48 protein-coding genes, 1 tRNA gene and 1 riboswitch (1 of these 50 running past the window's edge) are annotated in these 57,671 nt (G+C 73.6%); of the genes, 24 read left to right on the forward strand and 25 right to left on the reverse strand.

Going from position 1 to position 57,671, the window contains the following annotated elements; genetic code table 11:
• Positions 1-289: 289 nt before the first annotated feature.
• Complete coding sequence (locus tag JQX11_RS09630) at positions 290-1,690, reverse strand: endonuclease domain-containing protein (RefSeq protein WP_204924668.1); 1,401 nt, start codon at positions 1,688-1,690, stop codon at positions 290-292.
• Between the two features lie 374 nt (positions 1,691-2,064).
• Positions 2,065-2,763 (reverse strand): IclR family transcriptional regulator, encoded by a 699-nt coding sequence (locus tag JQX11_RS09635; protein ID WP_204924988.1) that lies wholly within the window; start codon positions 2,761-2,763, stop codon positions 2,065-2,067.
• Positions 2,764-2,895: 132 nt separating this feature from the next.
• Here JQX11_RS09635 and cysS point away from each other — a divergent pair, with 132 nt between their 5' ends.
• The gene (gene cysS / locus JQX11_RS09640) at positions 2,896-4,311 is read left to right on the forward strand and encodes a cysteine--tRNA ligase (RefSeq protein WP_204924669.1); all 1,416 of its coding nucleotides are present in this window, start codon (positions 2,896-2,898) and stop codon (positions 4,309-4,311) included.
• Positions 4,311-5,456: a 23S rRNA (guanosine(2251)-2'-O)-methyltransferase RlmB gene (rlmB, locus tag JQX11_RS09645; RefSeq protein ID WP_204924670.1), complete on the forward strand. Its 1,146-nt coding sequence runs from the start codon at positions 4,311-4,313 to the stop codon at positions 5,454-5,456. The genes cysS and rlmB overlap by 1 nt, the downstream gene beginning before the upstream one ends.
• Before the next feature lie 90 nt (positions 5,457-5,546).
• Here the strand turns inward: rlmB and JQX11_RS09650 are convergent, their stop codons facing one another.
• The gene (locus tag JQX11_RS09650) at positions 5,547-6,638 is read right to left on the reverse strand and encodes an ABC transporter ATP-binding protein (RefSeq protein ID WP_204924671.1); all 1,092 of its coding nucleotides are present in this window, start codon (positions 6,636-6,638) and stop codon (positions 5,547-5,549) included.
• A 365-nt stretch (positions 6,639-7,003) separates the two neighbouring features.
• Between JQX11_RS09650 and JQX11_RS09655 the strand changes: the two genes are divergently transcribed.
• From JQX11_RS09655 to JQX11_RS09675, 5 genes are all read left to right on the forward strand, one after another.
• Positions 7,004-7,080: transfer RNA gene (locus tag JQX11_RS09655), tRNA-Thr, on the forward strand.
• A 169-nt stretch (positions 7,081-7,249) separates the two neighbouring features.
• Positions 7,250-8,314 carry a hypothetical protein gene (locus JQX11_RS09660; RefSeq protein ID WP_204924672.1) on the forward strand — a complete coding sequence of 355 codons (1,065 nt, stop codon included), beginning with the start codon at positions 7,250-7,252 and terminating at the stop codon, positions 8,312-8,314.
• A gap of 108 nt (positions 8,315-8,422) precedes the next feature.
• On the forward strand, positions 8,423-8,827 hold the full coding sequence (locus tag JQX11_RS09665) for a helix-turn-helix domain-containing protein (RefSeq protein ID WP_204924673.1): 405 nt from the start codon (positions 8,423-8,425) through the stop codon (positions 8,825-8,827).
• 35 nt (positions 8,828-8,862) lie between these two features.
• Entirely contained in the window at positions 8,863-9,282 is a 420-nt protein-coding gene (locus JQX11_RS09670) for a VOC family protein (RefSeq protein ID WP_204924674.1), read from the forward strand.
• 58 nt (positions 9,283-9,340) lie between these two features.
• Complete coding sequence (locus JQX11_RS09675) at positions 9,341-9,775, forward strand: ASCH domain-containing protein (protein ID WP_307826133.1); 435 nt, start codon at positions 9,341-9,343, stop codon at positions 9,773-9,775.
• A gap of 30 nt (positions 9,776-9,805) precedes the next feature.
• On the opposite strand, the gene JQX11_RS09680 is transcribed toward JQX11_RS09675, so the two are convergent.
• Together JQX11_RS09680 and JQX11_RS09685 are read right to left on the reverse strand one after the other, a co-directional pair.
• Positions 9,806-10,501, reverse strand: a complete 696-nt coding sequence (locus JQX11_RS09680) for a hypothetical protein (RefSeq protein ID WP_204924676.1) — start codon at positions 10,499-10,501, stop codon at positions 9,806-9,808.
• A gap of 138 nt (positions 10,502-10,639) precedes the next feature.
• Positions 10,640-11,188 carry a hypothetical protein gene (locus JQX11_RS09685; protein WP_204924677.1) on the reverse strand — a complete coding sequence of 183 codons (549 nt, stop codon included), beginning with the start codon at positions 11,186-11,188 and terminating at the stop codon, positions 10,640-10,642.
• 168 nt (positions 11,189-11,356) lie between these two features.
• Between JQX11_RS09685 and JQX11_RS09690 the strand changes: the two genes are divergently transcribed.
• Entirely contained in the window at positions 11,357-13,744 is a 2,388-nt protein-coding gene (locus tag JQX11_RS09690; protein ID WP_204924678.1) for a M4 family metallopeptidase, read from the forward strand.
• A 105-nt stretch (positions 13,745-13,849) separates the two neighbouring features.
• Positions 13,850-14,614: an enoyl-CoA hydratase/isomerase family protein gene (locus tag JQX11_RS09695; protein ID WP_204924679.1), complete on the forward strand. Its 765-nt coding sequence runs from the start codon at positions 13,850-13,852 to the stop codon at positions 14,612-14,614.
• A gap of 203 nt (positions 14,615-14,817) precedes the next feature.
• On the opposite strand, the gene JQX11_RS09700 is transcribed toward JQX11_RS09695, so the two are convergent.
• Both JQX11_RS09700 and JQX11_RS09705 read right to left on the reverse strand, forming a co-directional pair.
• Positions 14,818-15,261, reverse strand: a complete 444-nt coding sequence (locus JQX11_RS09700; protein WP_204924680.1) for an HNH endonuclease — start codon at positions 15,259-15,261, stop codon at positions 14,818-14,820.
• Positions 15,262-15,645: 384 nt separating this feature from the next.
• The gene (locus JQX11_RS09705; RefSeq protein WP_204924681.1) at positions 15,646-16,611 is read right to left on the reverse strand and encodes a hypothetical protein; all 966 of its coding nucleotides are present in this window, start codon (positions 16,609-16,611) and stop codon (positions 15,646-15,648) included.
• A 221-nt stretch (positions 16,612-16,832) separates the two neighbouring features.
• Between JQX11_RS09705 and adhE the strand changes: the two genes are divergently transcribed.
• The gene (adhE, locus tag JQX11_RS09710; RefSeq protein WP_204924682.1) at positions 16,833-19,406 is read left to right on the forward strand and encodes a bifunctional acetaldehyde-CoA/alcohol dehydrogenase; all 2,574 of its coding nucleotides are present in this window, start codon (positions 16,833-16,835) and stop codon (positions 19,404-19,406) included.
• 48 nt (positions 19,407-19,454) lie between these two features.
• On the opposite strand, the gene JQX11_RS09715 is transcribed toward adhE, so the two are convergent.
• Together JQX11_RS09715 and JQX11_RS09720 are read right to left on the reverse strand one after the other, a co-directional pair.
• On the reverse strand, positions 19,455-20,981 hold the full coding sequence (locus JQX11_RS09715; protein ID WP_204924683.1) for a hydroxysqualene dehydroxylase: 1,527 nt from the start codon (positions 20,979-20,981) through the stop codon (positions 19,455-19,457).
• 58 nt (positions 20,982-21,039) lie between these two features.
• Positions 21,040-21,564, reverse strand: coding sequence for an MSMEG_6728 family protein (locus JQX11_RS09720; protein ID WP_204924989.1), 525 nt, complete (start codon positions 21,562-21,564; stop codon positions 21,040-21,042).
• A 110-nt stretch (positions 21,565-21,674) separates the two neighbouring features.
• Between JQX11_RS09720 and JQX11_RS09725 the strand changes: the two genes are divergently transcribed.
• Entirely contained in the window at positions 21,675-23,468 is a 1,794-nt protein-coding gene (locus JQX11_RS09725) for an NAD-binding protein (RefSeq protein WP_232377622.1), read from the forward strand.
• Here the strand turns inward: JQX11_RS09725 and JQX11_RS09730 are convergent, their stop codons facing one another.
• Both JQX11_RS09730 and JQX11_RS09735 read right to left on the reverse strand, forming a co-directional pair.
• A complete protein-coding gene (locus tag JQX11_RS09730) occupies positions 23,469-24,701 on the reverse strand; it encodes an APC family permease (protein WP_204924684.1) in 1,233 nt (410 codons plus the stop codon).
• 9 nt (positions 24,702-24,710) lie between these two features.
• A complete protein-coding gene (locus JQX11_RS09735; protein ID WP_204924992.1) occupies positions 24,711-25,490 on the reverse strand; it encodes a phosphatase PAP2 family protein in 780 nt (259 codons plus the stop codon).
• A 144-nt stretch (positions 25,491-25,634) separates the two neighbouring features.
• Between JQX11_RS09735 and JQX11_RS09740 the strand changes: the two genes are divergently transcribed.
• Complete coding sequence (locus tag JQX11_RS09740) at positions 25,635-26,843, forward strand: DUF4032 domain-containing protein (RefSeq protein WP_204924685.1); 1,209 nt, start codon at positions 25,635-25,637, stop codon at positions 26,841-26,843.
• A gap of 27 nt (positions 26,844-26,870) precedes the next feature.
• Here the strand turns inward: JQX11_RS09740 and nagA are convergent, their stop codons facing one another.
• Genes nagA through JQX11_RS09755 form a run of 3 tightly spaced genes read right to left on the reverse strand, consistent with a single transcriptional unit; the run spans position 26,871 to position 29,841 of the window.
• Positions 26,871-27,980 (reverse strand): N-acetylglucosamine-6-phosphate deacetylase, encoded by a 1,110-nt coding sequence (nagA, locus tag JQX11_RS09745; RefSeq protein ID WP_204924686.1) that lies wholly within the window; start codon positions 27,978-27,980, stop codon positions 26,871-26,873.
• Positions 27,977-28,915: an ROK family protein gene (locus tag JQX11_RS09750; protein WP_204924687.1), complete on the reverse strand. Its 939-nt coding sequence runs from the start codon at positions 28,913-28,915 to the stop codon at positions 27,977-27,979. The genes nagA and JQX11_RS09750 overlap by 4 nt, the downstream gene beginning before the upstream one ends.
• Positions 28,912-29,841: an SIS domain-containing protein gene (locus JQX11_RS09755; protein WP_204924688.1), complete on the reverse strand. Its 930-nt coding sequence runs from the start codon at positions 29,839-29,841 to the stop codon at positions 28,912-28,914. The genes JQX11_RS09750 and JQX11_RS09755 overlap by 4 nt, the downstream gene beginning before the upstream one ends.
• Positions 29,842-30,038: 197 nt before the next feature.
• On the opposite strand from JQX11_RS09755, the gene JQX11_RS09760 reads away from it, so the two are divergent.
• The 5 genes from JQX11_RS09760 (at position 30,039) to JQX11_RS09780 (ending at position 34,203) form a co-directional block, all read left to right on the forward strand.
• Positions 30,039-30,824, forward strand: a complete 786-nt coding sequence (locus JQX11_RS09760; RefSeq protein WP_204924689.1) for a DeoR/GlpR family DNA-binding transcription regulator — start codon at positions 30,039-30,041, stop codon at positions 30,822-30,824.
• A gap of 118 nt (positions 30,825-30,942) precedes the next feature.
• Positions 30,943-31,953, forward strand: a complete 1,011-nt coding sequence (locus tag JQX11_RS09765) for an ABC transporter ATP-binding protein (protein ID WP_269756831.1) — start codon at positions 30,943-30,945, stop codon at positions 31,951-31,953.
• Positions 31,950-32,963 (forward strand): ABC transporter permease, encoded by a 1,014-nt coding sequence (locus JQX11_RS09770; protein ID WP_204924690.1) that lies wholly within the window; start codon positions 31,950-31,952, stop codon positions 32,961-32,963. The genes JQX11_RS09765 and JQX11_RS09770 overlap by 4 nt, the downstream gene beginning before the upstream one ends.
• Positions 32,964-33,122: 159 nt before the next feature.
• A complete protein-coding gene (locus tag JQX11_RS09775) occupies positions 33,123-33,557 on the forward strand; it encodes a DUF3263 domain-containing protein (RefSeq protein ID WP_307826134.1) in 435 nt (144 codons plus the stop codon).
• 133 nt (positions 33,558-33,690) lie between these two features.
• Positions 33,691-34,203 (forward strand): GNAT family N-acetyltransferase, encoded by a 513-nt coding sequence (locus JQX11_RS09780; protein ID WP_204924691.1) that lies wholly within the window; start codon positions 33,691-33,693, stop codon positions 34,201-34,203.
• Between the two features lie 178 nt (positions 34,204-34,381).
• On the opposite strand, the gene JQX11_RS09785 is transcribed toward JQX11_RS09780, so the two are convergent.
• The 7 genes from JQX11_RS09785 to JQX11_RS09815 form a co-directional block, all read right to left on the reverse strand.
• Positions 34,382-36,661: an AAA family ATPase gene (locus JQX11_RS09785; RefSeq protein ID WP_204924692.1), complete on the reverse strand. Its 2,280-nt coding sequence runs from the start codon at positions 36,659-36,661 to the stop codon at positions 34,382-34,384.
• A 111-nt stretch (positions 36,662-36,772) separates the two neighbouring features.
• Complete coding sequence (locus JQX11_RS09790) at positions 36,773-37,444, reverse strand: hypothetical protein (protein WP_204924693.1); 672 nt, start codon at positions 37,442-37,444, stop codon at positions 36,773-36,775.
• Between the two features lie 42 nt (positions 37,445-37,486).
• A complete protein-coding gene (locus JQX11_RS09795) occupies positions 37,487-38,242 on the reverse strand; it encodes an ATP/GTP-binding protein (RefSeq protein ID WP_204924694.1) in 756 nt (251 codons plus the stop codon).
• On the reverse strand, positions 38,220-38,693 hold the full coding sequence (locus JQX11_RS09800) for a DUF742 domain-containing protein (protein ID WP_204924695.1): 474 nt from the start codon (positions 38,691-38,693) through the stop codon (positions 38,220-38,222). The genes JQX11_RS09795 and JQX11_RS09800 overlap by 23 nt, the downstream gene beginning before the upstream one ends.
• Complete coding sequence (locus JQX11_RS09805) at positions 38,690-39,160, reverse strand: roadblock/LC7 domain-containing protein (protein WP_067305308.1); 471 nt, start codon at positions 39,158-39,160, stop codon at positions 38,690-38,692. The genes JQX11_RS09800 and JQX11_RS09805 overlap by 4 nt, the downstream gene beginning before the upstream one ends.
• Positions 39,157-41,997: a sensor histidine kinase gene (locus JQX11_RS09810; protein WP_204924696.1), complete on the reverse strand. Its 2,841-nt coding sequence runs from the start codon at positions 41,995-41,997 to the stop codon at positions 39,157-39,159. The genes JQX11_RS09805 and JQX11_RS09810 overlap by 4 nt, the downstream gene beginning before the upstream one ends.
• Positions 41,984-43,165: a hypothetical protein gene (locus tag JQX11_RS09815; RefSeq protein WP_204924697.1), complete on the reverse strand. Its 1,182-nt coding sequence runs from the start codon at positions 43,163-43,165 to the stop codon at positions 41,984-41,986. The genes JQX11_RS09810 and JQX11_RS09815 overlap by 14 nt, the downstream gene beginning before the upstream one ends.
• A gap of 369 nt (positions 43,166-43,534) precedes the next feature.
• Here JQX11_RS09815 and JQX11_RS09820 point away from each other — a divergent pair, with 369 nt between their 5' ends.
• Together JQX11_RS09820 and JQX11_RS09825 are read left to right on the forward strand one after the other, a co-directional pair.
• Positions 43,535-46,489 (forward strand): alpha/beta fold hydrolase, encoded by a 2,955-nt coding sequence (locus JQX11_RS09820; protein ID WP_204924698.1) that lies wholly within the window; start codon positions 43,535-43,537, stop codon positions 46,487-46,489.
• On the forward strand, positions 46,489-47,463 hold the full coding sequence (locus tag JQX11_RS09825; protein ID WP_204924699.1) for an ABC transporter permease: 975 nt from the start codon (positions 46,489-46,491) through the stop codon (positions 47,461-47,463). Before JQX11_RS09820 ends, JQX11_RS09825 begins: the two co-directional genes overlap by 1 nt.
• 116 nt (positions 47,464-47,579) lie before the next feature.
• Here the strand turns inward: JQX11_RS09825 and JQX11_RS09830 are convergent, their stop codons facing one another.
• Complete coding sequence (locus JQX11_RS09830; protein WP_204924700.1) at positions 47,580-48,752, reverse strand: sensor histidine kinase; 1,173 nt, start codon at positions 48,750-48,752, stop codon at positions 47,580-47,582.
• Complete coding sequence (locus JQX11_RS09835) at positions 48,749-49,405, reverse strand: response regulator transcription factor (RefSeq protein WP_088643197.1); 657 nt, start codon at positions 49,403-49,405, stop codon at positions 48,749-48,751. The genes JQX11_RS09830 and JQX11_RS09835 overlap by 4 nt, the downstream gene beginning before the upstream one ends.
• Before the next feature lie 124 nt (positions 49,406-49,529).
• Here JQX11_RS09835 and JQX11_RS09840 point away from each other — a divergent pair, with 124 nt between their 5' ends.
• From JQX11_RS09840 to JQX11_RS09855, 4 genes are all read left to right on the forward strand, one after another.
• A complete protein-coding gene (locus tag JQX11_RS09840; protein ID WP_204924701.1) occupies positions 49,530-50,072 on the forward strand; it encodes a hypothetical protein in 543 nt (180 codons plus the stop codon).
• Positions 50,069-51,202, forward strand: a complete 1,134-nt coding sequence (locus JQX11_RS09845) for a peptidoglycan-binding protein (RefSeq protein WP_204924702.1) — start codon at positions 50,069-50,071, stop codon at positions 51,200-51,202. Before JQX11_RS09840 ends, JQX11_RS09845 begins: the two co-directional genes overlap by 4 nt.
• Before the next feature lie 28 nt (positions 51,203-51,230).
• Positions 51,231-51,917: an ABC transporter ATP-binding protein gene (locus JQX11_RS09850; RefSeq protein ID WP_204924995.1), complete on the forward strand. Its 687-nt coding sequence runs from the start codon at positions 51,231-51,233 to the stop codon at positions 51,915-51,917.
• Between the two features lie 77 nt (positions 51,918-51,994).
• Positions 51,995-53,170, forward strand: a complete 1,176-nt coding sequence (locus JQX11_RS09855; protein ID WP_204924996.1) for an ABC transporter permease — start codon at positions 51,995-51,997, stop codon at positions 53,168-53,170.
• Positions 53,171-53,337: 167 nt separating this feature from the next.
• Here the strand turns inward: JQX11_RS09855 and JQX11_RS09860 are convergent, their stop codons facing one another.
• A complete protein-coding gene (locus JQX11_RS09860) occupies positions 53,338-55,095 on the reverse strand; it encodes a hypothetical protein (RefSeq protein WP_307826135.1) in 1,758 nt (585 codons plus the stop codon).
• Positions 55,096-56,083: 988 nt separating this feature from the next.
• Here JQX11_RS09860 and JQX11_RS09865 point away from each other — a divergent pair.
• Entirely contained in the window at positions 56,084-56,533 is a 450-nt protein-coding gene (locus JQX11_RS09865) for a DoxX family protein (protein ID WP_204924703.1), read from the forward strand.
• Positions 56,534-56,591: 58 nt separating this feature from the next.
• Here JQX11_RS09865 and JQX11_RS09870 read toward each other — a convergent pair whose 3' ends face one another.
• Entirely contained in the window at positions 56,592-57,296 is a 705-nt protein-coding gene (locus JQX11_RS09870; RefSeq protein WP_204924704.1) for a hypothetical protein, read from the reverse strand.
• Between the two features lie 327 nt (positions 57,297-57,623).
• A riboswitch (SAM riboswitch) is annotated at positions 57,624-57,671 on the forward strand; it runs 88 nt beyond the window's last position.

The following is a 57,671-nucleotide window of genomic DNA, read 5'->3' on the forward strand; positions in this document are numbered from 1 at the left end:
GCTACCCCGTCATCCGCCGCAACGCCATCCACAAGGGCAAATAACACCCCACCCCCACACCACCACGAACACCCACACCACACCGCCAGACCACCCTGCCCACACAACGGTCAAAACACGAGGGGAGAGGCCCGGACGACCCCGGTCGTCCGGGCCTCTCCGTGTCCGGACTCTTCTGCTTCTGCGCGACGGGGCCGATTCTGCGGCGACGGGGCCGACTCTGCGCGACGGGGCCGATGTTGCGGTGTCGGGGTGAGGGGACAGCGCAACACCGGCCCAAGGGGGCGGATCATCGGCGCCAGCCGCGTCGGGTGAGGACCATGCGTACCTCGCCGGCCACGGCGGGGAAGTCGTCCCTCAACCGGCGACTGGTCACGTGCAGAACGGTCCAGCCGGCGGCGACCAGGTGGTTGAGCCGGCGACGGTCCCGGTGCAGTTGCTCGGGATCGCTGTGCCAGCGCCCGTCGTACTCCACCGCGACCCGGAACTGCGGCCAGGCGAGATCGGGGTGCAGGACCAGCCCCGACGGCAGCCGTACGGGATGCTGCGCGACCGGCCGGGGCAGGCCGGCCAGCACGAGTCGTACCCGCAGGTGCGACTCGGGCGGTGACTGCGCGGCCGGATCGGCCAGCTCGAAGACCCGGCGGGCCCGTACCCCACCCCGTCGGTCGGCGAAGCACGTGGCGATCTCGGCGAGGGCGGCCGGGCTGGTCAGCCCCCTGCCGAGCAGCGAGTCGACGATGCCGACCGCCCGGACCGGGTCCAGCCAGGCCGCCGTCTCCCAGGCGGCGAGCGCGGGGGACGACCGGGGCAGGACGGGCGGTGCCGGGTACGGGCCGGTCGCCCGGGGGCGAACGTCCGTCAGCGTCGCCGTGGTGAGCGGGACGGTCCCGGCCGCCCCGAGGCCCGGCCCGTTCCGGGTCGCCGGCCTATCCCTGCCGGTGGCCCCGCCCGCAGGCACTGCCGGTGCGGTGGGCGGAGGCGGCTCGGGGTGCAGGGCCGGTGGGGCGGGTATGCCGGGCAGGAGCCGGGCTGGCGTGGTGATATCGGTCGATGTGGCGCGGTGTGTTCGACCGACGAGGCGCTGACCACAGGCGTGGGCTTCGCGCTGCTCGCCGGTCGCTGGTGTGGCCTCCTCGGGGAGCTGGCCGGACGCATACGGTTGGGGATGAGCGGCCGACCCGCCGGGGGTGGCGACGCTGTGCACCCGGATTCCGCCCGGGGCGCCGGACCACCCATCGCCCGCACCCGACCACCCGCCAGCCGCGTCGGGCCATCCGCCAGCCGCGTCGCGTCGAACCCCGCCCGCGTCGAGCCGGATCCCGCTGGGGACGGTGCGACGGGCGGACCGGCGGGAGGCGGACGTGGCCGCCCCCTGGGAGCCGACCCGGGTCGCCCGGGGGACGAGCACGTGCACCTCGTCACCGAAGTCGGCGGCGTGCTCGATCCCGTGCAGATACGCCGCCGACGGACCGGCGACGAGCGTGCCGGCGGGCATCCGGAGGAGGGCGGCGCGGCAGGTCAGGGCGTGGTCGCGGGCGAGTCGGGCATCGGCGTACACGTCGTGGCCGAGCCGGAGCCAGGATGCCCCGCGCAGCTGGTGGCGGGTGAGCAGGCCCTGACGGATCGCGTCAGAGCCCCGGAACACCTGCCCGACGAGGGCCGCCGGGCGATGAGGTCGAGGTGGCATGACCCCAGCGTCGGGCCTCCCGGCCGCTCGCCGAAACCCCTGTGGACAACCGCCCCTGCCCGTGGAACCACCCCCTGTGGACAAACCCCCACCGCACGACACAGCGTGGTAATGCACGGTCCCCGCACCGTCGATGCGCCCCGACCCTCTCCCGCCTGCTTCCGCCCCCCGGTCTGCACGCCCTCACCCGCGAGGGCAGCCGAGGGGGAGAGCGCGTGATCGACTCATGTGGGTCGAAGTTGTGGGGTGGAGGCCGGCGGATACCGCTGTTTCGGCCCAGATGAGTCGATCATCCCCAGGCCAGGCCAGGCCAGGCCAGGCCAGGTCGGGCCAGGTCGGGTCGGGCGGGTCGGGCGGGTCGGGGCGAGGGACGGTCAGGACAGGGCGGCGGCGATCGTCCGGGCGGCGGTGGTGACCTGCGGGCCGACCGTGTCGACCGGCAGCGGGGCCAACGAGATCACCCCGACGCTCGCCTCCAGCCCGGGCACCCCGAGCACCGGCGCGGCCACCCCGTACGCCCCGGCCTGGAGTTCCCCGGCGGTGCTCACCGGGCCCGCGTGACCGGCCCGCCCGGCGAGGACGGCCCGCCCGGCGGCCCCGCGTTCCAGCGGGTGCCGGGCCCCCGGCCGGTACGCCACGTGGAACGACGTCCAGCTCGGCTCGACCACGGCCAGGGCGACCCCCTCGCCACCTTCCACCACGGTCAGGTGGGCGGTCGCCCCGGTCTGTTCGGCGAGCCGCCGCAGCGCCGGCAGGGCCCCCTCGGCCAGCAGCGGCTGGGCCCGTCGGGCCAGGTGCAGTACGCCGACGCCGAGCCGCAGCCGGCCGTCGCCGCCCCGGCGCAGCATCCCGTGTCCGGTCAGCGCGCCGACCAGCCGGTACACGGCGGCCCGGCCGATGCCGAGCCGGTGGGCGGCCTCGGTGACGGTCAGCCCGGCCGACGCGTCGGCCACCAGGTGCAGCAGGCGCAGGCCCCGGTCCAGGGTCTGCGCCGTCTCGCCCCCGGCAGGAACCTGAAGGCCCGGCCCGCCACCCGCAGGCACGCGCGGGCCGGGCTCGCCGCCGGCAGGCATGCGGCGGCCGGGGTCGTCACCTGCCGGCACCTGGTTGCCCGGCTCGTCGGGGGCCGCCGTCGTCTCCACAGCAGGCAGCGTACGACCCGGCTCGGGCCGACCCGGGGGAGCACGGACAGCTACCCTGGTACGGTGACGCTACGCCTGTATGACACCGCCGCCCGATCGGTGCGGGACTTCGTTCCGCGGCAAGCCGGCAAGGTGGGGGTCTACCTGTGTGGTCTCACCCTCCAGGCACCGCCGCACATCGGCCATCTTCGCTCGGGCGTCAACTACGACGTGTTGCGGCGTTGGCTGTCGGCCGCCGGCTTCGAGGTCACCTTCATCCGCAACGTGACCGACATCGACGACAAGATCCTCGTCAAGGCGCAGGAGCAGGGCCGCCCGTTCTGGTCCATCGCGTACGCCAACGAGCTGGTGCTGGCCCGCTCGTACCAGGCGTTGAACGTGCTGCCGCCGACGTACGAGCCGCGGGCGACCGGGCACATCCCGGAGATGCACGAGCTGATCGCCCGGCTGATCGAGACCGGTCACGCCTACCCGGCCACCGACGGGTCCGGCGACGTCTACTTCGACGTGGCCTCCTGGCCGGCGTACGGATCGCTGTCCGGCCAGTCGCCCGACGACATGCAGTCCGCCGGGGACGCCCCGGAGCGCGGCAAGCGGGACCCCCGGGACTTCGCGCTGTGGAAGGGCGTCAAGCCGGACGAGCCGGCCGACGCCTACTGGCCCTCCCCGTGGGGCCGGGGCCGTCCCGGCTGGCACATCGAGTGCTCGGCGATGTGCCTGCGGTACCTCGGCGCGGAGTTCGACATCCACGGCGGCGGGCTCGACCTGACCTTCCCGCACCACGAGAACGAGATCGCCCAGTCGCAGGCCGCCGGGCTGCCCTTCGCCCGCTGGTGGGTGCACCACGGGCTGCTCAGCATCGGCGGTGCCAAGATGGGCAAGTCGCTCGGCAACGCCCTCGACCTCGACTACGTCGACTCGCTCGGGGTGCGCCCGGTGGAGCTGCGCTACTACTACGCGGCGGCGCACTACCGGTCCCGGATCGACTACTCGGAGGACGCGCTGCGCGAGGCCGCGGTGGCGTACCGGCGGATCGAGGGGTTCGTCCAGCGGGCCGTGGAGCGGGTCGGCGCGGGGCAGCTCGGTGAGCTGCCCGCCGGGTTCGTGGCCGCGATGGACGACGACCTGAACACCTCGGCCGCGCTCGCCGTCCTCCAGGCCACCCTGCGGGACGGCAACACCGCGCTGGCCGACGGCGATGATGTGACGGTCCGCACCACCCTCGCCGCCACCCGGGCGATGCTGGATATCCTCGGCGTCGACCCCCTCGACCCGGCCTGGACCGGTGGCGGTCGCGTCGACGACCTGCGGGGCGTGGTGGACTCCCTGGTCGCACTGGCCCTGGAGCAGCGCGCGCAGGCCCGCAGCCGCAAGGACTGGGCGGCCGCGGACGCCGTACGCGACCAGCTCAAGCAGTCCGGCGTGGTGGTCGAGGACACCCCGCAGGGCCCCCGTTGGACTATTGGAGAGCAGGACTGATGGCCGGCAACTCGCAGCGCCGTGGCCGGCGACTGACGTCGAAGGCGGGTGCCCCCAAGGGCTCCGGCGGCAAGAACAAGGACTCCCTCGCGGGCCGGGGCAAGACCCTGCCCGCCGACGAGCGTCCCTGGCACAAGGCGTACTCGGGGACCGAGAAGCTGCCCCAGCGCACCGCCTGGAAGCAGGACAAGGAGCGCCGGGCGGCGGCCGAGGAGGGTCGCGCTCCCAAGATTGGCCAGCCGGGCACCAAGGACACCACCTGGGGCAGGGGCACCCGGGGCGTGGCCCCCGTCCGGTCCGGCGGCGGTGGTCGGTCCGGCGCGGGTGGCCGGGGTGGCGCCGGTGCGGGCCGCAGTGGTCCCCGGGTCGCGCCGGGGCGCAAGTCCAACCCGTCGCGCGACAGTCCGGAGCTGCTGGTGGGCCGCAACCCGGTGCTGGAGGCGCTGCGCGCCCAGGTGCCGGCGACCGCGCTCTACACCGCGCAGGGCATCGACGCCGACGACCGAGTCAACGAGATCACCCGTACGGCCGCCGACCGGGGCATCGCCATCCTGGAGATCAGCCGGGCCGAACTGGACCGGATGACCGGCGGTGTGCTGCACCAGGGTGTCGGCCTCCAGGTGCCGCCGTTCGCCTACGAACTCTTCGAGGACCTGCTGGCGGCCTCCCTGGAGCAGCCCGCGCCGCTGCTGGTCGCGCTGGACGGGGTCACCGACCCGCGTAACCTCGGTGCGGTGATCCGGTCCGCTGCCGCGTTCGGCGCGCAGGGGGTGTTCGTACCGGAGCGGCGGGCCGCCGGGATCACCGCGACCGCCTGGCGGACCAGTGCCGGCGCGGCGGCGCGGGTGCCGGTCGCGCAGGTCACCAACCTGACCCGGTCGCTGAAGGCGTGTCAGGACGCCGGCTTCATGGTGGTCGGCCTGGACGCCGACGGCGACACCGACCTGTACGACCTGGAGGCCGCCGTCGGCCCGCTGGTCGTGGTGGTCGGCTCCGAGGGGCGCGGGCTGTCCCGGCTGGTCGGGGAGACGTGTGACCTGACCGTCAGCATCCCGATGATCTCCGACGTGGAGTCGTTGAACGCCAGCGTGGCCGCTGCCGTCACCCTCGCCGAGGTGGCCCGCCGCCGCGCTGCGGAAGGCTGATCCGGCGGCGCGGGCACCCGCGCCCGGGACGAAGACACGACGAAAGGGGCGGCCCGCCGAAGCGGACCGCCCCTTTTCCGTGCGGTGGGATCAGATGCGGTGACCGGTGGCCGCGTTGAAGACGTGGCTGCGGCCGGCCCGCGGCTTGACGAACACGGTGTCACCCATGTTCGGCATGTTCCGCCGGTCGGTGCGGACCACGAAACGCTCCTCGTGGCCCTCCAGGGCGGCGTGGCCGTAGACGTTGGCGTCCGAACCGAGGTCCTCGACCAGCTCGACCACGACCGGCATGCCGCCCTCGGTGGGGCTGACCAGGTCGCAGTCCTCCGGGCGGAAACCGACGGTGACCCGGTTGTCGCCACCCTCGCTGCGGGCCGCCTCGACCTGCTCGCGGGTCAGCGGGATGTGCATCTCGGCGAAGGCCGCACCCCGCTCGTTCAGCGGAACGGTCTTGATGTTCATGGCGGGGGAGCCCATGAAGCCGGCGACGAACACGTTGGCCGGGGTGTCGTAGAGCGCCCGCGGGGTGTCCACCTGCTGGAGGACGCCGTCGAGCATGACCGCCACCCGGTGGCCCATGGTCATGGCCTCGACCTGGTCGTGGGTGACGTAGACCGTGGTGATGCCCAGCTTGGCCTGGAGCGAGGCGATCTGGGTACGGGTCTGCACGCGGAGCTTGGCGTCGAGGTTCGACAGCGGCTCGTCCATGAGGAAGACCTGCGGCTCGCGGACGATCGCCCGGCCCATCGCGACCCGCTGGCGCTGACCACCGGAGAGCGCCTTCGGCTTGCGGCTGAGGTACTCCTCCAGCTGGAGCAGGCCGGCCGCCTCCTTGACCCGCCGGTCGATCTCGGCCTTCGGGGTCTTGCGCAGCTTGAGGGCGAACGCCATGTTCTCGTACACCGACATGTGCGGGTAGAGGGCGTAGTTCTGGAAGACCATCGCGATGTCGCGGGCCTTCGGCGGGAGGTGGGTGACGTCCCGCTCGTCGATGTAGATCGCGCCGTCGTCGACGTCCTCCAGGCCGGCGAGCATCCGCAGGCTGGTGGACTTGCCGCAACCCGACGGGCCGACCAGGACGAGGAACTCCCCGTCGCCGATCTGGAGGTCGAGTTGGTTGACGGCGGGGCGTTCGGTGCCCGGGTAGATCCGGGACGCCTTCGCGTACGTGACCGTAGCCATGGTGGTGCGCTTCCTTTCACCGGCAGGAACGTGCCGGACGATCCGAGTGAAGGAGCTGTCGGCACCCACGGTGCCGACCCGCGGACCCCATCCGGAGGCAGCCTTCGCCGACCCCGGGTGTCATCCGTGTCACTGCACGGTAAACGGGATTTCCAGCTGTGCCAAGACGGGATACACCGAGTGGGACGGACGGCATACGCATTTCGGTCAGGCGGGCACGGCCGGGCATCAATCCCCTCGCCTGACGGGGTTCCGGCGCGTCGATTCGTCGGTGGCGCGGGCACAAGATTGACGTTTTCCATGCTCGGGGACCCTGCCGGCCGGGATTTCCCGACGTCAGTCGCTATGCTGACGTCGCAACACGCGCCCCTGTAGCTCAGCTGGCCAGAGCACTCGCCTTGTAAGCGAGATGTCGCCGGTTCGATCCCGGCCGGGGGCTCCAATTCCACAGCACGGCCGCCACTGGCGTTGCCGCCTGTCGATCCGTCGATAGCGGCCGGCGTACGTTCCTGCGTCATCTGCGCGCTGCGTGACCGAATGGTCGCTTCCGGTGGATGGATCGAGCTGGTTGAGTGGGAGCACCCCACCCCACCGGCTGAGACGGACTACCCATGATCCTCGTCGCCCCGCGTCGGCTGTGCACCATCCTCACCGCCGGTCTGCTGGCGGCGACGCTTGTCGCACCCGGTGCCGCGATGGCCGCGCCGAGGACTGGCAGCGCCCCGGCCTGCATGACGCATCCACTGCCACTGCCGCCCGGCGCGAGCCTGGCCTGGGACGCGATGCTCGTCGACCCGGCCGGCCGGTTCATCGTCGGCACCGGCAGGCGGGCCACCGATCAGGGGCAGGAGTCGCTGCTGCTGCGGTGGGACGGCCCGCGCGTCACCGTGGTGACGGGATCACCCGGTCTGCTGGTGGCCGTCAACCGGCACGGCGTCCTGGTCGGCGACAGTTCCACCAGCGCCGGCAACCGACCGTGGCGCTACCGGGACGGCCGGGTGGAGTGGCTGCCCCTGCCGCCGAACGGAATCGGCGGCTATGTCACGGCCGTCAACAGCCGAGGGGACATCGTCGGCTACGGCGGTTACCTGGAGGAGCCGGTGACCCTGCGCTGGCCGGTCGACCGGCCGGACACCGTCGAGGTTCTGGAGCCCGGTGGGATCCCGGTGGCGATTCTCGACGACGGCACCATCGTCGGCGAGGTCCCCGGCGAGGAGGACCGTTCGTCGCCCGGTCCCGGGGCACGTGGTGCCGGCGGGCGCGGGGTGGCCCCGCCGCCCGTCGCCTGGGTGCGTCGCCCCGACGGGCGGGTCGACCGGCTCACCGCGCCCGGCGCGGTGAAGTCGACGGTACGGGCGGCCCGGGGGAACTGGGCGGTCGGCCAGGTCGCCGACACGGCGGACGGGCAGTACGAGCAGATGGTGCGCTGGGACCTGCGTACCGGGGTGGCGACGCCGGTCAGACCGGGATTGATCGCCATGACGGGCGTCAACGCCACCGGTAGCCTGCTCTCCTACTCGGAGGTCGATCACCTCGATCGCCGGGTGCCGCTGCGTAGCGTCGTCTCGGACCCGGTGACCCGCGTCGTCGCCGAGGCGATCGCCGACAACGGTCTGGTCGTCGGCAGGACCGCCGGCCCGCAGGTCACCTTTCCGGTCCGGTGGAGCGGCTGCTGAGCGTTCCGGATCTCCGCAGGGCCCACCGTCGCCGCTCGCCCGGGACCACGCTTGTCGGTCCGGCTGGGTAGCCTGATCGGCGCGAACGGGGACGACGGGCGGGGGCCGATGAGTCGTGCGGTGGAACAGTCGAACCGGGCCATGTTGCGGGCCCGGGACGCGATGGACCGGGCATTCGCCGAACCGCTGGACATCCCGGCGCTGGCCCGGATCGCGCTGGTGTCCGAGGCGCACTTCATCCGCACCTTCCGGGCCACCTTCGGTGAGACCCCGCACCGCTACCTGCAACGACGTCGGGTGGAACGGGCGATGTCGATGCTGGTGGAGACCGGCCGGGACGTCACCGACATCTGTTACGCCGTCGGGTTCAGCAGTCTCGGCTCGTTCAGCCGCACCTTCCGGCAGATCGTCGGTGAGTCACCCAGCGAGTACCGCAGTCGCCGGTCGGCCGGCGACGCGACGGTGCCGAGCTGCTTCACCAAAGCCTGGACCAGGCCCAGCAGTTTTGGATAAGCGGCAGGTCAGCGGCCTGACATAGCGTTCCGGGCATGACGATGAACGCGATCACCCGCTCCCAGCTCTACGTCCTCGACCAGGACGAGGCGCTCGACTTCTACGTCGGCAAGCTGGGCTTCGAGGTCAACACCGACCAGGATCTGGGTTTCATGCGGTGGCTGACGGTCAACGTGCCCGGCGACCCGCAGCGGGAGGTGCTGCTGGAGAAGCCGGGCCCGCCCGCGCTGGACCCGGCGACCGCCGAGCAGGTCCGGGAGCTGCTGACCAAGGGCGCGATCGGCGGGTGGCTGAGCATCACCACCGACGACGCCCGCAAGACGTACGAGGACCTGGTCGGCAAGGGTGTCGACATCACCGACGAGCCGACCGAGCGCCCGTACGGCATCGACTTCGGCATCCGGGACCCGTTCGGCAACCGGATCCGCATCGGCCAGATGTTCCCCCGGGCCTGACCCGGCGTCGCCGGTATTGCGGATGTGGGCGGTGGGGTCGCCGGGCTACCGTCGCCCGGTGACCACACCGAGCCCTACCGACCTGCCCAAGTGCGAGTTCGCCTTCCCCGGCCCGCTGCGTGACCAGCTCGTGGCCGCAGTGTTGAGCGGGGCGAAGACCTCCACCACGGGCCTGTTGCAGGACTACGAGCGCGACGACGAGCCGTTGCCGGCCGTGGGCGACCGGGCGGTGGTGGTCGATTCCGCCGACCGGCCGGTCGCGGTGATCGAGGTGACCGGGGTGCGGGTGGTCCGGCTCGGCGACGTCGACCTCGACCACGCCCGCGACGAGGGGGAGGGGTACGACTCGGTGGCGGCCTGGCGGGCCGGGCACGAGGATTACTGGCACGGGTCGGACTACCTGGGTTGGCTGGGTGATGCCGGGTTCCGGGTGGACGACGACACCCTCGCCGTCGTCGAACGCTTCCGGGTGGTGCCGGGCGTCACCGGCTGACCCGGCGCGGCCGGGACGGTGGCGGGCCGGTCAGCCGGTGGTCTGTTCCAGCTCGTCGCGGATGGTGAGGAAATCCTCCTTGCGGTCCGGCTGTTTGGTGGCGGTCAGGAAGACCACCACCCCGGCGACCTCCGGGTCGGCCCAGGCGCAGGCGGTGAGGTGGCCCTCGTCGGCGGTCCGTCCGCGCCCGCACCGGGCCTCGCCGCCGTACCGGCCGAACTCCACCGACCGGGGCTTCGGAATCCGGTACGGCTTGAGCAGCCGGTCCAGCATGGCCTGCGGGTCGGGGACGGTGCCCGAGACGGCGCTCACCACGATCGTCTCCGGGCTGCGTCGGCCCCGCCCGTAGACCGCCTCGACGGTGCTGGTGGCCGGGGTGGCCTCGCGGGTCAGCTCGTTGAGCCGGAACCGGGGCAGCCCGGCGGGCAGTGGCGTACCCGAGCGGGGCAGCCCCAGCAGGGTGTCCGGGGTCCGCAACGTCCGCGCCACAGGTGTCGGGGTGGGCGCGGAGGCCCGTTCGACGTCGGCGACCGCGCACCCGGTGGCCAGGACGGTGGCGACCACCGCCGGCAGCAACCCGATCCGGCCGAGCAGCCGGCGCGGGCCGACCGGACCGGCCGTGCGCGGCAGGCCGGGGCGCAGACGCGGGCCGGTCGGCTGCGGCGGGCGGTGTGCAACGGTCGGGCCGGACCGGTGGCCCGGACCGGCGGGTCGTCTCTTCGGCACAACGCTCCTCGCACGAATCGGAGCGGGTAGGTTATCCGACCAGTGTCACCCCGGGGTGGCGTCCGCCCACGCAGGCCGCCGTGAGCCGCGCCACCGGCGACGCAACCGGTGGCCGGCTCGCGGGAGGCGACCTCGTGGTCAGCCGGTGGTGGTGGTCTTCAGCAGCAGCGCGGCCAGTTCCCGCGTGGCGTCCGGTGGCCGCGGGCCGGTCGGGCAGTCGGTCCAGTCGACGCGGGTCGCCCCCACGGTGAGCTGATAGCGGTACGTGTCGGCGCAGCCGTCGTCGGACGGGACGCCGGCATGGTCGCGGGTGGCCGGGCCGACGAGCATCCGGAGCCGGTCGAGGGCCGCCGCGTCGAGCCGGCCGGTACGCGTCGCGCCGGCCCGGTCGGTCGTGGTCCATCGGCCGTCGGGCTCGACGGTCACCGTGTCCCGGTTCCCGGCGAAGCCGCCGGATCGGGTCAGGGTGACCCGGTCCGCGCCGGCCCCCCGGGCGCCGGGGTCGCCGGGCATCCCGGTCGACGGGTTTGCGGCCCCGGTCGGGGTGCCTGGGGTGGTGGTCCCGTCGGAGGTCGCAGCGGTCGTGGCCGCTGGTGGCGCGGGGGTTCCCGGCTCGGCCGCCGAGCAGCCGGTCAGTAGCGCGGCGGCGGTCGTGACGGCGGCCAGGACCAGAGCGGATGATCTCATCCCGATGGGACGTGCATCGACGTCAATCGGTTCCCTGGGCAGGGCCCCTCCTCCGTTCGGCCAGTGTCGTGTCATGGAACCGCTCCATCCCTTCTCTTTTCCCGGGTGTATCGCTATATCTACATGCGTGACTACCCCCGTCACATCTTTCCCTTGCCAGGAGGGCACGTGAAAAGACCCCTCGCCGCCGTCAGCGCAGCTCTGCTCACCAGCGGAATGCTGACCTGCGTCGCCACCGCAGCGCACGCGGCTCCCCCCGCCCCCGCCCCCGATGCCGCCCCCGCCGCCCGCGCCGAGAGTCTGCTGCGCAGCAACCCGGGCGCGGTCCAGGGCACCAGCGCGGAGGCGTACCAGGCGGTCCGCACCAAGGTCGATGCCAACGGCGCGGCGCACACCCGCTACACCCGTACCTACCAGGGGCTGCGGGTGTACGGCGGTGACTTCGTCATCCACACCGCGCCCAACGGCACCCTCGCCGGCACCTCCGTCGGCCTGGCCGCCCCGCTGACCCTCGGCACCACCGCCAAGATCAGCCCGGCGGCGGCCGCCGCGACGTCCCGCAAGGCGTTCTCCGGCAAGATCACCGAGGTGGGCGCGCCGGAACTCTTCGTCGACGCCACCTCCGGCAAGGGCCGGCTCGCCTGGGAGACCGTGCTGTCCGGCTGGAAGGCCGACCAGCAGACCCCGTCGAAGCTGCACGTGATCACCGACGCCGTCACCGGCCGGGTCATCGGCGCGCACGACGAGATCGAGTCGGTGGTCGGCAGCGGCCAGGGCATCTACACCGGCTCGGTCAGCATCGACACCACGCTCTCCGGCAGCACCTACCAGATGATCGACCCGTCGCACGGCAACGGCCGTACCTGCGACATGAACAACGGCACCAGCACCTGCACCACGTTCACCGACGCCGACAACGCCTGGGGCGACGGCACCAACACCAACCGGCAGTCCGCCGGCGTCGACGCCCACTTCGGCGCGGCCAAGACGTTCGACTACTTCAAGAACGTGCACGGCCGCAACGGCATCTTCGGCAACGGCGCGGGCGTGCCGAGCCGGGTCCACTACGGCCGCAACTACATCAACGCCTTCTGGGACGGCGCCCAGATGACCTACGGCGACGGCGCCAGCAACTCCCGGCCGCTGGTCTCCCTCGACGTGGCCGGCCACGAGATGAGCCACGGCGTCACCGAGGCCGTCTCCGGCCTGGTCTACTCCGGCGAGTCGGGCGGCCTCAACGAGGCCACCAGCGACATCTTCGGCAACATGGTCGAGTTCTACGCCGCCGCGCCGAGCGACCCGGGCGACTACCAGGTCGGCGAGAAGATCAACATCAACGGCAACGGCACCCCGCTGCGCTACATGTACAACCCGTCGCTGGACGGCTCGTCCGACTCGTGCTGGAGCACCAGCACCAAGAACAAGGACGTGCACTACTCCTCCGGCGTCGGCAACCACTTCTTCTTCAACCTCGCCGAGGGCACCGGCGCCACGTCGTACGGCACCTCGCCGGTCTGCGGCTCCGCCCCGGCGGTCACCGGCATCGGCCGGGAGAAGGCCGAGAAGATCTGGTTCCGCGCCCTGGACGTGTACTTCACCTCCAACACGTCGTACGTCAACACCAGCACCCCGGCCAACACCGCCCGCGCGTACAGCCTCAAGGCGGCGACCGACCTGTACGGCAGCTGCTCCACGGAGTACAAGGCCGTCCAGGCGGCGTGGACCGCGGTCAACGTCGCCGGCAGCGACGCCCCCTGCTCCTCCACCGGTAACGACTTCTCCGTCTCGCTCTCCCCGACCTCCGGTTCGGTGACCGCGGGCGGTTCGGTCGCCATCACCGTCGCCACCGCGACCACCAGCGGCACCGCGCAGACCGTGACGTTCTCCGCGTCCGGCCTGCCGACCGGCGCGACCGCGTCGTTCAGCCCGGCCTCGGTGACCTCGGGCGCGTCGTCGACCCTGACCATCGCCACCTCGGCCAGCACCCCGGCCGGCAGCTACCCGGTGACGGTCACCGGCACCGGCGCGGTGGCCCACTCGGCCAGCTACACGCTGGTCGTGAGCAGCGTCGGTGGCACCTGCACCGCCGGCCAGCTCCTGGGCAACCCCGGCTTCGAGTCCGGCAACACGGTCTGGGCGGCGAGCACGGGCGTCATCGGGCAGAACGGCGCCAGCCAGCCCACCCACGGCGGCACCTGGAACGCCTGGCTGGGCGGCACCGGTGGCACCCTGACCGAGACGCTCTCCCAGTCGGTGAGCCTGCCGGCCGGCTGCGCGACGTACAACTTCAGCTTCTGGCTGCACATCGACACGCGGGAGGTCACCTCGACGACCGCGTACGACAAGCTGACCGTGCAGGTGCTCAACTCCTCCGGCACCGTGCTGGCGACCCTGGCGACCTACTCGAACCTGAACAAGGCCACCGGGTACACCCAGCGCTCGTTCTCGCTGGCCGCGTACGCCGGCCAGAGCGTGACCCTGAAGTTCACCGGCACCGAGGACGCCTCGCTGCGGACGTCCTTCGTGGTGGACGACACGGCGCTCGACGTGTCCTGACCTGACCCCTGCGTCGGTGGGCCCGGCGGCCACCCCTCCCGGGTGGTCGCCGGGCCCGCGCCGTTATGGTCGCCGCACCGGTGACGCGACGAGAGGGGTGCGACGGTGTCGGATGCGGAGTTGGCCGTCGGGGTGACCGGCGCGGTGGCGACGGTGACCATCCGTAACCCCGGCCGGCGCAACGCGATGACCCCGGAGATGTGGCGACGGCTACCCGTGCTGCTGGACGGGCTGGAGGCCGACCCGGCCGTACGCGCACTGGTGCTCACCGGCGCCGATGGGGCGTTCTGCGCCGGTGCCGACCTCGGTGACCTCGACGAACTGCTGGACGCCAACGGCGACGTGGGCGACGCGGTCGCCGCCGAGGAACGGTTGGCCGCGTTCGCCAAGCCCACCGTCGCGGCGGTGCAGGGCCCCTGCGTGGGCGGTGGTTGCCTGCTCGCGGTCGCCTGCGACCTGCGGATCGCCGCCCCGGACGCCAGGTTCGGGGTGCCGCCGGCCCGGCTCGGGCTGGTCTACCCGGCCCCCACCACCCGGCGGCTGACCCGGCTCGTCGGCCCGTCCACGGCCAAGTTCCTGATCTTCACCGCCGAGCTGATCGACGCCGAACGGGCGCTGCGGGTCGGCCTGGCCGACGAGGTGGTCGACGACCTGCCCGGCCGGGTCACCGCGATCACCGCCGCCATCGCGGCCCGCTCCCAGCTCAGCATCGCCGCCGCCAAGGAGATCATCGACGACCGGGCCAGCCCGGCCCGGATCGCCTGGTGGCACCGGAAGGCACGGGACAGCGGCGAGGCCCGCGAGGGCATCACCGCCCACCACGAACGCCGTCCGCCCGACTTTCCCTGGTCACCGTCCGCCGGTCACTGATCCGATCCGCCCGGCTGCCACCGTCGGGGTGGGCGCACGATCGTGGATGTAGTGGTAACGGAGCTGACGGATGCCACTACATCCGCGAAAGTGAGCCGATCGCGGTGGCGAGGGGTCTGTGTTCCCGGTGGGGTGGTGAGGGCCGGCGGGCGTCGCACCGGGCGTTCCCCGACGCGACCCCCTGTGCCCGCCGGCCGGTCCGGTCACCGCCCGGCGAGGCTCGCCCAACTCGGCGTCGCCGGTTCCCGTCGCAGCGGCATGCCCGCCTCGGCCGGGGTCCGGTCACCCTTGTGCTGGTTGCACGGGTAACAGGCGGCGGTGGTGTTCCGCCAGGTGTTGCCGCCGCCGCGTGAGCGGGGCAGCACGTGGTCGACGGTGCTGGCCGGCCCGCCGCAGTACGCGCACCGCCCACCGTCGCGGCGCAGCACCCCCGCCCGGGACCAGGCCGGGCCGGCGCTGAACCGCCAGCGGGTGACGACGTACCGGACGAGGCGGACCACCCGGGGGACGGGGAAGACCCCGATCACCCGGTCCGGCTCGGCCTCGTGGATCTCGGCGACCCGACGGCACAGCATCCGGATCGCGTGTTGGACGGTGACCCGGTGCAGCGGGCCGAGGTCGGCGTTGATGACGAGGACGGCGTCCACCGGGCTCTCCCTTCGCGGTCGGTGGGTCGATCGGGTCGGCGGGCGGGGTCAGTGGTCCGCAGCCGCGGCGACCCGGACCGGGCCGCCGCCGACGTCGGCCCGGACGACGAAGGCCGCCCGGTCCTCGGGTGGGACGGGGCGGCCGGCGCGTACGGGCACGCGTCAGTCGGGATTCCCGTCCCGGGGATGTTCGGCTCGGCAACCGCCGACGGGTAGCGTCGACCACGCGCTGGTGAGCTGCGGCGACGTCATGGTGTGCTCCCGGTTCGACTGGTTGACCGTGCGTGGATCACGCTATGCGCGGCGGTGCGGGCGGGCAACGCATTTCGATGCCACCCGCCGGCCGTGCCCTCCCCTTGCGGGCTGCCGGACCGGCAGACCCGGTTACGAGCGGACCGACCAGACGGTCACGTCGACCGAGGCCGGCGTCGCCTGGTAGCGGTTGTGGTCGATCCGGACGTAGTTGACCACCGTCGGGTCGCCCGGGTCGGGCTGGCAGTAGGTGACCGGGGTGGGTTCGAGCTGTTCGAGGTCGATGCTCGGATACCGCTGCGCCTTCGGGTTCCGGCAGCCCTCGTAGCTGAGGTCGGTCGGGTCGTCGGTCCAGTCGTAGAGGGCGAGCTGGTGGTGCTGCGCCTGGAAGATCAGGGTGCCCGCCCCGGTGCCCCTCGCCACCCGGGGCCTCGGCAGGAAATAGACCGAGTCGTCGGCGTGCAGGGTCCAGCGCGGCGCGTCCGCCGGGGGCACCCAGTCCGGCCCGACCGGCCCCCGGGTCGGCGTCGGTCCGGCGGTGGGGGTCGGCGCGGGGCCGGTCGTCGGCCCGTCCGGACCCGGGGCCGGGGTCGCCGGGGTGGTGGGTGTCGCTCCGGACGGATCCACGGTGGGTGTCGGCCCGACCGGGGTCGCCGTGACGCCGGGGTCGGCCGACGCGGCGTCGACGGAGGTCGTGGGGGAGGCGCCCCGCGCGTCCGGCGTCCGGTCCGTCGGCCAGGAGAGCACGGTCACCGTACCGACGATCACCAGCAGCAGCGCGGCGATCCCGGCCGGCAGTCGCCAGCGTCGCCAGCGGCGGCGCAGCCCCGGGCCCGACCCGGTGCCGGCGGCTCCGCCCGGTGCGTCGGGCGCGGCCGGGGTCGCCCCCGACGGCAGGGCGGCGGCGTCCGCCGCCGCCCGGGACAGCCGAGGGTCGATCGCGCTGAACAGTGACAACAGCCCGAGCGCGCTCGCGGCGAAGACGCCGGCCAGGCCCACCAGGGCATTGGCCTTGTCGACCCCGATCCGCCAGGCCAGCACCGCCACCCCGATGGCGGCCACGGCGAGCAACGTGTAGGCCTTTCGAGGTCCCGTCATGCGAATCATGGTGGCCGGGGGCGGCGGGGCACGGTGTCGGGTAGGCGACGCTGCGTGGTCACCGCTCGACATCGGGACCTTCGGCTGACCGGACACGCCCGGGACGGCGCGACGACGGGACCTTTGGCCACCGTGGGACGGGTCCTTGCGCCCCACCGCCGAGACGGCTGTCGATGAATGCTGAAGGTGTCCGAGAAGCCGCCAACCGCCGAGGTGAAAGCATGTCGACCGAACTCGCCACCACGATCGACGCCCTGGTCGCCGACGGCCTCAAGGCCCTGGCCGACTACGACCGGTACGACCAGGAGCAGATCGACCACATCGTCCGCAAGGCATCGGTGGCTGCGCTGGACCGGCACGCCGCCCTCGCCCAGCTCGCCGTAGCCGAGACCGGTCGGGGGGTGTTCGAGGACAAGGCGGTGAAGAACATCTTCGCCTGCGAGCACGTCACGCACAGCATGGCGAAGACCCGCACCGTCGGGGTGATCGCCCGGGACGAGATCAGCGGCATCGTCGAGATCGCCGACCCGGTGGGCGTGGTCGCCGGGATCACCCCGGTCACCAACCCCACCTCGACCACCATCTTCAAGGCGCTGCTGGCGCTCAAGACCCGCAACCCGATCGTCTTCGCCTTCCACCCGGCGGCGCAGCGGTGCAGCGTCGAGGCCGCCCGCACGGTACGCGACGCGGCCGTCGCCGCCGGGGCCCCCGAGCACTGCATACAGTGGATCGAGGAGCCGTCGGTCGAGGCGACCACCGCGCTGATGCACCATCCCGGGGTCGCCACCATCCTCGCCACCGGCGGCAACGCCATGGTGCGGGCGGCGTACTCGGCGGGGAAGCCGGCGCTCGGCGTGGGCGCGGGGAACGTACCGGCCTGGATCGAGGCGACCGCCAAGCTCAAGCGCGCGGTCAACGACGTCGTGCTGTCGAAGTCGTTCGACAACGGCATGATCTGCGCCTCCGAGCAGGCCGTCATCCTCGACGCGGCGATCCACGACGCCGCCATCGCGGAGTTCCGCACCCTGCACGCCCACCTGGCGACCCCGGCGGAGAAGGAGAAGCTGGAGGCGCTGCTCTTCCCCGCCGGCAAGCTCAACCCCGACGTGGTCGGCCGGACCGCCGCCTGGATCGCCGACGCCGCCGGCATCACCGTCGCCCCCGACACCTCGATCATCCTGGTCGCGGTCGACCGGGTCGGCCCCGACGAGCCGCTGACCCGGGAGAAGCTCTGCCCGGTGCTGGCCGTGCTGCGCGCCGACAGCCGCGAACAGGGCCTGCGGTACGCCGAGCAGATGGTCGAGTTCCACGGCCTCGGGCACAGCGCGGTCATCCACACCGCCGACGAGGAACTGGTGGAGGAGTTCGGCCGCCGGGTCAAGGCGGTCCGGATCATCTGGAACTCACCGGCCTCGCAGGGCGGCATCGGCGACATGTACAACGCGTTCCTGCCGTCGCTGACGCTGGGCTGCGGCAGCTACGGGCGTACCTCGGTGTCCGACAACGTGTCGGCGGTGAACCTGCTCAACATCAAGCGGATCGGCCGGCGGAACAACAACATGCAGTGGTTCAAGGTCCCGTCGAAGATCTTCTTCGAGGCGAACGCGATCCGCTACCTCGCCGAGATGCCCGACGTGCACCGGGTCACCGTGGTCACCGACGCCACCATGACCCGGCTCGGCTTCGTCGACCGGATCAACCGGGTGCTGCAACGCCGCCCCGAGCGGATCGCCCTGCAGATCATCGACGACGTGGAACCCGAGCCGAGCGTCGACACCGTCGACCGGGGGGCCGCGCTGATGCGGGCATTCCGCCCGGACACCATCGTCGCCCTCGGTGGCGGCTCGGCGATGGACGCGGCCAAGGTGATGTGGCTGCGCTACGAGCACCCGGACGTGGTCTTCGACGACATGCGGGAGAAGTTCTTCGACATCCGCAAGCGCGCCTTCACCTTCCCCACCCTCGGCGCGCTGGCCCGGCTGGTCTGCGTGCCGACCACGTCGGGGACGGGCGCGGAGGTGACCCCGTTCGCGGTGATCACCGACCACCGCACCGGCAAGAAGTACCCGCTGGCCGACTACGCGCTAACCCCGACCGTGGCGATCGTCGACCCGGTGCTGACCGCCAGCATGCCGGCGACCATCGCCGCCGACAGCGGCTTCGACGCCCTCACCCACGCCATCGAGGCGTACGTGTCGGTGTACGCGAACGACTTCACCGACGGGCTCGCCCTGCACGCCATCCGGCTGATCTTCGGCAACCTGGAACGGGCGGTGGTCGACGCCGACCCCGAGGCGCGGGAACGGATGCACAACGCCGGCACCATCGCCGGGATGGCGTTCGGCAGCGCCTTCCTCGGCATCGTGCACGCCATGTCGCACACCCTCGGCGCGACGTTCCACATCGCCCACGGCCGGACCAACGCGGTGCTGCTGCCGCACGTGATCCGCTACAACGGCACCGTCCCGGCGAAGCTGTCGGGCTGGCCGCGCTACGAGAGCTACCGGGCACCGGAACGGTTCGCCGAGATCGCCGCCCAGCTCGGCCTGCCGGCGGGCACCCCGGCGCAGGGGGTGGCGTCGCTGGCCGAGGCGGTGGAACGGCTGCGCGACGCGGTCGGCATCGAACCGTCGTTCGCCGCGATCGGCGTCGACCGGGCGGCGTTCGAGGCGGCGCTGCCGCAGCAGGCCCTCAACGCCTACGAGGACCAGTGCGCCCCGGCGAACCCCCGGATGCCGATGCTCGACGACATGCAGCAGCTCATGCGGGACGCCTACCAGGGCACGTCGCGCTGACCGGCCGGTCCGCCCGGCCCGACGGGTCGGGCGGGCATCCGGGGCGGTTCACTTCCCGGCGAGCAGTCCCCGGGGGCGGATCGAGCGGACCGGCTCGGTGGCCGCCCCCGCGGCGCGCAGGATGTGGTTGGCGGCGATGATCCCGGTCGCCGCCGACCGTTCCATCAACGCGCTGGGGAAGTCGGTGCCGATGCCGTCCCCGGCCAGGTAGAGGCCGTCGGCGTCGGTGCGTACCCCCGGGCGGCCGGCGTGGCTGCCCGGGGTGAACGCCGGGGCCTGCGCCTCGACCCGGGCGCGCAGCTCCCGCACCCCCAGCCCGGCGACCTCCGGCCAGAGCGCGACCAGTTCGGCGCGCATCCGTTCGGCCAGCTCCCCGGCCGGCACCCCCTCGTCGCAGGCGTACGCGTGCAGCTCCACCACCGCGCCGCCGGTGCGTTGCGCCCACCGGCGGGACTCGTTCTCCAACCGGTGGTAGAGGGTCACCGAGTCCAGGGTGGGCTGGCGGGACACCCCGCTGAACACCGCCCGGTCGGCCCGGACGTCCCCGTCGAGCCAGTACCGCGCCACCGCGTACGGCGGGCCGGGCCGACCGAACGCGGGCATCCGCGCCACCAGCTCGGGCGCCACCGCGACCAGGCCGGGGGAGGCGTCGACCAGCGCCGCCAACGCGGGCGGGTCGACGGCCAGCACCACCTGCCCGGCGGGGTGGACCGTGCCGTCGGCGGTGGTCACCCGCCAACCGTCCGGCTCCCGGTCCAGCCGGGTGACGGCGGCCCCGGTGCGCACCCGGCCGCCGTGCTTCTCCACGTACCTGGTCAGTGGCTGCCAGATCGCCGTGGCGTAGTCCTCGTCGGGGCAGTCGAACGCCAACCCCTCCGGGTTGCCCAGCAGATAGAAGTGGAACTGGGCGATCATCTCGGCGGCCGACATCTCGGTCTCGTGGTTGAAGAACGAGTGCGAGAAGACCTCGAACAGCATCGCCCGCGCCCGGTCGGGCAGCTTCAGCGAGGCGAGCAGCGCGTCGGCGGTGGTGTCGTCGAACTCGGCGTAGGTGCGCACCGGGTCGTAGCTGAGCAGCGGCAGCGCGGCGTCCCGGTCCATCGTGCGCAGGTCGGCCAGGCGCAGGCTGGGGCTGCGCAGCAGGAGCGCCAGCAGGTTGGCCGGCGGGGCCGGGGGCAGCCGGCCGAACTCCTCGGTGGGCCACTGCGCGGACAGGATCGGGTAGCCGGGGATCGGCTTGAGGAAACCGAGCGTCGGATCGACCCGCCGCAGGACCGACCGCCAGTTGTAGTACTGCCGGAAGAACGCGTGGAAGCCGTGCTCGTTGAGCTGGCTGCCGTCGGCGAGCGCCTCCGGCCACGCGCCGAGCCGCCCGCCCAGCGTCGGCGCGGCCTCCAGCACCGTCACGTCCACCCCGCGTTCGGCGAGCACCACCGCCGCCGACATGCCGGCGATCCCGCCACCCACCACCACGGCCGTGGTCGGTCGGGCCACCCGGGGGGTGCCACCCCCGCCCGGGTCCACCACGTGCTCGCGTACGCCGATGAGCCGACCCAGCTTCTGCGACAGCGCCATGTGCACCTTCCGACCCGAGGGACCCCCAGTCTGCCCGACCAGGGGCGATCCGGCCCGGTCAGACCGGTGCGGTGCCGGCACCGGAGTCGTCGGCGGGGTTCGGCAGCCCGGCGGCGAGCGGGGGACGGTCGGACGGCGGCCAGACGTACTCCAGATCGGACGGCACGTCGCCGAACTGCGGGCGGTAGTGCTCCGGGTCCTTGCGCAGCAGCGCCGAGCGGTGGCTGCGGTGCAGGTCCTCGCGGCCCAGCCAGGGTGGCAGCTCACCGGCGGCGGCCAGCTCGGCCTGGCTGCGGACCCGGCCGTGGCCCCGGGCGGCGGTCAGGTCGGTGACCAGGGTCGACGCGCAGGTGTCCGCCCGGCCCGTCGCCGACCAGACCGCGCACACGTCCAGCCCGTACCGGGTCAACGCCTCCTCGTAGCCGGCCCACATCTTCACCGCCGGGTGGTTGCGCCAGCCGTACCCCGGCCGGGTCAGCCCGCGCAGCACCTGGAGCGCCTCCACCCGCTGCTTGCCCAGCCGCCGCTGGTCGAGGGTCCGCGCGCTGGCCAGAAAGTCCGGGTACGGCAGGAACGTCTGCACGCCCGCTGCTCTACCCGCCGCCACGCCCACCATGCCTACCGACCAACCGGCACTGTCCGGTGCGCTCACCAGGGCTGCGTCCCTGGCGACCGGCTGGCTACCATCCGGGCATGGCCGAACCCCTGCGGGACCGGGCCCGGCGCGCGACCGGCTGGCGGTTACGGATGAACGGCGACACCCGCCCGCACTACGTGGTCTGCGGCAACGACCCGCTGGCGTACTGGGTGGTGCGGGCGCTGCTCGGCACCGACCTGGCCCACGGCCGGGTCCGGATCACCCTGGTGGTGCCGGAACGCCGCCGCTCGGAGGGCCCCGACGGGCGGGACGTCGACGGGGTCCAGGTGGTCCGGGCCGACCGGCTCGACGAGGCCACCTTCCACCGGGCCGGCCTGGCCGGGGCGGACGGGCTGGCCCTGCTGCACCAGGACGACGTGGGCAACATGCACGCCGCGCTCTGCGCGCAGGAGGTCGAGCCCCGGCTGCGCCTGGTGGTCCGGATGTTCAACACCAGCCTCGCCAACGGCCTGCGGCAGCTCTTCCCCGACTCGGCGGTCCTCTCCGACGCCTCGATGGCCGCCCCGGCGTTCGTCGCCGCCGCCCTCGGCGAGGTGGCACCGACCCACTTCCGGCACGGCGGTCGCACCCTTTACGTGGCCCGCCGCGCCGACGTCCGCCCCGCCGACGTGGTCTGCGGGCTGGCCGTCACCACCGATCCGGAGCTGGTCCGGGTGCTGCCCGCCGACGAGCAGGCGGCCGACGTGGTGCTCGCCGAGGCGACCGGGCAGCCCGCCGGCACCGAGCTGGCGGCCCGCCGGCTGGTCCGGGCCCGACGTCGCCGGCGACCCCTGGCGGTGTTGCTGCGGGCGGTCCGCAGCTTCGCCACCCGCAAGATCGGCATCGCGGTGCTGACCCTGCTCGGGGTGATCGCCCTGCTCGGCTGGCTCAACGCCCGTGCGGTCGCGGTGAGCTGGACGGAGGCGCTCTACCTGACCCTGGTCACCACGCTCAGCGGCCAGGACCCGGACGTCACCAAACCGGCCGCCGCCCAGGTCATGCAGGTGGTGCTCAACCTGGCCGGGTTGGCGCTGATCCCGCTGATCACCGCCGTGGTGGTCGACGGCATCGTCAACGCCCGGCTGGCTCTGCACGCCGGACGCATCCAGCCGGAACGCGCCGGGCACGTGGTGGTCGTCGGGCTGGGCAACATCGGCACCCGGGTGATGGCGCAACTGCACGACTTCGGCGTCGAGGTGGTGGCGATCGACCGCAGCGCGGAGGCGCGGGGTGCGGCGTTGGCCCGGCGGCTGGGCGTACCGCTGATCGTCGGGGACGCGGCCCGGGAGGAGACGCTGCGTTCGGCCTCGGTGGAACACTGCCAGGCGCTGGTGGTGGTCTCCACCGACGACGGGGTCAACCTGCGGGCCGCACTGAACGGCCGGGCGCTCAACCCGGAGCTGCGGGTGGTGCTGCGGCTCTTCGACGGCGACTTCGCCGAACGCATCCAGCGGGCGTTCGGCATCGGCATCTCGCGCAGCGTGTCCTACCTGGCCGCGCCGTCGTTCGCCGCCGCCCTGCTGGACCGGGCGGTCATCGCCACCATCCCGGTCGACCGGCACGCCCTGCTGGTGGTGGAGGTGCCGGTGGCGGCCGGTGCGGCCCTGGACGGTCGGCCGCTCGGCGCGGTGGCCCGCCCCGGCGAGGTGCGCCTGCTGGCCCACTCCCGGCCCGGCCACAAGACCGACTGGCGGGCCGATCCCCGGATGGTGATCTCGGCGGGGGACCGGCTGACCGTGGTGGCCCGGCGGGCCGGGTTAGGCGCCCTGCTCCGCGAGACCACCCCGCCCCCGCCACCGGCCCCGCCGCCGCCCGCCGGGGTACCGGCCTCACGTGATCCGCAGGAGTGACTAGCGGGGTCGGACGGCGTACCAGAGCGCGCCGAGGGCGAGCACCCCGAAACCGGCGAGGACGCTGGCGGTCGGCAGGCTGACCGCGAGCAGCACGCAGCCGACCAGCCCCAGCGCGGCGAGCGCCCGGACGGGCAGCCGTCGGGCCGGGTCCGGGCCCAGGGTCCACGCGGCGGCGTTGGTGATCGCGTAGTAGACCAGCACCGTGCAGCTGGAGAAGCCGATCGCGCCCCGGACGTCGCCGAGCGCCACCACCGCGACCACCACGGCGGCCACGGTCAGCTCCGCGCGGTGCGGGACGGAGTGCACCGGGTGCACGGCGGCCAGCGTCCCCGGCACGTCCCGACGGCGGGCCATCGCCAGCAGGGTGCGGCCCACCCCGGCGAGCAGGGAGAGCAGCACCCCGGTCACCGCCACCGTCGCCCCGGCCCGGACCACCCAGGCCAGGCCGGGCAGCCCGGCGACGGTCACCACGTCGGCCAGGGGCGCGGCGGAGGCGGCCAGCCGGTCGGGGCCGAGCACGCCGACCGCGACCACCGCGAGGAGCAGGTAGACCGCCAGCACCACCCCGAGGGCCAGCGGCACCGCGCGGGGGATCGTGCGGGCCGGGTCGCGGACCTCCTCACCGAGGGTGGCGATCCGGGCGTACCCGGCGAAGGCGAAGAAGAGCAGCCCGGCGGCGGTCAGCACACCCCGGGCCGTACCGCCGCCCTCGGCGAGCCGGTCGAGCCGCACCTCCCCGGCGGTCAGGCCGGTCACGGCGACCAGGGCCAGCACCGCCAGCACCACGACCACCAGCACCTTCGTGGCGGCGACCGTGCGGGTGACGCCGCGCAGGTTCACCCCGGTCACCGCGAGCACCGCGCCGACCGCGACCAGCCGGGCCTGCCCCGGCCACAGGTACGCCCCGATGGTCAGCGCCATCGCCGCGCAGCTCGCCGTCTTGCCGACCACGAAACCCCAGCCGGCGAGGAACCCGGCGAACGGGCCGAGGCGTTCCCGGCCGTAGACGTACGTGCCGCCGGATTCCGGGTAGCGGGCGGCCAGCCGGGCCGAGCTGGTCGCGTTGCAGTACGCGACGAACCCGGCCAGCGCCAGCGCCACCAGCAGCCCGGTGCCGCCGGCCGCCGCGGTGGCCGGGGCGAAGACCACGAACACGCCCGCGCCGAGCATCGCCCCCAACCCGACCACCACCGCGTCGGGTACGCCGAGCCGCCGCCGCAGTCGATCCACCCCGGCAGGTTACGGGGCGGAGGTGAACGGGTGGCCTCGATCGGGCGACCGGCCCGGGTCGGCGGTGAACGGGCGGTCCCAGCCCCGTAGCCGGGCCGGTAGCGGCAGGTCGTCCCAGGGGACGCGGCGCAGCAGCCGGTCCAGCAGCAGCCCCAGCAGCAGCCCGGCCACCGAGTCGGTAAGCCAGTGCCAGCCCAGGTAGGTGGTGGTGCACAGGACCACCAGCGGCGGCACCACCCGCACGGCCGTGGCCAGCCGGGGTGGCATCCGCCGGCCGAGGGTCCGCAGCAGCGGCACGAGCAGCAGGGCGAGCACGCCGTACCAGACGATCGCGTTGGCCACGTGCCCCGACGGGTACGACTGGGCGTAGCGGACCGGCAGGTCGTGCTGGAACAGCGGCAGGGTCTGCTCCGGGGGCAGGAACGGTTCCTTCACGCTGGCGCTCGGGGCCGGGCGGGCCGTCCACACCTTGAGCGGGCCGATGGTCAGATAGGTGAGCATGAAGGCGACCACCGGCGGCAGCACCGGGCGCACCGAGCGCAGCCGGACGGCCAGCAGCACCCCCAGCGCGGCGGCGAGCAGCGTCAACGGGGTGCCCTGGCCGAGCAGGTTGAGCACCCGGGCGACCCAGTAGGCGGCGGTCGGCCGGTGCGCCTCGGCCCAGTCGGCGACCGCCCGGTCGACGCCGAACAGATGGTCGGTGGCGAGCGCCCCGGTCAGCGCGACCAGGGCGGTGAGCAGCAGCAGGTCCGGCCACCAGCCGGCCGGGCGGACCGGTCTGAGCCGCACCCCGCCGCGTACCGTCGTGGTTCGCTCCCGCACGCGATCACGCTACCGGCCGGCCCGGGGGGCCGTGGTGGCACGGCCCGGGTCGATGTGTGCCGAACCACGAAGGGAAGCGTCGGACGGGGGACACCCGGCACACTTGTCCCCGTGCGGATCACCTCGGCCCTCGTCGACCCGGCGCTGCTCGACCTTCCCTGGTCGACCCCGCTTACGCAGTGGCCCGCCCGGCACCTGGTGGCGCTGCCGCAGGGCATCTCCCGGCACATCGTCCGGTTCGTCCGCCTCGGCGACTACGTGTACGCGGTCAAGGAGACCGGGGAACGGGTCGCCGAACGCGAGTACGACCTGCTGCGGGCGCTGGAACGGATCGACTTCCCGTCGGTGGAGGCGATCGCGATCGTGGCCGACCGGCAGGCCGACGACGGCACCCCGCTGGACCCGGTGCTGATCACCAGGCACCTCCAGTTCTCGCTGCCCTACCGGGCGCTGTTCTCCCGCACGCTGCGTCCGGAGACGATGGGCCGGCTGCTCGACGCCCTCGCCGTGCTGCTGGTGCGGATGCACCTGACCGGCTTCTTCTGGGGCGACTGCTCGCTGTCGAACACCCTGTTCCGGCGGGACGCCGGGGCGTTCGCCGCCTATCTGGTCGACGCCGAGACCGGCGCGCTGCACCGTTCGCTGTCCAACGGGCAGCGCGGTGAGGACCTGGAGATCGCCCGGGTCAACATCTTCGGTGAGGCACTGGACCTCCAGGCGGCCGGGCTGCTGCACGAGTCGATCGACCCGGAGGTGGTCTGCGAGGAGGTCGTGCAGCGCTACGAACGGCTCTGGCACGAGATCACCTACGAGCAGCAGGTCGAGCGGGAGGCGCGGCACGACATCGAGCGCCGCATCCGCCGGCTCAACGACCTCGGCTTCGACGTGGCCGAGGTGGCCCTGTCGACGGTCGACGACGGGCGGTACCTGGTCCGCCCGAAGGTCGTCGACGCCGGCTACCACACCCGGCGGCTGATCCGGCTCACCGGCCTGGACGCCGAGGAGAACCAGGCCCGCCGGCTGCTCAACGACCTGGACGCCTACCGGGTGGAGAGCGACCTGACCGACGAGCAGCAGGCGGCCCACCGCTGGCTGACCGAGGTCTTCGAGCCGGTCGTCCGGGCCGTCCCCGCCCACCTGCGGCACAAGCTGGAACCGCAGGAGATCTTCGCGCAGATCATCGAGCACAAGTGGCTGCTCTCCGAGCGGGCCGGCCGGGACGTGGGGATGGGTCCGGCGGTGCAGTCCTACCTGGCCGACGTGCTGGTGCACCGCCCCGACGAGCAGGCCGTCCTGGGCGTCGAGGTCCCCACCGCCTGACCTGCCCGCCCCCGCGTGCGAGCGGGGTCAGTCGAGCCAGGTGCCGGCGCGCATCACCCGGACGACGGTCAGCTCGTCGTCGAGCACCACCAGGTCCGCACGGCGGCCCGTCTGGAGCGCGCCGACCCGGTCGCCGAGGCCGACGGCGCGGGCCGGGGTGGTGGCGACCATGCGTACCGCGTCGGTGATCGGGATGCCGGCGGTGACGGCGTGCCGCAGCGCCGCGTCCATGGTGAGGGTGCTGCCGGCGATCGCCCCGTCCCGGGCCAGCCGGGCCACCCCGTCGGCCACGGCGACCGGCTGGCCGCCCAGCTCGTACTCGCCGTCGGGCATCCCGGCGGCGGCCATCGCGTCGGTCACCAGGGCGATCCGCTCCGGGCCGGCCACGGCGGCGGCGAAGGTGAGCATCCCGTCGTGCAGGTGCACCCCGTCGGCGACCAGCTCGCAGACCACGTTCGGGGCCTCCAGCAGGGCCACCACCGGGCCCGGTTCGCGGTGGTGCAGCGGGCGCATCCCGTTGAACAGGTGGGTGCCGACGCTCGCCCCGGCCGAGACGGCGGCCCGGGTCTGCTCCCAGGTGGCGTCGGTGTGGCCGACGGCGGCGACCACCCCGTGCGAGGTGAGCAGCTTGATGGCGTCCAACGCGCCGGGGCGCTCGGGGGCCAGGGTGACCATGCGGACCGCCCCGTCGCCCTCGGCGACGAGCCGGCCCAGCTCGTCGGTGGACGGGTCGCGGAGGAACTCCGGGTTCTGCGCGCCGCACCGGGCCGCCGACAGGTACGGCCCCTCGAAGTGGACGCCGGCCAGCACCCCCTCGCGGACCAGCGGCGCGAACGCGGCGGTCGCCGTGCGCATCAGCTCGAACGGCGAGCTGACCAGGCTGGCCAGCAGGGTGGTGGTGCCGTGCCGCCGGTGGAACGCGGCGGCGGCGCGGGCGGCGTCGGCGTCACCGGTGGTGAAGGTGTGCCCGCCCCCGCCGTGGGTGTGCATGTCCACGAACCCCGGCACGATCCAGTGCCCGTCGCGCTTGGCCGGGTACTCGGCGACGGCGGTGATCCGCTCGCCGTCCAGCTCCACGCACCCCTGCCGGATCACGCCGGTCGGGGTCACCACCTTGCCGGTCACCCGCTGGGTCATCGTCTCTCCAGACTGTCGAGGGCGAGCAGGGCGGCACCGAGGCAGCCGGCCTCGTCGCCGAGGGCCGCCGCGACCAGGCGCGGCTCCCGATGGAAGGTCATCCGTTCGCGCAGCGCCGCGCGGAGCGGGTCGAGCAGTTGCCCGCCGGCCCGGGCCAGGCCGCCGCCGATGACCATGGTGTCGACGTCGTAGAGCGCCTGCCCGGTGGCGAGCCCGTCGGCGAGGGCCTCGACGGCCTCCCGCCACACCCGCCCGGCCAGTTCCTCACCGGCCGCCGCGCGCCCGGCCACGTCGGCCGCGCTCGCCGCCGACCCGGCCAGTTCGGCGTACCGGCGGGCCACGGCCGAGGCGGACGAGACGGCCTCCAGGCAGCCGGGCCGGCCGCAGCCGCAGCGCGGGCCGTCGGGGCGTACCAGGATGTGGCCGATCTCGCCGGCCGCACCGTGCGCGCCGACGGCGGCCGAGCCGGCGACCACGTGCGCGGCGGCGATGCCGGTGCCGATCGCGACGAAGAGCACGTGCCGGGCGTCCCGGCCGGCACCGAGCCGGGCCTCGGCGATCCCGCCCACCCGCACGTCGTGGCCGAGCGCCGCCGGCAGCCCGAGCCGCGCCCCCACCAGATCCCGCAGCGGTACGTCCCGGAAGCCGACGTTGGCCGACCAGACCGCCACCCCGGCGGCCTCGTCGACCACCCCGGGCACGGCGACGCCGCAGGCCACCGGGGTCGACCCGGCGGCGCGGGCCCGGTCGGCCAGTCCTTCGGCGACGGCGAGGACGGTCTCGACCACGGCGTCCGGGCCGCGTCCGGCGTCGGTCGGATGCCGTTCGGCGTGCAGCACACTGCCGTCGGGGCGGACCAGGGCGCACTTCATGCCGGTGCCGCCGACGTCCAACGCGACGACCACCCGGTCGTCGCCCGGCGGCCCGTCGGTCATGCCAGCACCACTGAGCGGGTCAGGTGCCGGGGCGCGTCCGGGTCCAGCCCCCGGCTGGTCGCCAGGGCCACCGCGAAGCGTTGGGCGAGGATCAGGTCGGCCATCGGGTCGACCGGCGTCCGGCCGGCCGCCCAACTGCCGAGCACGGTGTGGCAGCCGTGGTGCCGGCTGTGCACGAACGCCGCCCCGGTGGCCGCCACGTCCTCCGGCAGCCCCTCGGGCAGCTCCCCGAACGCCCAGACCAGCCGGCCGGGGCCGGCGATCGAGATGGGGCCGTGCCGGTAGTCCATCGCCGGGTACGCCTCGGCCCAGAAGGTGGCCGCCTCGCGGCACTTCAGCGCGGCCTCCTGGGCCAGCCCGACCGTCCAGCCGCGACCGAGGAAGGTGGCCTGGTCGATGCGGGCCGGGTCGAGCGGCAGCGGGGCGCGGACGGCGACCTCGGCGTCGGCGGCCAGCGCCTCGACGTTGTCGCCGAGGTGGGCGCGCAGCAGCGCCAGGGCGGTGGTGGCGAACCGGGTCTGCACCACCGAACGCTCGTCGGCGAAGGGCATCGGCACGGCCGTGTCGGCCAGCGTGACGGCGGGCGAGCCGGGGTCGCCGACCAGGACGGTGGTGGGGGTCCGGCCGCGCAGCGCGGCGAGCAGGTCGAGCACCTCGGTGGTGGTGCCGGAGCGGGTGACCGCGATCAGCCGGTCGTAGCGGCGCTCGGCGGGGAACTCGCTGGCCTGGAAGGCGTCGGTCTCGCCGTGGCCGGCCCGTTCGCGCAGGCCGGCGTACGCCATGGCCATGAACCACGAGGTGCCGCAGCCGACGACGGCGACCCGCTCGCCGGGGCGGGGGAGGGCGCTGGCGACGGTGCCGGCGAGTCGGGCCGCCTCCCGCCAGCAGTCGGGCTGGCTGGCGATCTCCGCGTCGACGTACGCCATGGGGAACTCCTCGCACAGGGGAGGGAGGTGCGCAATACGGCTCATTACCACCGTCTTTCGCGCGCTATTCTGCGCGAAACGAGGTGCGCGTGGCAACCTGCCCCCGGATCGCGCAGTCGGGGGTTTTGCGCACTGCGAGTTTCGCGCACTACTGTGCACGCATTCGATCACCCTTCGTGCAGAGTCGGAGGCCCCCCGTGGACCGGTACGCCAGGTGGAACGCTCTGCTCGAAATGCTCACCGACAGTGGTCGGGTCAGCGTCGAGGAGGCCGCCGAGCGGCTGGACGTCTCGCAGGCGACCATCCGGCGCGACTTCGACCAGCTCGCCCAGCAGCAGATGATCACCCGGACCCGGGGCGGCGCGGTCGCCAACGGCGTTTCGTACGACCTGCCGCTGCGTTACAAGACGGCCAAGCACTCGGCCGAGAAGCAGCGGATCGGGGCGGCCGCCGCCGCGCTCGTCTCGCCCGGCACCGTGGTCGGCCTCAACGGCGGCACCACCAGCACCGAGGTGGCCCGCGCCCTGGCCGTCCGCCCCGACCTGAACACCAGTGCCGAGGGTGCCCAGCTCACCGTGGTCACCAATGCCCTGAACATCGCCAACGAGCTGCTGGTGCGCTCCCGGATGAAGGTGGTGGTCGCCGGGGGTGTGGTGCGACCGAAGTCGTTCGAGCTGGTCGGGCCGCTGGGTGGGGCGCTGCTGCGCGAGGTCACCCTGGACGTCGCCCTGTTGGGCGTGGACGCGCTCGATCCCCAGTTGGGTGCCGCCGCCCACCACGAGGGTGAGGCGGCGATGAACAACCTGATGGTGGCGCGGGCCAAGCGGGTGGTGATCATTGCGGACTCGTCCAAGCTGGGCGGTCACGCGTTCGCCCGGATCTGCCCCGTGGAGCGGGTGGAGACCCTGGTGACCGACTCCGGGGCGGCCCCGGAACTCGTCGATGCGTTCCGCGCCGCCGGGGTGGCCGTCATCTGCGCCTGAGTGACCCGTTGATACACCGTCGGTTGTAATTGAGTGCCGATGCATACCGGGTATTGCCCTGGCGGGTATACCGAGTATGGTGACCGCTGTCATCAGCCACCATCGGGGGAGGCGCAGCTTGTCGGCTGTCCTGGAGATCGAAGGTCTACGTAAGACGTACAAGAGTCGCCGGCGTGGGGTCCGCAACGCGCTGGACGGCTTCGACATGCGGGTGGAGGCCGGTCAGGTGCACGGCTTCCTCGGCCCCAACGGGTCGGGCAAGACCACCACCCTGCGTACCCTGCTCGGGCTGATCCAGCCCGACGGCGGGCGGATGGCCATCCTCGGTCACGAGGTGCCCGGCGCACTGCCCGCCGTCGCCGGTCAGGTCGGCGCGATCGTGGAGAGCCCGCAGTTCTTCCCGCACTTTTCCGCCCGGGACACCCTGTCCCTGTTGGCCGGGGCCGGCGACGTCCCCGCCGTACGGGTCGACGAGGTGCTCGAACTGGTGGGGCTGCGGGACCGGGCCGGCGAGCGGGTCAAAACGTACTCGCTCGGCATGAAGCAGCGGCTCGCCGTCGCCTCCGCCCTGCTCAAGAACCCCAAACTGCTGATCCTCGACGAGCCGGCCAACGGTCTCGACCCGGGCGGCATCCGGGAGATGCGCACCCTGATGCGCACCCTCGCCGAATCCGGGATGACCGTGGTGCTCTCCAGCCACATCCTCGGCGAGATCCAGCTCATCTGCGACGAGGTCACCATCATCTCGCTGGGCCGCCGGGTCGCCGCCGGTCCGGTGGAGCAGGTGCTGGCCCAGCACTCGCACGGCGGCGTACGGGTGCGGCTGGACGCCGCCGAGGACCTCGCCGCCGCCGCCGAACTGCTCGGCCGGGCCGGCGTCGCGGTCACCCGCCACCCGGACCACCTGATGCTGGCCGGAGTGGACAAGCCGGCCGCGGTCAGCCGGCTGCTCGCCGAACAACACCTGTACGTCAGCGAACTGGCCCCGGTCGCGGTGGACCTGGAGAGCGTCTTCCTGGAGATCACCGCCACCGCTCCGGTCCCCGGTCAGCACCGCCAGGTCGACCAGTCCGCCAAGATCGGCGAGCCGGGCCACACCGCCGGCACCACGGGAGGGTGGGGCGCATGAGCCTGTACGTCACCGAACTGCGTCGGCTGGCAAAGCGCCGGCTCACCCGGGTCATGCTGGTCCTGCTCGTCCTCGGCCTGGCCGGCATCGTCACCGCCTTCACCTTCTCCAGCCACAAGCTCTCACCGGCCGTGATCGCCCAGGCGCAGGCGGAGTCGGACGCGAACTTCCGGGACGCCGTCCGGGAGTGGGAGCGGTCGATCGCCGAGTGCGACGCGGCCAAGGCGCGCGGCGAGCAGACCGACGAGCGGTACGGCCCGAACTGCGGCCGGGACTGGAAGCCCACCGCCGAGATGTTCGACCCGAAGTGGAACCTGCCCTACCAGTTCGACTTCCGGGCCGAGTTCGGCAACTTCATCGCCATCTTCGCCGGGGCGGTGGCGTTGTTCGGCTTCCTGATCGGCGCCTCGTTCGTGGGCGCCGAGTGGAGCACCGGCGGAATGATGAACCTGCTGCTGTGGCGGCCGAAACGGCTCACCGTGCTCGGCACCAAACTGGCCGCCGTGCTCACCACGCTGACCGGGGTGACCGTGGTGCTCGGGGCGTTGTGGACCCTGGCCTTCTGGCTGATCGCCACCTTCCGGGGGACCACCGAGAAGGTCACCTCCGGGGTGTGGCAGTCCGCCGGGATCAGCGGCCTGCGGGCGCTGGCGATGATCCTCGCCGCCGGTGCGGTGGCCTTCGCCCTGGCGTCCCTGGGCCGGCACACGGCGATGGCGCTCGGGGTGGCCGTGGGGGCCGGGGTGATCAGTGAGATCGGCATCCGGATCGCCACGACGATCGCCGAGGTCCGGTTCGGTGACCGGTGGGTGCTGTCCACCTATGCGCTGGCCTGGTTCCAGAAGCAGTGGGCGCTCGTCGACTACCGCTCCTGCGAACTCGTCCAGGGCGAGTGCACGCCCAAGGAGCTGCTGGTGACCTGGCAGGACTCGGCGCTGGTGTTCGGCATCGGCACCGCCGTGGTGATGGTCGCCGCGTTCTGGATGATGCGCCGGCGGGACATCACCTGATCCGGGTGCCGCCCGGTTCGGGCGGCACCCGAGGGCGACGGGCCCGGGTCGACCACGTGTCGAGCCGGGCCCGTCCGTCGTCCGGAAGCGTCGCCCACCCTGGTTAAGCTGGGTTTCCCCGGCCGGTACGCCCGGTCGTCCACCCTGCCGAGGAGCGCCGTGCCGCCGCCCACCGACGCCATGCCGCCCGTGCCCCCCGCCGACCCCCCACCGCCCGCCGATGTCCGGTCCGCGCCGCCGCCGGTGCCGTCGCCCCGGCCGGCGCCGGAGGACGACGCGTCCTCACCCCCCGACGCCGACGTACCGTCGCCCCGGTCCGGGCCGGCGGCCGGGTCGGCCGGTGCGCGGGCGACGGCCGGCGGCGACGAGCTGACCGAGCGGGAGCGGTCGATCCTCGCCTTCGAACAGCAGTGGTGGCGGCACGCCGGGGCCAAGGAGCAGGCCATCCGGGACACCTTCGGACTGTCCGCGACCCGCTACTACCAGTTGCTCAACGCCCTGCTGGACCGCCCGGCCGCGCTGGTCGCCGAGCCGCTGCTGATCGGCCGGCTGCGCCGGCTGCGCGCCTCCCGCGCCCGCAACCGCCGCCGCTGAGCCCTGCCCACGCTGACAGCGGAGCGTGAGGTTCCCAGCTCCGGTGGGACGACCGGCCGATACCTCCGACCGGACCGCCAGTCACCGGCCAAAGGGGTGGACGACGGCCGGCGCGGGCGGCAGACTGCGGCACGTGGCAGGTACGGTACGGCTGGAGCCGGTGGACGAGGCGAACCTGGAATCGTTGCTCTCCGTAGCGGCGGCCGAGGCGGAGCCGAGTGACGTCATGCCCCCGGTCGACGCCCCCGCCGGCTGGTCGCTCGCCCGCCGGGAGGCGTTCCGTGACTTCCACCGGGCCAGCTTCGGCGGGCTGGACGGCCCGACCCGCACCCTGATGTTCGCCGTCTGTGCCGGCGGCGAGGTGGTCGGCATGATCCGGATGACCCGCTGCGACGCCCCGGGGGTGGTGGAAACCGGGATGTGGCTCGGTCGGTCGGCCCGGGGCCAGGGCCTCGGCGCGGCGGCCCTGCGGCAACTGCTCAACGCCGCGGCGGCGGCCGGCATGCACTCCGTCGTCGCTGATACCACCCCGGACAACCTGGGGGCCGTCGCGGTGCTGCGCAACTGCGGCGCCAAGCTCCGTGAAGACGACCACAAGGTGTACGCGGAGATCTCGCTCGACGCGACGCCCCCCGCCGACGGCTGACCGCCTCGTCGGCCACCGCGCGGGCGGCGTGTCGCCGACGGTCGAGATGCCCGCAGCGAGTGATATGACTACCTGTCATATTCATGCCGCTCAGGCATACCGCTCACCGCTACATCCACCCGCCCCGACGACACGCCCGGACCGGCCGACGCAGCACGCCACGGCTGCACCAGCAGGCTCAGCCCGTGTGCTTGTCGGCGTAGGCGGCCAGCCAGGCGACCTGCCCGGGGTCCAGGGAGGGGCGCACGCGGTCCCGGGCGGTGGCGACGTGCGCGGCGGTGACCGTGGCGGCCGACAGCGACTCCCGCATCGCGGCCAGCGCCGCCTCTCGCACCAGCGCCGCACAGTCCGCCGCCGAGAAGCCGGTCAACTCCTCGCCGAGCGCCGCCAGGTCGATGTCCTCGGCGAGCGGCACGGCGCGGGACGCGGCCCGCAGGATCTCCGCGCGGGCCGGGCCGTCCGGCGGCGGCACGTACACCAGCCGTTCCAGCCGGCCGGGACGCAGCAGGGCCGGGTCGACCAGGTCCGGCCGGTTGGTCGCCCCGATCACCACGACGTTGCGCAGCGCCTCCACCCCGTCCAGCTCGGTCAGCAGGGCGGCCACCACCCGGTCGGTCGTACCGCCGTCGGTGGCCTGTCCGCGTACCGGGGCCAGCGCGTCCATCTCGTCGAGGAAGACCAGCGTCGGTGCGGCCTCGCGGGCCCGGCGGAACAGCTCCCGCACGGCCCGCTCGCTCTCACCCACCCACTTGGACAGCAGCTCGGCACCCTTCACCGACAGCACGTTCGCCCGTCCGGTCCCGGCCAGGGCGGTCACCAGGTAGGTCTTGCCGCACCCGGGCGGCCCGTAGAGCAGCACCCCCCGGGGCGGCTGCACCCCCAGCCGGGCGAAGGTGTCCGGGTAGGTCAGCGGCCAGAGCACCGACTCGGTGAGGGTCTGCTTCACCTCGCCGAGGCCGCCGACGTCGTCCAGGGTGACCGTCGCCAGCTCCAGCGTGGACGCCGCCATGGTGGTCGGCCGGACCACCTCCAGCGCCGCCGTGAAGTCGGCCATCGCCACCGTCGGCGTCTGCGCCGTCTTCTGCCGCAGCGCCGCCCGCACCCCGGCCTCGCGGACCAGCGCGGCCAGGTCGGCGGCGACGAACCCGGGGGTACGCCCCGCCACCTCGTCGAGCCGGACGTCCTCGGCCAGCGGCACCTGCCGGGTCAGCACGGTCAACTGTTCCCGACGCAACGCCGGGTCGGGCAGCGGCACCGAGATCCGCAGCGACAGCAGATCCGGCGCGCGCAACCCCGGATCGACCGACTCGGGCCGCGAGGTGGTGCACACCACCGCCGTACCCGACCGGACGGCACCGGCGAGCACCTGCCGGAACACGGTGGCCAACGGCCCGGCGTCCTCGGCCGGGGCCAGCGCCTCCACGTCGGTGACCAGCAGCACGGCCGGCCCGCCCGAGGCCAGCTCGGCGACGGTGTCGCGTAGCCGTCGGGCCGCCGCGTCGTTGGTCAACGCGGCGAGTTCCGGCGCCCACAGCGGGCGTACCCGGGCGCCGACCGTCTTGGCCACCGCCCGCACCAGCGCCGACTTGCCCGAGCCGGCCGGCCCGCTGAGCAGCACACCGAGCGAGACCGTGGTACCCAGCCGCCCCAGCACCTCGCGGTGGTGGAAGCCGAGGTCCAGCAGCTCGGTCAGCTCCTCGGCCTGCGCCCGCAGACCGGGCAGCTCGTCCACGTGCGGCACGTCGTCGTCGTGCCCGGCCCCGCCGGCCTCCCCGGCCCCGCCGGCCTCCCCGGTCGGGCCCGTCGGGCTGCCGGCCGGAGCCGTCCCGGTACGGCCGGTCGAGCCCCGCCCGGGGCCGGTCGGGCCGGACGAACCGTGGGTGACCTGGCCGTGCTCCCAACCGACCACGGTGTCCATGGTGACCAGGCCACCGGTCTGCGGGTCGGCGGCGACCACGGTCAGCAGGGTGCTCGTCCAGGCGTACCCGACGGTGTTGGCGAGGCTGCGGCGGGCGGCCTCGACCAGACCGCGTACCGAGGCGTCGGGGAGCACGTCCTGGGGGAGCAGCGAGACGTTGTCGCCCTCGCTGACGACCTTGCCGAGCAGGGCGAGCCGGAGCATCTCCGGGGACACCGCGGCGAGCACCGACACCGGACCGGCCAGGGTCACCCGGCGGGCCGGGGTCACCGGGGCGGGACCGACCGTCACCTGCCCGCCGTCGCGCAGCCCGAGATTGCCCAACGTCAGGTCGTCGGCATAGAGCAGGGCGGCGCTGGCGGTCGGCTCGGCGGGCGCGACGATCCCGGCGGTGACCCGCCTGCCGGCCAGCCGTACCGGGTCCCCCGGGCGCAGGGCCAGGGCGGTGAGCACCTCCGGGTGCAGCCGGACGATGCCACGTCGGGCGTCCAGCGCGGCCGGGCGCAGGCTGGCGGTCAGGGTCAGATCCGGTGCGGGCATCGCCCGACAGTAGCCGCCCGCCGCCGCCGACGCCCGGCGGTCATCCGGTACGACCGCCCAGGCCAGCCGGCCGGTCGGCCCGGAAGCGGGGTGCCGCGCCCGGTCGTACCGTCAGGTGTCGTTGTCGAGCAGCGTCGGGTCCCGGCGGATCAACTCGGCGAGCCGGGCCGCCGGATCGACACCCGGCATCTCCCGGGCCGGGGTCCACGCCGGTGGCGTCCGGTCGGCCAGCGGCCAGGCCGGCGGCGGGGTGGCCGACGGGTCGACACCCGCCCGCGCCACGACGTCGGACCGCTCGTTGCGTACCCCGTTCTCCGGTCGCTCGGTGCGTGCCCCGACGCCCGGCCGCTCGTTGCGGGCCACGGGTTGCGCCTGCTCGATCCGCAGCGGATACGTACGTCCGGCGTACTCGACGCGCAGCACCACGGTCAGGCCGGGGCGGGCGGCCACCACCCGGCGGACGGCCTCGGCCACCTCCTCCACCGGGTCGCCGTCGGGGTCGGGCACCGGCCCGGCCCACCCGGGCCCGGTCCGGGCCAGTTCGCCAGCCGCCGGCGTGGCGGGTCCCGGCCCGGGGCGCGCCGGCCCGGTGGCGGCCGGCGTCGGGCCGGCCGGTTGCGTCGCTGCCGGCCCGGGGTGGACCGGGGCGGTGGGCGGGTGGCCGGTGGCCCCGAAGGCCAGGGTCGGTCCGCCGTCGTCGGTCTCCGGATCGGCCGACCGGCGGCGACGGGCCTCCTCACGGCGGGCCAACCGGGCGAGTGTCTCGTCCAGACCACCCCTCATCACGTCCCCCTCTCCGATGGAAACGACCGGGCGTCGGCTCGGTCAGGCGCCCTTCTCCCGTACCGCCCGGTCCAGCGCCCGGTCCAGGACGACCAGCAGGGCGTCCCGTACCGACAGCCGTTCCCGGGCGTCGAACTGCACCAGCGGCACGTGGTCACCGATCGCCAGCGCCCACCGGATCGCCCCCAGCTCGTGGGTCAGCCGGCCGTCGAAGGTGTTCACCCCGACCACGAAGGGCAGGCCGGCCCGCTCGAAGAAGTCGACCGCCGGGTAGCAGTCGTCCAGCCGGGAGCTGTCCACCACCACCAACGCGCCGAGCGCGCCCCGCGCCAGGTCGTCCCACATGAAACCGAACCGGTCCTGGCCGGGCGTGCCGAACAGGTAGAGCTTCAGGCTCCGGTCGATGGTCACGCAGCCGAAGTCCATCGCCACCGTGGTGGTGGTCTTCCCGCTGCGGGCCCCCGGGTCGTCCACCCCGATCCCGGCGCTGGTCATCTCGGCCTCGGTGGTCAGCGGGGCGATCTCGGAGATGGCACCGACCGTGGTCGTCTTGCCCACCCCGAAACCTCCGGCGATGAGCAGCTTGACCGGGATCGGCGGAGCGGCCGGCGGGCCGCTGCGGGTGTCCGTCGTCGGTGTCGCCGACGCCGCCGGTGGTCGGTACGGCAGTGGTGCGCCCGGCTGCTGGGGTGCCGTCGGAGGGCCGCCCACGGGCTGTCCGTAGCGGGCGGAGGCACTGTTCGCGGCGAGCCCGCCGAGCGGGGCGACCGGCCATTCAGGAGATCGCACGGAGTCCATCAATCACTCGCAGGATGAGGTCGGGGTCAAATGCGTCGTCGACGGCGCCGACGTGCACGTCGAGATGGCCGGCGGCCCGCAGGTCACCGACCAGCACCCGGGTCACGCCGAGCTGCAGCCGCATCCGGGCGGAGATCTCCGCCACCGAGATCGGCTCACCACACAGGGCGACGATCGCCTGCAACTCGGGGGCCAGCAGGGCCGCCACGGCGGCGGCCCGGCCCGGCCCGGTCCGGGCGGTGACCTGGGTCTCCAGCCCGATCGCCGGGTCCGCGCCGGCCACCCGCCCGGCGGTCAGCACGAACGGGCGGGGGCTGGCCGGGCGGCCGGCCTCCGGCTCGGGGACGGGCGCGGGCGTCGGTGTCGTATCGCCCGCCGGGGTCCGCAGGTAGGGGCGGACCCGGACCATGGGTTCGGGTTCCGGTTCCTCGCCAGCGGCGTCCCGGGTCATTGCTGAACGGCGTTCTTCAGCTCGGCGATGAGTCTCGGTGTCAGCGCGCCGCCGGCCCGGCCGGCGAAGAGGGTCATCTCGTACGCGACGGTGCCCAGGTTGGCCGACCGGTCGGCGATCACGCCCAGCACGGAACCGCTGCTGATCGCCGTGATCAGCAGGTAGCCGTCGGCCATGTCCACGATCACCCGGTTGAGCCCGCCGAGGGCGTACCAGCTGGCGGCACCCCCGGCCAGGCTGGTCATGCCGGAGACGACGGCCGCGAGGCGTTCCGCGTTGGACCGGTCCTTGATGGACGACATGGCCATCAGCAGCCCGTCGGAGGAGACCGCGATGGCCTCCAGGACGCCGGCGGTGCTGGAGGTGAACGAGTCCAACAGCCAGTTGAACGTGCGCGCCTCCGGGCTGAGGTCCCCGGCCGGGTGGTTCTGGTAGTCGACGTTCTCGTGTACGTGCGGGCTGGTCACCGTGTCGTTCCTTCTTCAGTGCGGTGGTCGGTGCGGACTTCGCGCAGAGCGCGGGCGACGCCCGTCTCGAACGCGTTGATGAGATCGCGGACCTCGCCCGGATCTCCCGGATTCTCACTCGGTGCCTGCCGGGGCGGTGAGACGGTCAGGTTGGCGCCCGGGATCCGCCGGGTCAGCCGGGGCACCGCCGGTGCGGCGGAGGGTTGGGCCGCGGAGGGTTGGGCGGCGGCGGCGGGTTGGTTGGCGGCGGGTTGGTTGGCAGCGGGTCGGGTGGCGACGGACGCGGCGGCCGGCCCGGCCTGTTCGGCCCGGTGCACCCCGGACTGGAACTGCTCGACCAGGGCCCGCGCGGCCTCCGGGTCGGCCCGGCTGCCGTCCACCGGCCCGACGACCGGTGCGGTACGGGGCAGGCTCGCGCCGGGGACCCGCTGCCGGATGCCCGGCAGCGGGGCCGGTCGGTCCGTCGTGGGCGTCGTGGTCTGCCCCACGGTGGGGAGCAGAACGGCCTGCGGGACCGCCGGGTGGGGCGCGTCGGCCACCGGGGCCACCGTGGCGGTGCCCCGGGCCGGCAGCACCGTCGTGGCACCGGCCGGGTCGCCGCCGGTGGGATAGGTCAGGTCCGGTTCGGTGCCGGGGGTACGGGCCGGCTCCTGGTCGGCCGGCGCGGTGCTGAACGCGTCCCAGGGGCCGGTGGCCGCCATGCTCATGGTCGCCTTGCTGAGCAGCGTGGGGTCGAACCCGGGCAGCGCCGTGGCGTCGACCGTCGGCCGGGCCGACGCCGCGTCGACCGTGGGCCGGGCGGGACCGGCGTCGAGCACGACCGGCGTACGGCCGGTCCGCAGGGGGACGTCGGTGCCGGGCCCGGTGGCCGGGCCGGTCGGTCCGGGTCGTTCCCGCGTCGGCAGTCCGGCCGGCGGGGTCGTCACGGGGCGCTCCCGCGACGGCAGCGCGACCCGGCTGACGGGTTCCCCGCCACGCCCGGTCGCGGGGCGGGCCAGGGCGGAGCCGGGGAGCACCAGGCTGGCGGTCACCCCGCCGCCCGGGGTGGCGGCGAGTTCCACCGTCCAGCCGTGCCGGCGGGCGAGCCGACCCACCACGAACAGTCCCAGCACCTCGGAGGGGGCCAGGTCCAGCCGCTCCCGGCGGGTGAACCGGGCGTTCTCCTCGGCGAGCCGTTGCTCGCTCATCCCGATGCCCTGGTCGATGACGGCCAGCCGGGCGCCGTCGTCGGTCCTCTCGGCGGTGACCACGACCCGGGTGTGCGGCGGGGAGAACACGGTGGCGTTCTCCATCAACTCGGCCAGCGTCAGCACCAGGTCACCGACGATCGCCGGTGCGGCGACCACCTCCGGCGGGACCTGCACGTCCACCCGGGTGTAGTCCTCGATCTCACCGAGGGCCAACCGGACCACGTCGGCGACCGGGACCGGTGCGACGTGCGCGTCGTCGCCGGTCGCGCCGGAGAGCACCACCAGGCTGCCCGCGTTGCGGCGCAACCGGCTGGAGATGTGGTCGAGCCGGTACAGGTGCTCCAGCCGCCCCGGCTCGGTCTCCTGCTGCTCCAGCCGGTCGATCAGGGCGATCTGCCGGCCGACCAGGTTCTGGGTACGCCGCCCGACGTGGCCGAACATCTGGGCCACGTTGCGTCGGCTCGCCACCTGCCGTTCCACCAGCCGGGCGGCGGTGTTCTGCACCCGTTCGAAGGCGCGGGCCAGGTCGCCGATCTCGTCCCGGGCACCCACGTCGACCGGGTCGAGGCGTACCGGTGAGGTGGTCTCGGACTCGTCGTCGGCGACCCGGACCAGTTCGGACTCGGCGACCCGGGCGACCCGGTCGGCGGAGCGGGTGAGCCGGGTGAGCGGTCGGGCCACCGCCCGGCCGACCGCCATGGTGAGCAGGATGACCGCGATCAGGATGGTCACGATCAGCAGGGTCACCCAGTACGCCCCGGCGAGCGCCACCTGCCGGTCGGCGCGTACCTCGGCGGTGACGTCGGCGGCCAGCTTCTTCTCGACGAACTGGCCGAGAGTGATCATCGAGCCGACGGTGGGGAAGAGGGTCGCCACGTCCAGCGCGCCGATGGCGGTGGCCGGGTCGACGGCGCTCTGGTCGATGAAGTTCGGCCCGGTGCGGTTGGCGACCGCGACCTCCTCCAGGGTGAGCAGGTCGAGCTGCTCGGGGGTGACCAGGGCCTGGAGCCGGGCGCTCTCGTCTTCGAGGACGGCGAAGTTCGCCACGTAGGCGGTGACGGTCTGGGCGTTGGGCCGGGCGGCGACCAGCACGATCAGGGTGGCCCCGGCGCTGAGGCTCTCGCCGGTGCGCAGCAGGCCGTCCAGGGCCAGCACCTGTCGTCCGGCCGGGGTACGGGTGTCCGCGTTGAGCCGCAACCGCAGCGAGTCGATCAGGGCGGTGTTCACCGGCCCGTACCCGGCCATGAGCTGGTCCGGGCCGGTCTGCCCGGCGACCGCCGCCGTCCGCAGGGCGGCGAGCTGGCGTACCCCGTCGAGGGCGGTGTCGACCTCGCCGGGCAGGTCGTCGCCGAGGTCGGAACGCAGGTCGGCGACCCGGTCGTCCACCTCGGCGATCTTCTGCACGAGGTCGGTGCGCTGCACCTGCCCGAGCAGCAGGCCGACGGCGAGCAGGCGTTCCTGCTGGAGGTGTTGCAGGATCGTGCCGACCCGGCTGGCGATCCGGACCCGGTCGGCGATGTCGCCGGCCCGCTGGGCCGCGGAGGCCCGCTCCCAGACCACCGGCACCGTGAGCCCGGCCATGCAGAGCAGCGGGACCACCACCAGCAGGGCCAGCTTGCCCCGGATTCGCAGCCTACCGAGCAGCATCGAAGGGCCTCCACCGGTCGGGTTCGGTGCCGCGGCCGGCCGGCTGGAGCACCGGCCCGGTGGGCAGGCGGCCGGGCGGCGTCGGCGGCTCCCACGGGGCGGGTCCGCTCGCGTCGGCCGGCTCGACCGCCGGGGTGCCCCGGCCCGTCGGGCGCTCACCGCGACGGGTCAGCCAACCGCTCGCGCCGAGCGCCACCAGCAGTAGCCCGGCCACGCCACCGGCGGCGAGGATCAGCAGGGCGTCTCGGTCGAGCTGGTCGATGCGCTGCCGTAGCAGCCGGTCGAGTTCGTCGAGGAGGACCGGCTGCAGCTCCCGGCTGGCGGTCTGCGCCTGGTTGCGGGCGGCGGCGAGTTTCGCCACGTCCAGCTCCTGGGCCCGGCCCCGGGGCTGGGACAGCGCCCCCAGTGCCTCGACGGCCCGCTGGTAGTTGTCGAACGGGGTGAGCACCCCGGCACCGATGTCGGCGCTCTCCGAGGTGTCGACCACCGTCTGGAGGTCGTTGACCAGGTCACCGGCCGGTTGCAGGGCGGCGAACCGGAGGGTGGCCAGCTCACCCACGGTGCGGGCCTGGTCGGCGGCGGGGCGTCGCTGCGCCAGCACGGCCAGGTCGATGAGGCGTCCGGCGGCGACCGTTGCCTCCGGCATCTCCTCGCCGACGCCGTCCTGCAGGAAGTACGAGTCGGAGCCGGGGTCGCGGATCAGGCCGGAGGTTTCGCGGATCTTGCCGTGCAGTGCCAGCAGCAGGTCGGTGACCTCGCCGTACGCGGTGAAGGCGGTTTCCGGGTCGGTGAGCGACCGGCTGGGCAGGCCCTCCAGTTTCGCGCGCAGGCCGGCCCACCGTTCGGTGCTGCGCAGTTCGCCGCCGACCCGGGTGTCGACCGCTGCGGCCTCCTCCACCGCCCGGTCCAGGGCGTCGCGGGGCACCGGCCGGCCGGCGACGGCGGCGGTCTGCGCGTCGACCAGCGCCTCGGTGACCGGGCCGAGGGCGCGCAGGTACTCGACGCCGAGCCGTTCCCGTTCGGCCAGTTCGCGGTCGGTGTCCACGAGCCGGTAGCCCTGTACGACGAGGAACGCCACCGGCAGCAGCAGCGCGGTGGCGAGTAGCAGCGGCAACAGGCGGCCCGGTGTCCTGGGCCGTCGACGGACCCGCGAGGCGGGAACGGTCATGGTTGTCTCCTCCGGCGGCGGCGCAGGGGTCGGGGATGGCGTGACAATTCGGTCCCGTGCGTCGGACCGAGAACCTAATCGACGGGTGATCCCTGGCCGGAGGTCTACGCGGGTCAGTTTTGCGTCACTTCGAGTGATGTGACGCAAGATTGACCCGCTCGTGACGCTGCGTACTGTTGTCACGGTGACATGCTCGTTTCCATAGCGATATAGCGCCTTACGCGTGAATTCACGTAATCCGAATTCGTTCTGCGTGAACGCCGGGTGACCTTGTGCGGTTTCCGCTGTTCGACCGACGATCGGCTGCCCAGGACGGACGTACGGCGGATCTCAGCCAACGCTCAGCTTCCGGGCCGTACCGTGAGCCGAATGAAATCGCCGTTGTCGGCCGCACGGGTCCGTCGTGCCCTGCCCACCGGTCGTCGCGCGGTCGCCGCGTCGGTGGTCGTCGTCCTGCTGGCGGCGGTCGTCGGCTGGGCGGTCTGGCCGGACCGGCCGGATTTCCGCACCGAGTCGACCATGCTCACCGTGCGCTCCGGGCCGGCCGGCGACGAGCCCGTAGACCTGGACACCACGTTCTACCTGCCGAAGGGCGCGTCGGCCGACCGGAAGGTCCCGGCCGTGCTGCTGGCGCACGGCTTCGGCGGTACGAAGGACTCCGTCCGCGCCGACGCCGAGGACCTGGTGGGCCGGGGCTACGCGGTGCTGACCTGGACCGCGCGGGGCTTCGGCCGCAGCGGCGGGCAGATCCACCTGGACAGCCCCGACTACGAGGTGCGCGACGCCCAGCGGCTGCTGGACTGGCTGGCTGCCCGCCCCGACGTGCGTACCGACGCCGCCGGTGACCCCCGGGTCGGGGTGGTCGGCGGCTCGTACGGCGGCGGTCTGGCCCTGCTGCTGGCCGCCCAGGACCCCCGGGTCGACGCGATCGTCCCCATGATCACCTGGAACGACCTGTCCCGCGCCTTCCTGCCGGAGAGCACCGGCAAGCCGGCCACCGAGGGCGTGTTCAAGAAGGGCTGGGCCGGCATCTTCTTCGGCGGCGGCGGCAGTGCCGGTTCCGGCCCGGCCGGGCTGTCCGGCAACACCGCCGCCGTCCAGCCGGAGGGCGCTCCCGCGTCGGCCGGTGCACCCAGCCCGCAGCCGGGCAACGGGCCGGGCAGCCGGTCGCCGCGCGTGCCGGGGGCCGCCGCCGACCCGTCCTGCGGCCGGTTCGCCGCCGACGTCTGCGCCGCGTACCTGCGGATCGCCACCACCGGGCGGGCCGACCAGGCGGCGGTGGACCTGCTCCGGCGCTCCTCCCCGGCCGACGTGCTGGGCCGGATCAAGGCCCCCGCCCTGCTGGTGCAGGGCGAGGCGGACACCCTCTTCCCGCTCACCGAGGCGGACGCCAACGCGCGTGGCATCGCCGCCGCCGGCACCCCCGTGCGGGTGGCCTGGTTCACCGGCGGCCACGACGGCGGCGCCGGCCCGACCAGCGACTCCGACCGGGTGAAGTACCTGACCGTGCAGTGGCTCGACCACTACGTCAAGGGCACCGGCGCGGCCCCCGGCGACGATTTCACGTTCTCCCGGATCGCCGGGTTCGACGCCCTCGACCGGGGCCTCGTCGCCACCGGTTACCGCACCGCCGACTATCCCGGGGTGACCGGGGACGCCCGGCGGGAGGTGCCGGTCACCGGGCCGGCCCAGCCGGTCGCGAACCCGCCCAACGGCAACCCGGCGGCGATCTCGGCGATCCCGTTCGCCGGGTCGCTCGGCTCCCTGCTCGACGGGGTCGCCGGCGACGTGCCCGGCCAGCACGCCCGGTTCGAGTCGACGCCGCTGGCCGAGGCGGTAGACGTGGTGGGCGCACCCACCGTCACCGTCCGGGCCGCGTCGGCGACCGGCGAGGCGGTCCTGTTCGCCAAGCTCTACGACGTCGACCCGGCCGGCGCGGCGACGCTGCCCGACGGACTGGTCGCCCCGATCCGGTTGACCGGGCTGCCGGCCACCATCGACGCCGCGCAGCCGGTCCAGGTGACCCTGCCGGCGATCGTCCGCCGGGTCGAGGCCGGGCACCGGCTGCGGGTGGTGCTGGCCACCGCCGACCAGGCGTACACCACGCCGGCCGCGCCGGCCGTCTACACGGTGGCGGTCGACGGGGCGGTGAGCCTGCCGACGGTCACCGCCACGCCGATCCCGACCACCGCCACGGTGTGGCGCTGGGTGCTGGTCGCCCTGCTGGCCGCGATCCTGGTGGGGCTCGTCGTGGTCGTCGCCGTGGTCCGCCGCCGGCACCGCCGCCAGGACGACTCCGTCCACCCCGAGTACGCGGGCATCCCGCTCGCCGTCCGCGACCTGCGCAAGGAGTACGCGGACGGCTTCGTCGCGGTCTCCCGGGTGGACTTCGAGGTGCACCCCGGCCAGGTGATGGGCCTGCTCGGCCCGAACGGCGCCGGCAAGACCACCACCCTGCGGGTGCTGATGGGGCTCACCCAGCCGACCGCCGGGGAGATCTACGTCTTCGGGCACCGGCTGGTGCCCGGCTCACCGGTGCTGTCGCGGATCGGCGCGCTGGTGGAGGGGCCGGGCTTCCTGCCGCATCTGTCCGGCCTGGACAACCTGAAGGCGTACTGGCGGGCGACCGGGCGGCCGTGGGCGGACGCGCACTTCGACGAGGCGTTGGAGATCGCCGGCCTGGGTGACTCGGTGCACCGGCGGACCAAGAACTACAGCCACGGCATGCGGCAGCGGCTGGCCATCGCGCAGGCCATGCTGGGCCTGCCGGAGCTGTTGGTGCTCGACGAGCCGACCGACGGGCTGGACCCGCCGCAGATCGCCGAGATGCGCCGGGTCCTCCAGCGGTACGCCACCGACGGCCGGGCGGTGCTGGTCTCCAGTCACCTGCTGGCCGAGGTGGAGCAGACCTGCACGCACGCGGTGGTGGTGAACAAGGGCCGGATCGTCGCCGCAGGCCCGGTCGAGGAGATCGTCGGCGAGTCGCCGAGCACCCTGTTCGAGGTGACCGACCAGGCCGCCGCGCGGAAGGTGCTGAGCCGCCTCGACGGGGTCCGCGTGCTCGGCGCCGACGACGGCGGTGACGTCCCGCCGAGCGCGGGTGCGGTGGCCGGCGGCGGTGCTGCGGCCGGCGGTGCCGGTGCCGGTGCGTCCGGCGGTGCCGGTGGGCTGGTGGTGGACACGAACGGGACCGCCCGCAGCGAGGTGGTGGCCGAGCTGGTCCGGGCCGGGATCGGGGTGGACCGGGTGGTGCCGCGGCGTCGCCTGGAGGACGCGTTCCTCGCCCTGGTGGGCGAGAACTCTCGGGGAAGCGGTGACCGGTGATGGCAGGTTCTTCGGTGGGCTCACCGTCGGGCGCTGGCCCGAACGGCGGTGCGGTTCCGTCCGGTGCGGCGTCGGGGGGTGCGGCGTCGGGCGGCGGTGCGCGGAGCGGCGGGTTCGGGCCGGGTGGGGCGGCGGCCGGGTACCGGCCGGGGGCGACCCTGCCGTTCGGGGCGGAGTTCCGCCGGCAGGCGTCGCGGCGGCGTACCCAGTTGGCGCTGGGGTTCATGGTGCTGCTGCCGTTGATCATCCTGGTGGCGTTCCAGTTCGAGTCCGGGGACGACGACGGCGGGGGCCGGGGCGAGTTCGCCAGCCTCGCCGACCTGGCCACCTCGGGCGGGCTCAACTTCACCCTCTTCTCGATCCTGGTGTCGGCGTCGTTCCTGCTGGTCGTGGTGGTGGCGCTGTTCTGCGGCGACACGGTGGCCAGCGAGGCGAGCTGGGGCAGCCTGCGCTACCTGTTGGCGGTGCCGGTGCCCCGGGCCCGGCTGCTGACCGTGAAGCTGCTGGTGGCGCTGGCGTATTCGGGGCTGGCCCTGCTGTTGCTGGCCGGCACGGCCCTGCTCGCCGGCACCCTGCGCTACGGCTGGTCGCCGCTGACCAGCCAGGTCGCCGCCGAGCTGACCCCGGCCGAGGGGCTGCTCCGGCTGCTGGCGGTGCTCGGCTACCTGGCGGTCGTGCTGCTGGTGGTGGCCGGGCTGGCGTTCCTGCTGTCGGTGGTCACGGACGCCGCGCTGGGCGCGGTCGGTGGCGCGGTGCTGCTGTGGATCCTGTCCAGCATCCTGGACCAGATCACCGCACTGGGGGTGCTGCGGGACTTCCTGCCGACCCACTACAGCAGCGCCTGGCTGGGCCTGCTGTCCACCCCGATGCAGACCGACGACGTGGTCCGGGGCGCGATCTCGGCGGTCAGCTACGCCACCCTGTTCTGGGGCCTGGCCTTCTGGCGCTTCACCCGCAAGGACGTCACGAGCTGACCCGACCCGTCGCGCGGATAGCCGTCGCAACGGGGCCGATGTTGCGCCATCCCTTCCGCCGGATACCGCAACATCGGCCCCGTTGGGGTCGATCACGACCGGGGCCGCGGGCCGGGTCAGGAGGGGCCGGGGAGGGAGACGGTGACCACGAGGCCGCCGTCGGGGCGGGGGACGGCCCGCACCGTCCCGCCGTGCGCGCGCGCCACCGCCCGGACGATGGACAGCCCCAGGCCGAAGCCCCGCTGACCGGCGACCCGCTCCCGGTTGAGCCGGCGGAACGGCAGGAACATCGTCTCGATCTCGTACCCGGGCACCACCGGGCCGCTGTTGCTGACGGTCAGGGTGGCCCGACCGTCGACCACCGCCGTGGCGACCGAGAGCCAACCGTCGACGTCGACGTTGTGCCGGACGGCGTTCTCCACCAGGTTCTGGGTGAGCCGTTCCAGCAGCACCGGGTCGCCGGCCGTACGCGCCGGGGCCAGTTCGCGGGTGACGGCGAGCGTGCTCGACCGGGCGGTCTGCTCCGCGACGTGCCCGGCGATCTCGGCGAGATCCACCTCGGCGTGTTCGGCCAGGGCGTTCTCCGAGTCGGCGAGGGTGAGCAGCCCGTCGATCAGCCGTTCGTGGCGTTCGTTGACGGCCAACAGGGTCTCCCCGAGCTGCCGCAGCTCGGGTGGGGAGTCCGGCCGGGTGATCGCCAGCTCCACCAGGGACCGGTTGATCGCCAGCGGGGTACGCAGTTCGTGCGAGGCGTTGGCGACGAAGCGCCGCTGACCGTCGAAGGACCGGTCGAGGCGTTCGAGCATCAGGTCGAACGTGTCGGCCAGCTCCTTCACCTCGTCGGTCGGCCCGACCAGGGCGATCCGCTCGTGCAGCCCCCGGCCCGCGCCGTCGGCGCCGGCGATCCGGCGGGCGGTGCCGGTGATCTGCTGCAACGGCTGCAACGCCCGGCCGGCGACCAGCCAGCCGAAGGCGACCGCGGCGATGGTCACCACGGCCAGCGCCACCCCGCCCTGGGTGAGCAGCGAGTCCAGGGCGTCGCGGCGGGCGTCGTCCTGCACCTGCCGGACGATGGTGCGCAGGTGTTCGGCCTGGTTGGCGCTGATCTGGGTGCCCTGCGGCAGCGAGATCGACTCCTTGCCGCCGCTGCCGCGCAGGTTGAACCCGAGACCGTGGGCGAGCCGCTGGTCGACGAGCACGTACGTCACGGCGAGCAGCACCGTGCCGGCGAGCAGGAACAGGCCGCCGTAGATGAGGGTGAGCCTGGCCCGGATCGTCGGTTTCCTCATCGGATCTGGTATCCCACCCCGGGCACGGTCTCGATGACCGGTGGGTCGCCGAGCTTGCGACGCAGCTTCATCACGGTGACCCGCAGCACGTTGGTCATCGGGTCGATGTGCTCGTCCCAGGCGCGTTCCAGCAGGTCCTCGGCGGAGACCACCGCGCCGTCGGCGCGCAGCAGCTCGGCCAGCACGCCGAACTCCTTACGGGACAGCGGCACGAAGTGCCCGTCCCGGGTGACCTCCAACCGGGACGGGTCCAGGACGATCCCGGCCCGGCTCAGCTTCGGCGGGGCGGCCGGGCGGGTGCGGCGGGTCAACGCGTGCACCCGGGCGCTCAACTCGACGAACGCGAACGGCTTGGTGAGGTAGTCGTCGGCGCCGATGGCCAGGCCGGCGACCCGTTCCCGCACGGCGGCGGCAGCGGTCAGCATCAGCACCCGGGTGTCCCGTTCGGCACGGACCAGCGCCCGGCACACGTCGTCGCCGTGCACGACGGGCAGGTCCCGGTCGAGTACGACCACGTCGTACCCGTTGACGCCGATCCGTTCCAGGGCGGCGTCGCCGTCGTAGGCGACGTCGACCGCGAACGACTCCCGGCGGAGCCATTCGGCGATCGCGTCCGCGAGCAGCTTCTCGTCCTCGCACACCAGTACGCGCACCGTTCCATCCTCGCCTACGCCCGGATAACCACCGCGTTAACGCCACCGCTTATGCCCTGGATACCGCCTCAGGAGTTGAGTTATCCGTAATGCCGGCTCTCTGCCGGCCGAAGGGAGACCGACGATGCGACGAAATCCACTGCGCCTGCTGCTGGCCCTGCCCGTGCTGGCGGCCCTGGCCCTGAGCGGCTGCCAGGGCGGGGGCGACGACGACCCCGGGGTGGCCACCGCAGGTGGCGGCGGCGCGGAGCCCTCGGTGTCCGCCGCCGGGCTGAGCGACGAGCAGCGCCAGCTCAAGTTCACCACGTGCCTGCGGGAACAGGGACTCGACGTGCCGGACCCGCAGCCGGGGGAGAAGGGGCCCCGGTTCGACTCGGGGGCGGACATCGACCTGGGCAAGGTGCAGGCGGCGCTCCAGGAGTGCCGCGAGTACGCCCCCAACGGGGGGCAACCCCGGCAGCTCGACGCCGAACAGACCGAGCAGGTCCGCAAGCTGGCCGGCTGCATGCGGGAGAACGGAGTGCCGGACTTCCCGGACCCGTCCGCCGACGGGCGCATCCAGCCCGGCAAGGCCAACATCGACCTGAAGGACCCGAAGGTGCGGGCCGCGTTCGACAAGTGCCGGGAGATCATGCCCAACCTGGGTGAACGCCGGAGGACGTCATGAGCACCACGGCCCGCCCCGCCGAGTCGACCGCCACCGCACCCGACGAGCCACCGGCCCGGCGGCGACGCCCACGCGTGGGGGTCCTCCTCGGTGCGGTGGCCCTGCTCGTCGTGGCGGTGGCGGTCGTCGCGGTCACCTCCGCCGCCGACGGCCGGGCCGACCGGTCCGCCGCCGTCGACCGACCGCCGGCGACCGCCACCGTGACCCGGCAGACCCTGGTCGACCGGGAGACCAAGAACGGCGAGCTGGGGTACGGCACCCCGCGTGCCCGGGAGAGCCGGCTGGCCGGGACGGTCACCTGGCTCGCCGCGGGTGGCGCGACGGTCAAGCGGGGCAAGGCCCTCTACCGGATCGACGACGAGCCGGTGGTGCTGCTCTACGGCAGCCTGCCCGCGTACCGGATGCTGCGTTCCGGGGTCAGCGGCACCGACGTCAAGCAGTTCGAGCAGAACCTCGCCGCGCTCGGGCACACCGGCTTCGACGTCGACGAGGACTTCACCTCGGCGACCGCCGACGCGGTCCGCGACTGGCAGGAGGACCTGGGCCTGCCGGAGACCGGTCAGGTCGAACCGGCGCGGATCGTCTACGCCCCCGGCGAGGTGCGGGTGGAGAGCCACGCCGTGGAGGTCGGTGACACCGTCGGCGCGGGCAAGGCGGTGCTGTCGACGACCGGCACGGCCCGGCTGGTCACCTGCACCCTGGACGTCGAGGACCAGCGGCTGGCCCGCAAGGGCGCGGAGGTGACCATCACCCTGCCGGACGGCACCCGCAGCACGGGCCGGGTCGACACGGTCGAGACCGTGGTGCAGACGTCGGCGGCGTCCGGCAAGGACCCGGAGACCGAAACCAAGATCGAGGTAACCGTCACCGGGGACGACCCCAAGGTGCTGGCCGGCTACGACAAGGCGGCGGTGGATCTGGGCCTGATCGCCTCGGAACGTGCCGACGTGCTCTCCGTACCGGTCGCGGCGCTGCTCACCCTCGCCGAGGGCGGTTACGGGCTGCAGGTCGTGGAGGACACCGGCACCCGGATCGTCGCGGTGCGCACCGGCCTGTTCGCGGACGGCCGGGTGGAGGTCTCCGGTGAGGGGGTCACCGCGGGGCTGACCGTGGGGATGCCCGGTGACTGAGCCGGCCCGGGTCGCCGGCCCCGACCACGTGGTCGAGCTGCGCGACGTCACGAAACGGTACGGCGACACGGTCGCCGCCCTCGGCGGGGTGTCGATGACCGTCGACCGGGGTGCCCTGGTGGCCATCGTCGGCCCGTCCGGGTCGGGGAAGTCCACCATGCTCAACGTGATCGGCACCCTGGACCGGCCCAGCTCGGGCGCGGTCCGCATCGACGGGTACGACGCCGCCCGGCTGTCCGACCGGGAGTTGTCCGCGCTGCGGGCCAGCCGGATCGGGTTCGTGTTCCAGCAGTTCCACCTGGCTGCCGGCGTACCCCTGGTGGAGAACGTGGCGGACGGCCTGCTCTATGCCGGGGTGGCCCGGCGGGAGCGGCGGCGGCGGGCGGAGGCGGCGCTGCGACGGGTCGGCCTGGGGCACCGGCTGGACCATCGGCCGCACCAGCTCTCCGGCGGTGAGCGGCAGCGGGCGGCGATCGCGCGGGCGGTGGTCGGTGAGCCGCCGCTGCTGCTGGCCGACGAGCCGACCGGCAACCTCGACTCCAGCTCCGGTGCGGGGGTGATGGAGCTGCTGCACGAACTGCACGCGGCCGGCACCACCGTCGTGGTCATCACCCACGACCGGGAGATCGCGGCGAGCCTGCCCCGGCAGGTGCAGATGCGCGACGGGCTGATCGTGGCGGACTCCGCCGCGCCGACCGAAGGGGTGCTGCGATGACCACGACCCCACTGCGGCACCCCGGCGCGCGGCGTCGGGGTGACGCCGGGCGACCGGAGCGGCTGCGACCGGCCCGGATGAGCCCACGGGACGTGCTGCGGGTCGGCGGCGTGGGGCTGCGCACCCGGCCACTGCGGGCGTTCCTGTCCGCCCTGGGCATCGCGATCGGCATCGCGGCGATGATCAGCGTGGTCGGCATCTCGTCGTCGTCCCGGGCCGACCTGGACCGGACGCTCGCCGCCCTCGGCACCAACCTGCTCACCGTCGCGCCGGGCAGCACCCTGTTCGGCGCGGACGCCCAGTTGCCGGTCGAGGCGGTCGGCATGATCAGCCGGATCGGCCCGGTACGCCAGGTGTCGGCCACCGCACAACTGCCGGACACCCCGGTCTACCGGTCGGACCGGATTCCGGCGGCGGAGACCGGTGGCCTGGGCACCCAGGCGGTGGAGCTGGACCTCCTCGACACCGTCGGCGGTTCGCTGGCCAGCGGGACCTGGCTCAACGAGGCCACCGCGCGGTATCCGGCCACGGTGCTCGGGTCGGTCGCCGCGCAGCGGCTCGGCCTCGGCGCGGCCGGGCCGGACATCCAGGTGTACGTCGACGGGCGGTGGTTCACGGTGATCGGCATCCTGCGGCCGGTACCGCTCGCCCCGGAACTCGACTCGTCGGCGCTGGTCGGCTGGTCGGCCGCGACCACCTACCTCGGCCTGGACGGCCACCCCACCCGGATCTACACCCGCTCGGTCGAGCAGCACGTCGAGGCCGTCCGGGCGGTGCTGGCGGCGACGGCCAACCCGGAGCAGTCCAACGAGATCCAGGTCTCCCGGCCGTCGGACGCGCTCGCTGCCCAGCAGGCCACCGACGAGGCGTTCACCGGCCTGCTGCTCGGGCTGGGCGCGGTGGCGTTGCTGGTCGGCGGGGTGGGGGTGGCCAACACCATGGTCATCTCGGTGATCGAGCGGCGGGCCGAGATCGGGTTGCGGCGGTCGCTGGGTGCCACCCGGGGGCAGATCCGGACCCAGTTCCTCGCCGAGTCGCTGCTCCTGTCCGCCCTCGGCGGCGTCGGCGGGGTGCTGATCGGTGGTCTGGTCACCGCCGGCTACGCCAGCTCGCAGGGGTGGCCGACGGTGGTGCCGCTCTGGGTGGTGGCCGGCGGCATCGGGGCGACCATCGCCATCGGCGCTCTGGCCGGGCTCTACCCGGCGATCCGGGCCAGTCGGCTCTCGCCCACCGAGGCGCTCGCCGCCCCGTGACCGCCCGCCGCCCGCCGGCCCGTGACCGCCGTCCCGGGGTCGTCCGGTCGGCGACGTGCCCCCGGCCCGCGCGCCACACCCCTCTCCGGGTGTGACGCGCGGGCCGGGGTGGCCCGCCGGCCGGTGGGGACCGTTCCGGCCGGCGGGCCACGGTCAACCGGCCGGGGTCACCGGCGGCTGACCCGGATCAGCTCCCAGCCACCCTTGGGGACGCCGGGCGTCGGGTCGGTACGCAGGTTCATCGGGTTCGCCATCCCGACGTAGAGCGTGGAGCCGTCCACGATCATCGTGCGTACCCCCTGGTTGAGCGGGTTGCCGAAGCCTCCGGTGTCGACCGCGCGGGCGGGTCGGTCCGGCGCGTCGAACGCCCAGAGGTCGGAGCCGAAGGTGGGCGGGGTGGTGGCACCGGCCGCCGGGGGCGTCGGCAGCTGACCCTCCAGCGAGATGTAGGCGAAGTCCATGGTGCCGATGTAGAGCCGGCCGCCGGCCACCGCCATCTTCCAGGCGTACAGGTTGAACGGGTCGCCGAAGCCGGAACCGCCGTAGACCGGGGTCACGCCGGTGGGTGCCGGCGCCCAGGCGCCCACGCCGTTGTTCGCGGTCGGGTCGAAGGCCGGCAGCGTGGACTCGCCGTAGAGCGTCTCGATCCGTTCGTGGGCACCGCCGAGGTTCTGGCCCCGGAAGACCGCGAACGCCCGCTGGGTGTTCTGCACGGTGGCCTGGAGCTGCGCCTGGCTACGCGGCGGGTACACCGAGACGTGCAGGGCGGTCGCCTGCAGCGGCACGTGCATGGTGCCCCAGTAGAGCCGGCCGCCGAAGGAGGCGAGCCCACCGAGGGCGTACGCCCGGCGGACCACCGGGTCCGGCTCGTACTCGGCTGCCGACCAGACCTGCGTCCAGTTCCCGGCGTCCTCCGGGTTGAGACCGGGTGCGCCGACGGCGAGCAGCGGGCTCATCCAGATGCTGGCCAGGTCGTTGGGGTCGTCGGCCGGGGGCGGTGCCAGCGGGGTGCCGCTGTCGGCGGGGGCCACCATGGTGACCGGGGACGGGGCGACCGAGCCCTCGACGATCGCCTTGGGCCAGGTGGAGACGTAGAGCCGGCCCTGGTGTTCGGTGAGGTCGGCGACCTGGGTGGGCAGGTCGGCGACCTCGGTGAAGGTGAACGGGGTGGTGCGGTCACCGGTCCAGCGCAGCACCTTGCCCGCCTCGCCGCCGTTGACGCCCACGCCGACCCCGGCGTAGAGCGCACCGCCGGCCACCACCCAGTGCCTGATGTTCTCGTACGCGGAGAGGTTGGTCGAGCCGAGGTACCGGCCGGTGACGCCGTCGAAGGCGAACACGTTCACCCCGCCGATCACGCTGGGCCCGGCGAGCAGCACGACCCCCTGGTGGGCGGCGGCGCTGCGCAGCCCGGCGGTGGTGTTCAACAGGTTGGCGTCCGCCGGAGAGGCCGACGTGATGTCGGCGGTGCGCTCGGTGAGCCGTTCGGTGGCCAGGTCGTAGGTGTAGACCTCGGGGGTGCGGTGGTCGCCGAGGTTGGCCGGCCAGGTCGGGTTGGCCCGGGCCGGCTGGCTCTGGTCGAACTCGCAGACGTAGTCGTCGTTGAGGATCGGCTCGCGGACCTGGTAGCCCTCGGGCTTGAGGCAGAGCACGTTGGCTCCGGTGCCGAACCAGAGCCGGCGGCCGACCTGGGCGAGCCCCCAGACGTACGACTGGTTGACCTTGGGCTGGCCCTCGGCGCAGGGCGGTCCGGGGGGATAGTCGACTCCGACCCCGGCGAAACACTCGTCGGCGGCGGCCTTGGCGAGCAGCCGTATCGATTCGGGGCGGGTGTCGGCGCTGGCCGGGGTGGCGAGAAGAGGTAGCAGAATCAGGGTGCCGAATGTGGCGAGCAGTCGTGACGGCAGGAGCGGTCGACGTCGCACGGTGGTCCTTTCCGTGAATGCCGGTCGGGGTGGCGTCAGCCGGGACGGAGAGCAGGTAGACCACTCTCGACCAGGGAGAATGGAGGGTCGACGTTGCGCACGGAATGGCAGCACCGGTTGCCTGGGTAACCTCGTCCGGTGGATGTGCGAAATTGCCGGCACGAGAATCACGGGCCGGTCGGGTGTGGTGCGGGTGACTGATGAATCCGGGGGTGGGTTCGCAGTTCCGGGCGTAACGTGGTGACGAGGTTAACGTATTACGGTGGCCGTTACCGCGATGCGGGTTGTTAAGGATTATTGAACTGCCCAGGAGGGTGGTCGGCGCGGCGGGCAGCTGTCCGGAAGCGACGTCGGGTGCCTCGACGCGGGTGCCGGGTGAATTGCTGATGGGTCCGGCTTTCGGGGTCTCCCGGGAATACCGTGCCAACCGGCTGCTGTCGTCCGAAGCCGGCGCGCGGGCCACGGCGGTCGGTCGGGGGTGCCGGCTGCCGCCGGGGCGGGTGGTGGGTCTGCATGCCTGCCGGCGTGCTCAGTGGACTCGCACGTGGCACGGCGGTGGTGCGGTGACACCGGCCGGGGTGGCGGTCGGATGCGGCGGTCGGGAGATGCGTCGGCCGCGTCGTCCGGGGTGCGGCGGTCGGGGTCGGACGGCGGTGCGGGCCGCCCCGCGACGGGCCCGCCGGAGGTCACGCGAATTGTGCGCATATTCATTTACCATAAACATCGCGTATGAAGTTGATGACAGTTCATTCATAGTTAACAATCATTACGTCCGGCGTCGCGCCGGCCGCCGTCGGGGCGGTTGGCGCGGGCGCGGCGGGCGGGTCCGGTGCCGATCGGCCCGGCGTCGGCCGGTGGGGGCGACCCGCGGTGCGGAGGGGTGGGGTATTGTCTCGCAACGGGATCTTCCCAGAAACAAAGAATTTATCGATTTAACTGCTTCGATGCCTCATCATGGGGGGAAGTAATCCCTTCCATGGAGGTTCCCATGAACGTCTCTCGGCTCGGCGGGCCGACCCTGTCCCTGTACCGCATGGTCATCGGCCTACTGTTCATGCTGCACGGCCTGTCGTCGGTCTTCGGGTTGTTCGGCGGCAACCCGGTTACCGGCAAGGCTGTCCCGCTCGGCGCCTGGCCGGGCTGGTGGGCCGCGCTGATCCAGCTGGTCTGCGGCGCGCTGGTGCTGGCCGGTCTCTTCACCCGGCCCGCGGCGCTGCTCGCGTCCGGCTCGATGGCGTACGCCTACTTCGTGGTACACCAGCCGGAGGGCCTGCTGCCACTGCGCAACGGCGGCGAGCTGTCCGCGCTGTTCTGCTGGTCGTTCCTGCTGATCGCGGTCCTCGGCCCGGGCTCCTGGGCGCTCGACACGCTGCTCGGCCGCCGGCGCTCCGACGCCCCGGCGGCCCCGGTCTCCGAGCCCGCCTCGGTGTCGGTCTGACGCGCTGACCCGTGTCGCCGGGACCGCCTCGACGAGGCGGCCCCGGCGACACGGCCGGTCAGGGGTTGTAGGGAGCGTCGGTGTGGCTCACCTCGGTGAGCGTGCTGCCGGAGAGCTTGTAGACCGAGGTGCGCTTGATGTCCAGCTCGGCCATGCCCCGGCTGGGGCTGCGGGTCAACCAGACCACGGTGGCCCGCTGTCCGGCCACGCTCACCGACACGACCGGGGTCCGGTCGCCGAGATCGGTCAGCGCCCGGAACACCGGCATGCCGCCGTTGTTGCGCCACACCGCGACGGTGTAGAAGGTGCCGCTGCCCCCAGAGTTGATCGAGACCACGCCGACCGCGTCGTCCGCGCCGTCGCCGTCGAGGTCGCCGATACCGCAGGGCTTCTGGAGCGTCACGGTCGCGCCGTCCTCGCCCGACCACTGCCCCTCGCTCAACGGCAGGTAGTCCGGATAGCCGTTGTAGGGCGTCTTGCTGCTGCCGAGCTTGGCGCCCGCCAGATGGGCGCAGGTCAACGGAGCCTTGACCACCGGTGCCGGGGGAGTGGTGGTGACCGCCGGGGCGGTGGCGGGGGCGCTCTTCTTCTGCGGGGTCGGCTCGACGTCGGTGGGCGTCGGCTCGGCCGTGGCCGCGTTCAGCACCGAGGCCGTGGAGGGCTCGGCGGACGGGCCGACCGTCGGCGCCGCCCCGTCCTTCGTGCCCTGCTCACCCCCGCACGCGGTGAGCAGGCAGACCAGGGCGAGACTGGTGAGGCTCAACGGTATCCGTCGCATTGCCGGGGGTCCTCTCTCGACATCAGATCACCCGCACCGTACTGATCGATGGCAATGCCGGTCATCGGCCCCATGGGCCGCCCGGGTCGGCCTGTCGGAGCGCGGTCAGGGGCCGACCGGAGGGCCGGCGTACGGGTTTCTCCGCCCGGTGCCTACGGACGTGTTGAGCTGGAAACTTGCCCGAAACAACGGCGTCGACCGGGGTGCCCGGTCGATGCCCGGTGGCAGGGTGGCCAACGCCATGGTTCACACCGTGGGAAGCAGGCTGGGCGATGGCCGCGAAGCTGCCTAGACTCGGTCTCACAACTGCATACCTCATCCAGAGGGGCTGAGGGATACGGCCCGACGACGCCCCGGCAA

Source organism: Micromonospora humida, assembly GCF_016901255.1.
Taxonomy (GTDB): domain Bacteria; phylum Actinomycetota; class Actinomycetes; order Mycobacteriales; family Micromonosporaceae; genus Micromonospora; species Micromonospora wenchangensis.

Bases quoted from the DNA above. Each gene is read 5' to 3' on its own strand.
- JQX11_RS09865 (WP_204924703.1), top strand. From the start codon at position 56,084: ATGAACGTCTCTCGGCTCGGCGGGCCGACCCTGTCCCTGTACCGCATG.
- JQX11_RS09840 (WP_204924701.1), top strand. From the start codon at position 49,530: ATGCGACGAAATCCACTGCGCCTGCTGCTGGCCCTGCCCGTGCTGGCG.
- JQX11_RS09810 (WP_204924696.1), bottom strand. From the start codon at position 41,997: ATGCTGCTCGGTAGGCTGCGAATCCGGGGCAAGCTGGCCCTGCTGGTG.
- JQX11_RS09815 (WP_204924697.1), bottom strand. From the start codon at position 43,165: ATGACCGTTCCCGCCTCGCGGGTCCGTCGACGGCCCAGGACACCGGGC.
- JQX11_RS09725 (WP_232377622.1), top strand. From the start codon at position 21,675: ATGGCCGAACCCCTGCGGGACCGGGCCCGGCGCGCGACCGGCTGGCGG.
- JQX11_RS09715 (WP_204924683.1), bottom strand. From the start codon at position 20,981: ATGGCGCTGTCGCAGAAGCTGGGTCGGCTCATCGGCGTACGCGAGCAC.
- JQX11_RS09635 (WP_204924988.1), bottom strand. From the start codon at position 2,763: ATGCCTGCCGGCGGCGAGCCCGGCCCGCGCGTGCCTGCGGGTGGCGGG.
- JQX11_RS09790 (WP_204924693.1), bottom strand. From the start codon at position 37,444: ATGAGGGGTGGTCTGGACGAGACACTCGCCCGGTTGGCCCGCCGTGAG.
- JQX11_RS09820 (WP_204924698.1), top strand. From the start codon at position 43,535: ATGAAATCGCCGTTGTCGGCCGCACGGGTCCGTCGTGCCCTGCCCACC.
- JQX11_RS09770 (WP_204924690.1), top strand. From the start codon at position 31,950: ATGAGCCTGTACGTCACCGAACTGCGTCGGCTGGCAAAGCGCCGGCTC.
- JQX11_RS09660 (WP_204924672.1), top strand. From the start codon at position 7,250: ATGATCCTCGTCGCCCCGCGTCGGCTGTGCACCATCCTCACCGCCGGT.
- JQX11_RS09705 (WP_204924681.1), bottom strand. From the start codon at position 16,611: ATGACGGGACCTCGAAAGGCCTACACGTTGCTCGCCGTGGCCGCCATC.
- rlmB (WP_204924670.1), top strand. From the start codon at position 4,311: ATGGCCGGCAACTCGCAGCGCCGTGGCCGGCGACTGACGTCGAAGGCG.
- JQX11_RS09685 (WP_204924677.1), bottom strand. From the start codon at position 11,188: ATGAGATCATCCGCTCTGGTCCTGGCCGCCGTCACGACCGCCGCCGCG.
- JQX11_RS09845 (WP_204924702.1), top strand. From the start codon at position 50,069: ATGAGCACCACGGCCCGCCCCGCCGAGTCGACCGCCACCGCACCCGAC.
- JQX11_RS09665 (WP_204924673.1), top strand. From the start codon at position 8,423: ATGAGTCGTGCGGTGGAACAGTCGAACCGGGCCATGTTGCGGGCCCGG.
- JQX11_RS09825 (WP_204924699.1), top strand. From the start codon at position 46,489: ATGGCAGGTTCTTCGGTGGGCTCACCGTCGGGCGCTGGCCCGAACGGC.
- JQX11_RS09785 (WP_204924692.1), bottom strand. From the start codon at position 36,661: ATGCCCGCACCGGATCTGACCCTGACCGCCAGCCTGCGCCCGGCCGCG.
- JQX11_RS09830 (WP_204924700.1), bottom strand. From the start codon at position 48,752: ATGAGGAAACCGACGATCCGGGCCAGGCTCACCCTCATCTACGGCGGC.
- adhE (WP_204924682.1), top strand. From the start codon at position 16,833: ATGTCGACCGAACTCGCCACCACGATCGACGCCCTGGTCGCCGACGGC.
- JQX11_RS09650 (WP_204924671.1), bottom strand. From the start codon at position 6,638: ATGGCTACGGTCACGTACGCGAAGGCGTCCCGGATCTACCCGGGCACC.
- JQX11_RS09795 (WP_204924694.1), bottom strand. From the start codon at position 38,242: ATGGACTCCGTGCGATCTCCTGAATGGCCGGTCGCCCCGCTCGGCGGG.
- nagA (WP_204924686.1), bottom strand. From the start codon at position 27,980: ATGACCCAGCGGGTGACCGGCAAGGTGGTGACCCCGACCGGCGTGATC.
- JQX11_RS09855 (WP_204924996.1), top strand. From the start codon at position 51,995: ATGAGCCCACGGGACGTGCTGCGGGTCGGCGGCGTGGGGCTGCGCACC.
- JQX11_RS09755 (WP_204924688.1), bottom strand. From the start codon at position 29,841: ATGGCGTACGTCGACGCGGAGATCGCCAGCCAGCCCGACTGCTGGCGG.
- JQX11_RS09670 (WP_204924674.1), top strand. From the start codon at position 8,863: ATGACGATGAACGCGATCACCCGCTCCCAGCTCTACGTCCTCGACCAG.
- JQX11_RS09630 (WP_204924668.1), bottom strand. From the start codon at position 1,690: ATGCCACCTCGACCTCATCGCCCGGCGGCCCTCGTCGGGCAGGTGTTC.
- JQX11_RS09800 (WP_204924695.1), bottom strand. From the start codon at position 38,693: ATGACCCGGGACGCCGCTGGCGAGGAACCGGAACCCGAACCCATGGTC.
- JQX11_RS09750 (WP_204924687.1), bottom strand. From the start codon at position 28,915: ATGACCGACGGGCCGCCGGGCGACGACCGGGTGGTCGTCGCGTTGGAC.